Raw genomic sequence first — 57671 nt, forward strand, 5'->3', positions numbered from 1 at the left:
CGGGCCGGTTTCACGCGTAAAATGTCACGACCCCAACGATTGGCATGCTGGGTGACAGACGCTGCCTGTTCCGGAGGTATGTCCCGAATCGGGAACGTCTTGCGGAACGGCTCGAGTGCACCTTATCAAGTCGGTCGCTTCTCGTGATGCTTGATCCTGGCAGCACGCCGCAGATCAGCCCAACACACGGCAACGGCTATGACAGCGATCACGCAGAATACGACCTTCGACATTGGATCTGCGACGAATATGAGGCTGTACATGAAGTACAGGACGCCGAGAATGAGCAAGGACCACAGCACCCATTCCGGATATGGAGTTATTCGTTTCATTGCGAGACATGCCCTTCTGAACAGCGGAGGCGCAACAGGTCAACGACTCCTTCTCGGCCTTAGAACGCCGATTCCGAGCAGCGCAAGTAGGCGGCCTACAATCTTCGCTCTTATGCGTCGCAACGTACCCCAGTTGCAGCGGCTCCGCACGTGTGCTGAGTCAGATCGAGTGGCCCGTTAGCCGGACCTCCTGCGGGAACGGGCCCGCGGAAACTTGGTTCGCCACCCGTCTGAGCAAACTTGTCGCGTGTACTTCGCCCGCAGGAACATCCGGCCTGCGTCTCACGGGACAAGAATTCGCGGCTCTGGCCGTCATCCACCCCAAAGGTTTTGAGATATGTGGGTTTCGACACAAAGCTGGAGCTACGAGGGTGTGGCTTCCCTCGTCCCCAACGAGGGCGTGGGGATGAAATCTGTGATGTCAACCGAGTGCGTTGGGGGTAGCGAGATGGCTGCTGGGTCGATCTGTGTAACGGTTGAGTTGATCATCGTTGCTCCGATTGTGCCGCCGCAACGATTGCGCGCGGATTATCGCGAGCATATATTTGCGCGTCACCGTGGAGCGAGAGCGCGGCTTTGAGGTCTGCTCGCGCGCGTTGATATCGCGTTCGAGCTGTGGAGGCGCTGATGCCCAAGATCTTGCCGGCTTCGGCGATGGAAAACCCCTCCCAGTGGATAAGCCGAACGAGCTCAGCCTGGTCGGGTGCGAGACGGGCTATGGCATCTCGGACCTCGGCGTCTTCATCGATAGACCGGACCTCTGCGGGCGTGGTTCGGAGAGTTTCGCGAAGTCGTTCGGCAAGATTCGACTGTCGCCGTTCTGTACGCGCGGCGTTAGCAACGACGTGGCGGGCGATCCCGAAGAGCCACATTCTCGCTTGTTCCGGACCTGTCGGCAACGCATTTGCTCGCCGCCACCCGATGGTCATCAGATCTGCAAGGGCATCGGCGGCATCGTCGCGGTTGAGCCGACGTTCTAGGTATCGCAGTAGATCGGGGGTGTTGAGAGACAGAACATCAGTGAGGCGGAGGGCCGAATCCGTTGGGTTCCGAATCACCAGTCTGCACCGGGGCAGTTGCCCTCCCCGTCGTAGCGGAGATTGGACTCGGATCCATCAATGCCTTGCCGGGCGAGCTCGCTGCTAAGTGTGTTGGTCAAGATGCGATTGACGGCGGAATCGTACTCGGAGTCGGCGCTGTAGTGGACGGTTCCGTACCCTGCGGCCTCCGTGGACCCATCGTCGTTCATCCAGGTGGATTCTTCAGTCCGGAGTTGAGCGATGGTTTCATCGATCGTTTCTTGGGTGAGAAGGGCATCAATGCTCGCGGCCCGGTAAAGGTCCCGGACTGCACGGACTGCTTCAGGATCGCTTCCGTTAACGTTGCCGAGCCGGAGTTCACACTCCGCTCCGCTCGGCAACGTGTAGGTGGCGATGGCGTCCGGGGATTCTGCCCAGGGCGACCACAGTTGAATTGTCGCGGCCGTTGCGGCAGCGGCGCCACCCACCAATGAGAACGTGATGAGCGCTGTTAGGGCTGCTCACGGCGTCCCGCCGGTTGGCGATCCCGCCGCCAGGTGCAGCCCTGCGCCGGGTACCGGGCCGACACCGTCGCTACATTGTGCCGGGCGGTCTGCCGAAGCAGGCTCGGCGGCAGCTTGCCGATCGCCAGGCGGGTCGCCCACACAACGGATCCATTCCCATACGTTGGTACGAGTTAAAGCCCAGATCAGCGGAGAAGTATTCGTGGTGCCCCCACTGGGACTTGAACCCAGACTGTGACGATTTTAAGTCGTCTGCCTCTGCCAATTGGGCTATGGGGGCGTGCCCGAAGACGGGCAGTTACAGCGTAAGTGCTGCCGGGCAATGAAATCGCCCGGCAGCACTTTGCAGTGAACCTACTTCGAAGCGGATGCCTCGGCGGACGCCTTCTCTGCAACCGGTGCGTTGGCTGTGGTGGGAGCCTTGGTGGTGCCAGCAGCGGCATCCGCTGCGGCGGCCTTGACCGTGGGCTTGCGCGGCGCACGGGGCGCGCGCGGGGCGGTCGGCGCCTTGGCTGCGGGTGCTACGGGCGCGGCGGCTGGTGCCGGCGGTTTCGGACGCGACGCGAACTCTTCGAACACGGCGCGCGGGTTCTCGGTGGCGCTCAGCGAGACCACATCGCGGCCGAGGAACACGTTGTTGACCCAGCCCCAGACCACGCGCAGCTTGCGCTCCCAGCTCGGCATGGCGAGACCGTGGTATCCGCGGTGGGCGAACCAGGCCGGCATGCCCTTGATAGCCAGGTTGCCGCTCTGGAACACGCCGACTCCAATGCCAAGGCCGGCGACAGCGCCCAAGTTCTTGTGCAGGTACTGCACGGGCTCTTCGCCGCGCAGCACGGCGACGAGGTTCTTGGCGAGCAGTTTGCCCTGACGCACGGCGTGCTGGGCGTTGGGTACGCAGTTGCCGCCGACGCCGCCGCCGCTCAGGTCGGGGACGCAGCTGACGTCACCGGCGCCCCAGGCATCGGTGATGATGTCATCTTCGGTTCCGACGCGCAGGTCTGCCCGAACCTGCAGGCGACCGCGCTCTTCAATGGGAAGGTCGGTGTGGCGCACGATCGTCGGGTTGGCCATGACGCCGGCGGTCCAGACGATGAGGTCGGTCTCGAAGGTCTCGCCGGTGGAGAGTTCGATCTTGCCGTCGACGGCGCTGGTCAGCTGGGTGTCGAGGTGAATCTGGGCACCGCGGCCGGCCAGATTGTCGATGACCCACAGGCTCGTCTTGAGGGAAACCTCGGGCATGATGCGACCCATGGCTTCGATGAGGTGAAAATTGGTCTCTTCGAAGCTGATCTCCGGGTAGAGGGTGAGCAGCGACGTCGCGAAGGAACGCAGCTCGGCGAAGACCTCGATACCGGCGAACCCGCCACCGACCACGACGAAGGTGAGCAGGCGCTCGCGCTCAGGTCCAGCCGGAAGCGCTGCGGCCTGGTCGAAGTTGGTGAGCACGCGATCGCGAATGGCGACGGCCTCTTCGATGGTCTTGAGGCCGATGGCCTGGTCGGCGACGCCCGGGATGGGGAAGGTGCGCGACACTGCGCCGGCAGTGACCACGACGATGTCGTACGTGAACTCGTACGGCTCACCGATCGGCGGTGTGATCGTCGCGGTCTTCTCAGCGTGGTTCACGTGCGTGACCTTGGCCGAGACGACATTGGTCTTCTTCAGGTGACGACGGTGCGACACGACCGCGTGACGCGGTTCGATGGACCCGGCCGCGACCTCCGGCAGGAAGGGCTGGTACGTCATGTACGGCAGTGGGTCAACAATGGTGACCTCGGCTTCGCCGGATCGCAGCCATTTCTCGAGCTTCCACGCCGTGTAAAAACCGGCGTAACCGCCACCGACAATGAGAATTTTGGGCACGATGAGAAGGCCTCCTACATGATTATGATTGTGCGAAATCTTTGGGGTTGCGCCGAATTCGCTTGATATGCCGAGTGGCCCCAATGCCGAACAGCGTTACTAGGATACCAAACCCCACGAGCACAGCGAGCGGAAGGCTGATATAGGTCAAAGTCAGTTGGTTGGGTAGCCATGCGGTGAGCGCGTTCTGGGCCGGCAGCGCCGGGTCTTCAGTGGCGACCACCGGCGCCTGCTCTGCGGGCACCTCGGTGGGCACGACCTCGATCTCGGCCCGGCGATGCAGCGTGATCCACTCCGTCAGCAGCTCGGTGGGGGTGGCGCCTGTGGCCGGAGCAACAGACCGGGTCACCGCAGCAGCAGCATCGATCAGGCCGTTGCCGTAGATGGGGCTGGGCACCGATTGCCCGTTTGCGTTCGCGGTGGCGATGACCCGGTTCATGACGCCCGCCGCATCCAGGTCGGGGTACGCGGCCCGCACCAGAGCCACCAGACCCGACACGATCGGCGCAGCCGCACTGGTGCCGTCCCACTGCACGTAGGTCGAATCGGGCATGACACCGACCAGTTTCTCGCTCGGCGCCGAAACGGCAATCGTGATGCCCTGCGATGAGGCATCAAAGCTCGCCGTCTTATTGCGATCCACCCCGCCGACCGCCAGTACCCCGGGGATCGTCGCGGGAGCGCCGACCTCGGTGGTGCCGCTCCCCCGGTTGCCGGCCGCAGCCACAACGACGACATCGTTTTCGAAGGCGTAGAGAAAGGCATCGTCCCAGCTCTCCGGCCAGTACAACGTGTTGCGGGTCAGCGACATGTTGATGACGTCAGCCCCGTTGTCCACCGCCCAGCGGATGCCCTGCGCGATCTGGTCATCGTTGCTCACGGTGGATCGGGTGCTGCCGAACCCGACCGAAACGGCGAGGATGGATGCCTCAGGGGCCACGCCGATGAGTCCGGTGCCGTCGCCCGTGCCACGACCCGCGAGCAGTGAGGCCACGAGGGTGCCGTGTTCGCCGTCATCGTCGTCACCGGCGACCGGAGTCTGGCCGTTTGCAGAGCCGAGCCCGGACACATCCGTTCCCCCGATCACCGCCCCTTTGAGCTCGGCGATGCTGCCGTCAACTCCCGAATCGATCACGGCGACGGTGACGCCGGCACCCCTGGTGGTATTCCAGGCTTCGGTGAACCCATAGTCGGTGAGCCAGTACTGCAGGTCGCGAATCTGGTCGGCGTGGGCAGCCGGTGCGTCAAGCACGACGGAACCGGCGACGGTGCCGCCGAGCAGGGCGGTGGCGAGCACCAGGCCGACACTCGCACCGAGCCGACGGGCGGTCACAGTCACGCCGGAGCCGACCCGGGTGTTGCGCCGGCGAAGGGCTCGGCAGAGTAGTCCAGGCAGACACAGACCGTGGGTGACCAGGTAGCGCGCTCGAGCGCGAGGTCGCCGATCGGGTTCACACCGGGTCCGGCAGCGAGCGAGTGGGCGGCGAGAGCGTGCAAACACTTGACCCGGGTGGGCATGCCTCCGGAGGAGATGCCGGCGATTTCGGGCACGCTGCCGAGCTGGTCACGATCGAACAGAAAACTCTCGTGCGCGCGTTCGTAGGCGGCGCGCACGTCGTCATCGACGGCGAGCAGGTCGTTGTACTCGTTCATCACCTGGGTGGCCTCGAGTGAGGAGATCGCTGCGGTCGCGGCCGGGTGGCAGAGGTAGTACAGGGTGGGAAACGGGGTGCCGTCGGCCAGCCGCGGCGCGGTCGCGACCACGGTCGGTGCACCGCAAACGCAGCGCGCGGCGATGCCGACGACGTTGCGAGCCGGGCGCCCGAGCTGAGACGAGACGAGGTCGATATCGGCCGGAGTGAACGGGTCGAACGGCGGACGGGTCACGGAGCCACGGTTTGCGGGGTGGCGGGCGCAGCGGCCTGCGGAGCCAGGCCGGCGGTCATGGTGGAGGCGAACAAGGAACCCAGCCAATCAATTGTCGTGCTTTGAATATTGGTGCTGACCGGGCTCGCGTCCGCTTCGAGCGGGGCGACGACCGGCAGGTCGTTGATGACCAAAAAGCTGATGTCGCCCGGCAGCACGTAGGAAAGTCGTTCGCGGGCCTGCGTCGTGACGTAGGTGCGGTCATTCCAGCGTTCGCGCTGGCTGGTGAGCTGATCGACCTCCGCCTTCTGGTCGGCGACGGTGGCGCTGAGCTGGCTGATCTGCTGCCGCTGCTCGGCGTAGGTGCGCAGGCTCGGCGCCAGCACCACGACCGCGAGTACCAGCACCACCATCATCACGAGTGAAAATCCCGAGAAGCGGATGCTGCGCAGCCAGCCCCCGGCGGGCGTCTCGGCGGGTGAGACGGCGGGTTGCCGCTGGGCCGACTGAGGTCGGTTGTGGTCCATGGCAACTCCTTTCACAGTTCGAAAAATGCTATCCGGTGTAGCGGGGGCCCCGACCAGCCGAAGAGTTCGGTGGTCGGGAGCCCTCGTTCTGGTGTTGCTCGGTTAGGCCGTGAAGCGGGGGAACGCGGCGCGGCCGGCGTAGACCGCGCCCTCACCGAGTTCTTCTTCGATGCGCAACAGCTGGTTGTACTTGGCGACGCGCTCGCTGCGGGCCGGGGCACCGGTTTTGATCTGGCCGGCATCGGTCGCGACGGCTAGGTCGGCGATGAAGGTGTCTTCGGTTTCGCCGGAGCGGTGCGAGATGATGGCCGTGTAGCCAGCGCGCTGGGCGAGGGCAACGGCATCCATTGTCTCGGTCAGGGTGCCGATCTGATTGACCTTGACCAGAATCGAGTTCGCCGCCTTGAGCGCAAGGCCCTTGGCCAGGCGCACCGGGTTGGTCACGAACAGGTCGTCTCCGACAATCTGCACCTTGTCGCCGAGCTCGGCGGTGAGGTGCACATAGCCGTCCCAGTCGTCTTCTTCGAGCGGGTCTTCGAGAGAGACGAGCGGGTAGTCGGTGACGAGTTCGGCGTAATAGGCGCTCATCTCTGCGGCCGAGAGCTTCTTGCCCTCGAAGTTGTAGCTGCCATCCTTGAAAAATTCGCTCGCGGCGACGTCGAGGGCGAGGGCGATGTCCTTGCCGGGAACGTAGCCAGCGTTTTCGATAGCTTCGACGATGAGGTCGAGCGCGGCGCGATTGCTCGGCAGGTTGGGGGCGAAGCCGCCTTCATCACCGAGGCCGGTAGACAGACCCTTGGACTGCAGCAGCGCCTTGAGCGAGTGGTAGGTTTCGACGCCCCAACGCAGGGCCTCGCTGAACGACTCGGCACCGAGCGGAACAATCATGAATTCCTGAATGTCGACATCGTTGTCGGCGTGCGAACCACCGTTGATGATGTTCATCAGCGGCACCGGCAGGGTGTGCGCGTTCGGGCCGCCGAGGTAGCGGAACAGCGGCAGACCGGCCGAGCTTGCTGCGGCCTTCGCCACGGCCAGGCTCACGCCGAGGATGGCGTTGGCGCCCAGGCGCTCTTTGTTATCGGTGCCGTCGGATTCGATGAGGACAAGGTCGACGATGCGCTGGTCGGTCGCGTCGATGTCTTCGACCGCTGGGCCGAGATCGTCGATGACCGCTTCGACGGCTTTGAGCACACCCTTGCCCTGGTAGCGGGCCTTGTCACCGTCGCGCAGCTCGTAGGCTTCAAACACACCGGTGGACGCGCCGGACGGCACTGCGGCACGGCTGACGGTTCCGTCGCCGAGCAATACCTCGACCTCGATGGTGGGGTTGCCGCGGGAGTCGAGAATTTCGCGTGCGTCTACTGCCTCAATTAGGGCCACAACTGTCTCCTGATTTTGTCGGGGTGAACGTCTCTGCGGACGCCGGGGTTTGGGTCGGGATAAAAGTGGGTGTGCCCGGTGGTCCGCACGGATTCAGTCTAACTAAACCCGTCGGCGGGGCTGCATTAGACGCCGAGCGGTTTGAAGTCGAGATCGGCGGCCGCGTTCGTGTCGGGCGTCACGAACGCGAAACGGCCGTAGCCGGCCTCGCCGGCCCGGTCGAGCAGCGCCTTAAGGTTCTTGGTGCGGCGTTCCAGGCGCACGCGCAGGCCTCCCGCCACGAGGTCGCGCTTGAGGGCCACCAGGCGAGCCGGATCGGCATCCTTCTCGTGCACCAGCACGACCGCGTTCAGAGCGGATGCGGCATCCGCTTCGAGCAGGTCGACGATGCGTTCAAAACCGATCGAGAATCCGCAGGCGGGTACGTCGGTGCCGAGGAACCGGCCGATCATGCCGTCGTACCGGCCGCCGCCGCCGAGGGAATAGGACAGATCGGGGTGGGCGATCTCGAAGATGGTGCCGGTGTAGTAGCCCATGCCGCGCACCAGAGTGGGGTCGAACCTGAGGTCGACGCCGGGCAGGGCGGCGCGCAGGGCTTCGAGGTCAGCGAACGCCGCCGGGTCGAGCCAGCTGGGTGCGCTGCCGTCGGGAGCGTCGCTTCCGAGGCTCCAGCCTCCGGAACCGAGCTCGGTCAGCAGCGTGGCCAGGTCGGGGGCGTCGATGCCGAGGGTGCCGAGTTCAGTCGCGACGCCGTTGACCCCGATCTTGTCGAGCTTGTCGATCACGATGAGCGCCCGCTCGGTCAGCGCGGCGGCGACCCCCCAGTGGGCGAGCAGGGTGGTCAGAATGCGGCGGTCGTTGATGCGAATGGAGCAGCCCGTGAGGCCGAGCTGGTCGAGCGTCGCGGCCGTGGCGGTGATCAGTTCGATCTCGGCGAGCGAGCCGGCTTCGCCGATGATGTCGATGTCGCACTGCATGAACTGGCGGTAGCGCCCCTTCTGGGGACGTTCGGCTCGCCAGACCGGTGCGATCTGAATCGACCGGAACACGGTCGGCAGCGCGGCGCGGTGGGTGGCGTAGAACCGGGCCAGCGGAACCGTCAGGTCGAAGCGCAGGCCGAGGTCGGCCAGGGACAGCAGGTCATCCTGCGCGGCCGCCGCCGCGACATCCGCTGCGCTGAGGCCGCGTTTGAGCACCGCGAAAGCGAGCTTCTCGTTGTCGCCGCCGAGGCCGGAGTGCAGGCGAATGGAATCTTCCATGACCGGCGTTTCGATCTCGTCAAAGCCGTGCGCCCGAAAACTCTCGCGGATGATGCCGAGGGAACGTTCGCGCACGGCCTTGTCGGCGGGGAGAAAATCGCGCATGCCGCGCGGCGGGGTCACTGCAATAGCCATGGGGCCAGTCTCGCAGGTGCGGTGGGCTCTCCGTTGCGGGAGTGGGAGCGCACCCTAGACTCGGGGGAAACAAGTGGGGGTGTTTCTATGTCGGTGACGACAGTTTTCGGCGCAGCGGCCGCGGGGCAGGGGATCGGGCCGAGCGGCGTCGCGGTGAGCGGGGTCAGCCGGTCATTCGGCGCTGTCTCGGTGCTGCGCGATGCCACGTTGACCGTTCCGGCCGGATCGGTCACGGCCCTGATCGGACCCAACGGCTCCGGCAAGACCACCCTGCTGCTCATGCTTGCCACGCTGCTCACCCCCGACACGGGCACCATCCGCATCAACGGTCACGACCCGGTCACCGAACCGGAACGGGTTCGCGCCCTGATGGGTTGGATGCCCGACACCCTCGGCTCCTGGCCGAGCCTGAGTGCCCGCGCTGCCCTGCAGACCACCGGGCGCCTGTACCGCATGACCCGCGAGCAGGCCGCTCTGCGCGCCGACGAGCTGATCGCGCTGACCGACCTCGGCGACTTCGCCGACCGGCCCGCACGAGTGCTGTCGCGCGGCCAGAAACAACGACTGAGTCTGGCGCGTGCCCTCGTGCACTCCCCCGGCGTGCTGCTCCTTGATGAACCGGCCTCCGGCCTCGATCCCGCTTCCCGCGCCTCGCTGCGCCAGCTGCTGCGTCGCCTGGCCGGCGACGGAACTTCCATCCTGGTGTCCAGCCACGTGCTCGCCGAGCTCGACGAGATGGCGGATGCCGCTGTGTACCTAGCCGACGGCCGCACAGCAAGCCCGGAGCAGGTGGCCGCGGCGGGCGCGAGCGCCCGAGCGTGGCGCATCCGCTCTCTGGACGAGGCTGCGCTCGAACGTGCGCTGGCAGCACCCGGCGTGGTCGGCCCCCTCGTGCAGGTTCTCGGTGTGGACCAGCTCGGCACCCTCGTGCAGGTCGAGAACGAGGCCTCCGCCGCCGCTCTGCTGCACAATCTCGTGCTGAGCGGGGTGCCGGTCTGCGACTTCGGCCCGGCCGTCGGCAACCTCGAACACACTTTTCTCGATCTCACCCGGTCGACCGAACCCAATCGGGAGGCCACGAAGTGACCGATTCACGCGTGTTCCTCACCGGACTCTGGCTCATCGTCACCCTCGAACTGCGCCAGCGAGTGCGCGGCGTCTCCTGGTATGTGCTGCTCGGCGTCTTCATGCTGCTCGTGGGTATCGTCACGTTTCTGCTTTGGCTGGCCACCTCGGCCTGGCTGTCGGGCGGCGGCGGCGTGTTCTCGACGATCATCTTCTTCGTGCTGCTGCTCGGCACCCTGGTTTCGCCGGCTCTGTCGGGCAATGCCGTCAACGGTGACCGGGAGGCCGGCACCCTCGCCACCACGCAAGTGACGCTGATCAGCACCGGCCAGCTCGTACTCGGCAAATTCCTGGCCGCGTGGATCACCGCGCTGGCCTTCCTCGCGGCGGCCCTGCCGTTCCTGATTTTCGCCGTGGTGCTCGGCGAGGTCTCACTCGCCACGATCGCGGTCTCGGTGCTCGTGCTCGCCGCGGAGCTCGGCGTCATCGCGGCGGTCGGAGTGGGCCTGTCGGGCATCCTGACCCGGCCGCTGTTCTCGATCGTACTGACCTATCTCGTAGTCGCGGCACTCAGCCTCGGCACGCTCATCGCATTCGCCCTGCTCGGCACGGCAACCCAGCAGCAGGCGACGAGCGTGAACTACTACGTGGTGTCATCGACCTTCGACGAGGCGACCGGTCGGCAGTCGGACATCGTGTGTTCGACGGCGGAAACCACCACCTTCGACGTGGCGCGGTTCGACTACTACTGGTGGATCCTCGCCGCGAACCCGTACGTGGTGGTCGCGGACGCCGCCCCGGGCACCTTCAATGACGACGGATACCCGACCGACCTCTTCGGACAGATCGCCGTCGGTGTGCGCAGCGCGCAGGCACCGCCGGAGCTGTTCACCGAATCCAACGGCTGCGAGGAGGCCGCTCAGAGCAGCTTCAACGACGGCCGATACACCGACGGCAGCTTCAGCGACGGCGGTATGTACTCCGGTCAGACTTACGGCACAGGGCCAACCTCACAGGAGATCTACGACGGCGCGGTGCCGAGCTGGTTCATCGGCCTCACCATGCACTTGCTGCTCGGTGCCGGCGCCCTGACCTGGGCCTGGCGTCGCACCCGAACCCCCGCGCTGCACCTCTCCGCCGGAAGCCGCATAGCTTAGCCCGCCATCCCGCCCCGGCCGGTGGGGTTAGGAGGGAAGCGCGATGATTCCGGCGTCGAAGACGTCGTCATCGGGGGCGGCGGGAGCTTCGGCTGCGCGAATCTCAGCCTGCAGGTCACGCACGGCCGCGCGCAGCGCCCGCTCCGCGTCGAGGCCCTGCGCCCGGGCCGACGCCACGATGGCCAGTAAAAGCGGCCCGAGGTCGGCCTCGGACTCGATCGGCAGCGGGAAACCGGCATCCGCTTCGATCAGGCCGAGCTTCTCGGCTCGGCCGAGCACCTTGTCGGCGAGGGCGAGCGCCGGCATGCCCGCCGGAATGCCGTCGAGCACACTCGTGCGGCCCGGCTTCTCTTGGGCTTTGAACCCGTCCCAGGCGGCCGAGACCTCGTCCGCGGTGTCGAGGGTGACATCGCCGAACACGTGCGGGTGCCGGCCGACCATCTTCTCGGTGAGGCGAGCGGCGACATCCTGAATGTCGAAGTCCTCCCCGGGCGTGTGCGCGGCCAGATCCGCATGGAACAACACCTGGTAGAGCACATCGCCGAGTTCTTCGAGCAGGTCGTCGCGGCTGCCCTCTTCGATCGCCTCGATCAGTTCGTGCGTCTCCTCAACCAGGTGCCGCACCAGCGAGGCGTGGGTCTGGTCGGCGTCCCACGGGCAACCGCCGGGCGCGCGCAGCCGTGCCACCGTACTGATGAGGGTCTCGAGCGAGCTTTGCGGTGCTGCTGTCGGGCCCAGGTCGGCCTCCGGCGCGGGGACGGAGGCGGAGGAAAACAGCGGATTGGTCATGGTCGGCACTCCTCGATCGGTGGCATCACGTACCAATCGTAGGCTGGCCGATCGTTCGAGGGTCGCTCAGGTAGGTCGTGTAATCTGATCAACGGTGAGCCGGGAAGTCTGGTCGGCACATGGATGTGCGCGCCCGAAAGACCAGAGGATACTGATGACCGAACCATCCAACCCACCCACCATTCGTGCTGTTTCCCCCGCACCCTCGACCGCGACCATCCTGCGCCGCGGGAGCCACAACGAGTTTGTGCGCATCTCCGGCATTCTGCGCAAGGAAACTGTCGGCGGTGCCATTCTGCTCGCCGCGACCGTGGCCGCGCTCATCATGGCAAACTCCGGATTCTCCGACGCCTACTACGCCTTTCGCGACTACAAGATCGGTTACGCACCCTGGCACCTCGAGCTGAGCCTCGGCGCCTGGGCGGCCGACGGTTTTCTTGCGATCTTCTTCTTCCTCGCCGGACTCGAACTCAAACGCGAATTCGTCGCCGGCGACCTGCGCAGCGTCAGCCGGGCCATCGTTCCGGTGGCCGCCGCCGTCGGTGGCGTGATCATTCCTGCGGTCATCTACACGCTGATCAACACTGTATTCACCAACACCGAAACCGGGGCTGAAACGCTGCGCGGCTGGGCGATCCCGACCGCGACCGACATCGCCTTCGCCCTCGCCGTGCTCGCCGTGATCGGCTCGAAGCTGCCGCCAGCGCTGCGCATCTTTCTGCTGACCCTCGCCGTGGTCGACGACCTGCTCGCCATCGCGATCATCGCCTTCTTCTACACCACCGACATGAACGTGCCGCTGCTGCTGCTCGCGATCGTGCCGCTGGCGTTGTTCTGGATGGTCACCCACCGGTTCTCGCACATCTTCAAGAGCCAGGCCTGGACGGCCTGGGTGCTGCTGCTTCCGCTTGGTTTCATTGTCTGGGCACTCGTGCACGGCTCCGGCGTGCATGCCACCGTCGCTGGGGTGCTGCTCGGCTTCGCGGTGCCGGTGCTGCGCAGCAAGCGCAGCGGCGGCCCCGACGCCGGTCCGGGCTTGGCCGAGGTGCTGGAGCACCGCATTCGCCCCCTATCGAGCGGGTTCGCCATTCCGGTGTTCGCGTTCTTCTCCGCCGGCGTCACCCTTGGCGGGGTTGACGGCCTGTACCAGGCGCTCACCGACCCGGTCGCCATCGGCATCGTCGTCGCCCTCGTCGTGGGCAAGCCGATCGGCGTGCTGCTGGCGACCTTCATCGTGACGAAGACCACCAAAGCCACCCTCGACCCCGACCTCGCGTGGATCGACGTGATCGGCGTCTCCCTGCTGGCCGGCGTCGGTTTCACCGTGTCGCTGCTGATCAGCGAACTCGCCTTCGGCCAGGGCAGCCCGCACGACGACCATGCCAAGGTCGCCATCCTGGTCGGCTCGCTCCTGGCCGCCCTTCTGGCCACGGCAGTCCTGCGCTCGCGCAACCGGCACTACGGCCGCATCGCCGAGAAGGAAGCGATCGACAGCGACAAGGACGGCATCCCGGATGTCTACCAGCCGGATCAGGCCTCGAAAAGCTAGCTGCCGGCCGGGAGCGCGCTCGGCACGGGCGGCGGAAAGATCGCGGCGAGCAACGTTTTGGTCCACTCGATCAGGGCGTCGTCACCCAGCGGTTCACCGTTCGGCCGCGGCATTGGCACGCTGAGCGCACCGGTCGCCGACACATACCGCGAGCCGGGATACATCCGCTGCAGGCGCACCTGAATCGAGTCCGCCAGATCGGCCGGCGCGACCCTCAGGTTCGACCCCATGGCGACGACTTCGCTGAGGTTCGCCTGCTGGGCCTGCCAGCGCAGTCGCGACACGGCCACCAGGTTCTGCACCGGCACGGGCGGTTCGCCGTACCGGTCGGTGAGTTCGTCGAGTACCAGGTCGATCTGATCGTCGGTGGCCGTGGGCGAGCTGGCGCTGGAGAGCTTCTGGTACGCCTCGAGCCGCAACCGTTCACTGTCGACGAAGTCGTGCGGAATGTGCGCGTCGACCGGCAGCTCCAGCCGCAGCTCGGTCTGCCCCTCGGCCACATCGCCGCGGAACGTCGACACGGCCTCCCCGATCATGCGCAGGTAGAGGTCGAACCCGACGCCGGCGATGTGGCCGGCCTGCTCCCCGCCGAGCAGGTTACCGGCCCCGCGAATCTCGAGGTCTTTGAGAGCGACCTGCATGCCGGCGCCGAGCTCGTTGTTCGCGGCGATGGTGGCGAGGCGGTCGTGTGCGGTTTCCGACAGCGGCTTATTCTCATCGTAGAGAAAGTAGGCGTAGGCGCGTTCGCGCCCGCGCCCGACCCGGCCGCGCAGCTGGTGCAGCTGGCTCAGGCCGAATTTGTCGGCGCGGTCGATGATGATGGTGTTGGCGTTGTTGATGTCGAGGCCGGTCTCGATGATCGTGGTGCAGACCAGAATGTCGAACTTGCGCTCCCAGAAATCACCGACCACCTGTTCCAGCTGGGCCTCCGGCAGCTGCCCGTGTGCGATGGCGATGCGCGCTTCCGGTACGAGTTCGGCGAGCTGAGTGGCGATGCGGTTGATGCTCGTGACCCGGTTGTGTACAAAGAAGATCTGGCCCTCACGCAGCAGCTCGCGACGGATGGCCGCGGCCACCTGCCGCTGCGAATACGGCCCGACGAAGGTCAGGATGGGGTGTCGGTCCTCCGGCGGGGTGGCCAGGGTCGACATCTCACGGATACCGGTGACCGCCATCTCGAGCGACCGCGGGATGGGCGTCGCGCTCATCGCGAGAATGTCGACGTTGGTTTTGAGCTTCTTCAGAGCGTCTTTGTGTTCGACGCCGAACCGCTGCTCCTCGTCGATGATGACCAGACCCAGATCTTTGAAGATAATCGACGGTGACAGCAGGCGGTGCGTGCCGATGACGACGTCGACGGTTCCGTCGAGCATGCCGGCGATGGTCTCCCGCGACTCCTTGTCGGTCTGAAACCGGGACAGGGCGCGCAGGTGGATCGGGAAACCGGCGAAGCGTTCCTTGAACGTTTCCATATGCTGGCTGACCAGCAGGGTGGTCGGTACGAGCATGGCCACCTGTTTGCCGTCCTGCACCGCCTTGAACGCGGCACGAATGGCAACCTCGGTCTTGCCGAACCCGACGTCGCCGCTGAGCAGCCGGTCCATCGGAATGGGCCGTTCCATATCGGCCTTGACCTCGTCGATGGTGGTGAGCTGGTCGGGCGTCTCCACGAACGGAAAGGCCTCTTCGAGCTCGCGCTGCCAGGGCGTGTCCGGCCCGAACGCGTGCCCCTTGCTGGCCATGCGTGCCGAATACAATTTGACCAGTTCCACGGCGATGTCCCGCACCGCCTTGCGTGCCTTGGTCTTGGCACTCGACCAGTCGCTGCCGCCCATCTTGCTCAGGGTCGGGGCCTCACCGCCGACATAGCGGGTGACCAGGTCGAGCTGGTCGGTCGGCACATAAAGCCGGTCGCCGGCGTGCCCGCGCTTCGACGGCGCGTACTCCAGCACAAGGTATTCGCGGGTGGTCTTCACCGGGTTGCGGCCACCGCTCGACACCTCCCGCTGGGTGAGTTCGAGAAAACGACCGATGCCGTGCGTCTGATGCACGACGTGGTCGCCGGCCACGAGCTGCAAGGGATCGACGACGTTCTTGCGACGGCTGGCGAGCTTCTTGATCTGTCGCGCGTCATAACCGACCGTGCGGCCGTAGAACTCGCTTTCGCTGATGAGGGTCAGCTTGCTCTGCGGCAGTTCGAAACCATGATCGACGGATGCCTTCAGCAGGTACGCGATGCCCGGTTCCGGCTCCAGCGGCCACACGTCGACCACCCGCGCCGGCAGTTCACGCTCGGCGAGCACCTGGGCGGCCCGTTCCACCAGCCCGGTGCCCTGGGCGACGATGCCGACGACCCAGCCGTCGTGCAGCCGGGAGGCGACGTGACCCACGGCGCCGTCGACGCTGCCAGCGAAGGTGGGGACGGCATCCGCTTCGATGCGCATGGTGAGCAGTTCGTCCAGCTCGAGGTGCTCTGGCAGCACCGGCGCGTCGGTCGGTGCGGCCTGGAAGGTACTCAGGGTCCACCAGCTGTGTCCGGAGGCCGGCGCGCCCGGCGCCGAGTACTTGACGCTGTCGCGCAGGCGGCCGAGGGTGAGAAAATCACCGGATTCGAGGTCGATGGGCGCGTCGGCCCCGGCCGTGGCGGCGCTCCAGGCGGCACCGAGAAACTCGCGGTTGGTCTCGGCGAGGCTGATCGCCCGGCTGGCGACCCGCTCCGGCGAGATCACGGCGATGGCGGCGGTGACGGGCAGGTAGTGGGTGACCGGTACGAGCCGGTCGACCAGGGCCGGCGCGAGGCTCTCCATTCCCTCCACCGGGATACCCTCGGCGATCTTGGCAAGCAGGCCGGACAGACTCGGAAATTCGTGCTGCATCTCGCGGGCGCGCTGCCGAACGGCAGGGCTCAGCAGCAGTTCCCTGCTCGGTGGCAGGCTGACGGAGGCGACCGGTTCGGGCAGAGACCGCTGGTCGGCGACGCTGAACAGGCGAATCTGCTCAACTTCGTCGCCGAAGAACTCCACCCGGTACGGGTGAGAAGCCACCGGCGGAAACACGTCAAGGATACCGCCGCGCACGGCGAACTCGCCGCGCCGGGTGACCATGTCGACGCGGGCATAGGCCAGGTTCACCAGTTGCAGCACGATCGCGGCGAGGTCGTGGCCGCGCGCGCCGACGGTGAGGTCGATCGGTTCGTAGTCGGTGAGGTTGTCGGCGACCGGCTGCAGGGCCGCCCGCACCGAGGCGACGACGATGAGCGGATGCCGGGTGGCCGGGTCGGCCTCCTGCCACTCGCGCATGCGGCGCAGAGCGTGCAGGCGTTTGCCGACGATCTCGGCGCTCGGGCTGAGACGTTCGTGCGGCAGGGTCTCCCAGGCCGGAAAGTCGATGATTTCAGCACTCGTCGCAAAGCAGCCGAGGTTGTCGCGCAGCGCCTCGGACTCCCGACCGGTCGCGGTGATGACGAACAACGCCTGGGCGTCGTCCGGTCGCAGGTTGAGCAGCGCGGCAAGCAGCGGCGCACGCAGGCCCTCGGTCAGACTGAAATCAGCATCCCGGCTGGCATAGGCGAGGGCATTGTCGAACGTGGAGGCGCGCGCGAGCGCTGCGATTAAGCCCTGAAGGATCACTGAACGAGTCTACCTACGAGGGCGAGTGGAACTTCTGCTGCGCGGCCACGACGCCGTCCGCGGCGATCAGTTCGATTGCGTCGGCAGCATCCGCTATGAGATTGGGCAGAATGCTACGCTCGGCCGATGCGAAGTCGTGCAGCACGAAATCGGCCGGATTCTGGCGACCGGGCGGGCGTCCGATGCCCATGCGAATGCGGATGAACTCGTTGGTTCCGGTGGCGGCGATGATGTCGCGCAGGCCGTTGTGGCCGCCGTGCCCGCCGCCGACCTTGATCTTGAGCGTGTCGAAGGGCAGGTCGAGGTCATCGTGCACCACGATGAGCCGGGAGACGGGCAGCGAGTAGAAGCGCAGCAGCGCGGCGACCGGACTGCCGGAGACGTTCATGAACGTGGTGGGCTTGGCCACCACCAGTTTGGGCCCAGTGGGTGCGATGCGTCCCTCGGCAACGAGGGCGGCCGTTTTATGACGTTTGAAGTTGGAGGTGAGACGGTCGGCAAGCTGCGCCGCCACCATCTGTCCCACGTTGTGCCGATTGCCGGCGTAGTCGGGCCCGGGGTTGCCGAGCCCGACTACGAGCCACAGGTTCGTATCCAGGGGATTCCTCCGTGTACGCGGGCGAAAGCCCAGACGGAACCAGTTGATGATGGGTACGCCGTTGAAAAGTACTACGCGGCGGGAGGCGTGGCGGCCGGGGTGCCGGCCGTGATGACCTCGGTCTCGGCCTCTTCTTCATCTTCGCCACGAGGGGTGTGGATGTAGACGACGAGGGCGTCCTCGTCGGACATGAGCACGGCGCCGTCGGGCAGAGGAACGTCCTTGGCGTGAATCTGGGCACCGTCTTCGAGACCCTCGATCGACACGGTGACGTTCTCGGGAATGTCGGTTGCTTCAACCTCGAGCAGCAGGGTCTTGGTGTCGAAGTCGGCGATCGTGCCGGCGAAGGACTCGCCCGACATGTGCACCTGAACTTCGACCTGCACCTTTTCACCCTTGCGCACGACGACCAGGTCGATGTGCTCGATGATGGCCTTTACCGGGTCCTTCTGCACGTCCTTGACCAGCACGAGCTGCTTGGCGCCAGCGATGTCGAGCTCGAGCAGCATGTTGGCGCGACGCAGCAGCAGGGCGATGCGGTGGGCGGGCAGCGACACGTGCACCGGCTCGGTGCCGTGGCCGTAGATGACGGCCGGGATCTTGCCGAGCACGCGCAGCTTGCGGGCCGCGCCCTTGCCGAAGCTTTCGCGCAGTTCAGCGACGACAGCGGTAACTTCTTTAGCCATGATATTTCTCCTTGCGGGGCCTGAGCCCAGGTCGTGGGATAGTGATTCAACTCGAACGCATGTCAGCGTGAGGAAAAGCCCAGGGCCTCGTCCGCCGCGTCGATAACGGATGCCGCCGGCCTACGAGTCTGGCCCGGCATCATCCCTCGCCGAAGTTCGTTGTCCAGCTTACACAGTTCGCGCCGGGCCTGCAGCCCGGGCGTGTCGCGCACGGCGCGGGTGCCGACGCAGGCGTTAGGGTCGGAGCATGCCATCCAGCCTGCACAACCGCGTGGTCGAGGCGGTCGGCATCCCCATCGTCGACGGGCGCACGCCGGCCGGAACCGTGATGCTCTCGGAAGAGCTCGAGCGCACCCAGGGCGTGAGTCGGTCAGTCGTGCGCGAGGCGGTGCGGGTGCTCGGCGCCATGGGCCTGGTCGAATCGGTCAAGCGGGTCGGAATTCGCGTTCGGCCGCAATCGGTGTGGAACGCCTTCGATCCCCTGCTCATCCGCTGGCGCCTGGCCGGGGCTGGACGTGGCGCCCAGCTGCGTTCGCTCACCGAGCTGCGAGCATCCGTCGAGCCGATGGCCGCCGAACTGGCCGCACGACACTGCCCACAGGCTATGTCGGGCGAACTCATGACCGTGGCCGCGCAGATGCGCACCGTCGGGCGAGCCGGCGACCTCGAGCGATTTCTCGCGCTGGACATCCACTTTCACCGGCTGGTGTTGCACGGGTCGGGCAATGAGATGTTCGCCAAACTCGACGAAGTGATCGCTGCCGTGCTGTCGGGGCGCACCGGCCTCGGCCTGATGCCCGCCCACCCGCATGAAACCGCCCTGCAGTGGCACGTTGACGTCGCCGACGCCATCCAGGGCGGCCATCCGGGGCGGGCCCGGGAGTCTATGGAACTGATCATGCGACGCACCATTGCCGAGGTGGAGGAGTCCTGGGCCCACACTCCCCGCCTGTTCTTCTAGTCGGGGTCAGAGCAGGCTCGCCACGAGGTAGATGGCCAGCGCCAGCGTAAAGCCCACGATTCCGACCAGGGCCTGACCGACGGTCCAGGTCTTGAGCGTGGTCTTGGTGTCCATCCCGAAGAACCGGCTGACCAGCCAGAATCCGGAGTCGTTGACGTGCCCGGCGAAGACCGACCCGGCCGCGAGTGCCAGCACGATGGCGGCGAGCTCAACCGGGTTGAAAGTGTTGTTGCCCATCACGACCGGCTGCAGCAGCGCCGCCGTGGTGGTGAGCGCCACTGTTGCGGAGCCCTGCGCGATCCGCACGAGGGCGGCGATCACGAACCCGGCCACGATCACCGGCAGGCCGATGGCGTCGAGTGACTCGGCCAGGGCGTTGCCGATTCCGCTGGCACGCAGCACGCCTCCGAACATTCCACCGGCGCCGGTGATGAGGATGACGGCAGAGACCGGGCCGAGCGCGCTGTCGACGACCGATTCCACGAGGCTGGCCGACTTACGCTTCTTCCAGCCGAGCAGGGCCATGGCGAGCACCACCGTGATGAGCAGGGCCACCGGTGTCTCGCCGATGGCGCGCAGAATCTGCACCCAGGCATCGTCGAGCGAGACCAGCCCGGCGGTGGCGGCCATGTTGAGGCCGGTGTTGAGAAAGATCAGTCCGATCGGCAGCAGGAGCAGGGTCATGATGATGCCGACCCGGGGAGCGGACGCGAACTCGGTGAAGTCGCCCGTGCTGCCCCGCAGAATAGACGGCACGGGAATGTCGTACTTGCGACCGACGTAGCGGCCGAACAGGTGACCGACGACGTACCAGGTGGGCAGTGCTACCAGAAGGCCGAAGATCAGCACGAGTCCCACGTCGGCGCCGAGCAGGCCCGTCGCCGCAACGGGGCCGGGGTGCGGCGGCACGAAGATATGCATGACCGAGAAGGCCACCGCCGATGGGAACGCATAGCCGAGGAAAGACCCGCCGAGGCGTCGGGCGACGGCGAAGATGATCGGCAGCATGACCACGAGGCCGGCGTCGAAGAAGATCGGGAAACCGAGCATGAGCGATGCGACGGCGAGCGCGATCGGCGCGCGCTTCTCTCCGAAACGGGCGATCAGGGCATCCGTCAGCACCTGCGCGCCGCCGCTGGTCTCGAGCATGCGACCGAGCATGGCGCCGAGGCCGACGAGCAGGGCCACACCGGCCAGCGTGCCGCCGAAGCCGTCGAGCAGGGTGGGCATGAGGCGTGCCGTCGGAATGCCGGTGGCGACCGCGGTGAGCAGGCTCACGATGATCAGCGACAGAAAGGCGTGCACCTTGAACTTCATGATGAGCACGAGGAGCACCGCGATCGCACCGGCGGCAACGCCGAGCAATCCGGGGGTGCCGAGCACCCAGTTCATTTCAAGATCGGTCATCAGTGAGCGTTCCTTTGTGGATCAGGCCGACGATTTCGTCGGGAGTGTGGATGAGGTCGACGCGCAGCCCGGCTTCGTCAGCGGCGAGCGGTTCGAGCGTCGCGAATTGCGAGTCGAGCAGGGTGGGCGGCATGTATTCGTGGTTGCGGTGGGTGAGTCGCTCGGCGATCAGTTCCTGGCTGCCATAGAGCTCGGCGAAGACCAGCGTCGGTACGAAGGAGCGCAGCAGGTCGCGGTAGTTGCGTTTGAGGGCCGAGCAGGCGACCACGAGCGGTTTGCCCTGGTCGACGGCCTCCGCCATGGTCTCGCCGATGCGGGTCAGCCAGGGCAGGCGGTCGTCGTCGGTGAGCGGATGCCCGGACGCCATCTTGGCGCGTGCCGCCGCGCTGTGCAGGTCGTCACCGTCAAGAAATCGGAAGCCCCGTGCCGCGGCGAGTGCGCGGCCGACGGTGGATTTGCCGCAACCCTGAACGCCCATCACGACGATGGCCAATGCGGGGGTGACTCGTTGGATGTGATCAGGCATGGTGCTCCTTTGCGGCCGCTGCTTCACTGCAATAAATCTGATTACAACGAGCAAACTAACACTTATATCTGCTTCAATGAAATCGTGCGCGCCCCCGTTTGTGGGACCGATCAGGCCGGTGGGCTAAACTCGTAGGTGGTCTGCTCAACACAGCCCCGAAGGAGAAAACGTGTCAGAGTCCGGTTCAGCACAGGCAAATATTGGTGTCGTCGGTCTGGCGGTGATGGGCTCGAACCTCGCCCGCAACTTGGCCGGCCGCGAGGGGAACACCGTCGCGGTCTACAACCGCTCCCCCGAACGAACCCGCCTGCTCACGACCGAGCACCCCGAGGCCAACTTTGTCGCCTCCGAGAACATCGCCGACTTTGTCGCGTCGCTGACCAAGCCGCGCACGGCGATCATCATGGTGCAGGCCGGCCGCGGAACCGACGCCGTCATCTCCCAACTCTCGGAGCTGTTCGAGCCCGGTGACATCATCGTCGACGGCGGTAACGCCGAATTCACCGACACCATCCGCCGAGAGAAGGAGCAGAGCGCCAAGGGCCTCAACTTTGTCGGTGCCGGCATCTCCGGTGGCGAAGAGGGCGCCCTCAACGGCCCGAGCATCATGCCCGGCGGCTCGGTGGAGGCGTACAAAACCCTTGGCCCCATTCTCGAGTCCATCGCCGCCGTCGTCGACGGTGTGCCCTGCGTCACCCACATCGGCACCGACGGTGCCGGCCACTTCGTCAAGATGATCCACAACGGCATCGAATACGCCGACATGCAGCTCATCGCCGAGGCCTACGACCTGCTCCGCAAGGTTGGCGGGCACTCCCCCGAGGTCATCGCCGACGTCTTCACCGACTGGAACAGCGGAGAACTCAACAGCTACCTGATCGAGATCACCGCAGAGATTCTGCGTCAGGTCGACGCGAAGACCGGGGAGCCGTTCATCGACGTCGTGCTCGACGAGGCCGGCTCTAAGGGAACCGGCGTCTGGACCGTGCAGAACGCGCTCGACCTCGGCGTTCCGGTCGGCGGCATCGCCGAGGCCGTCTTCGCCCGCGCCGTCTCCAGCCACCCGGAGCAGCGCGGACCGGTGCGCGCCACCCTCACCGCTCGCCCCGAGATCGCCATCGTCGGCCATACCTTTCAGGAAGACGTGCGCCAGGCGCTCTATGCCTCGAAAATCGTCGCCTACGCGCAGGGATTCGACGCGATCATCGCCGGTGCGAAGAAGTACAACTGGAACATCGACAAGGGTGCCATCGCCACTATCTGGCGCGGCGGCTGCATCATTCGCGCCCAGTTCCTCAACCGCATCGTCGACGCCTACGACAACGACGCGTCCATTCCGAGCCTGCTCGCCGACCCGTACTTCGCCGAGGCCGTCGCCTCCGGCGAGGCAGCCTGGCGCCGCGTGGTCTCGACCGCCGCACTGTCGGGCATCCCGGTTCCCGGCTTCGGTTCGAGCCTGAGCTACTTCGACTCGCTCGCGAGCGTTCGCCTGCCGGCCGCCCTGGTGCAGGGTCAGCGCGACTTCTTCGGAGCGCACACCTACCACCGGGTCGACCTGCCCGGCACCTTCCACACCCTGTGGTCCGGCGACCGCAGTGAGATCGCCACCGAGGCGTCCACGCACTAGCCACACGCAGCACGCGTTGCCGGCCGGCAGCATCCGCTTCTCACGCGCTGAGAACGGATGCCGCCGGCCCGCTCTGTTTCACCGGGCGTTTCCCGCGCTGCCCTGCAAGAATGTGAGTACTCATGAGTGACAATCATCCCGAACTCTCCGGCTATGAGCCGAATGACGACTACCGTCCGCTGCGCGGCAAACACTTCACGTCAATCCTGCGGATCGTCGTGGTGCTCGGCATCGTTGCCCTCGTCGTGCCGGGGGTCTTCACCACCATGCGGGTCGCCGCGGATACGGCCGCGAACGCGTGCGTGACCGCGGTCGCCCAGTACTACCCTTCGGCGGTCGACTTCGACGCGCGATTCGAGTTCGCCGGGCCCGGCGGGTTCGGCTGGCAGTGCTTCGCGGTCGATGTGAACGAGCGCGAGACCTTCGTCACCCCGCTCGGCATCATTCCCTCGGCGCCGCGCCAGCTGGCCCCCGCCACGCGCACCTAGATTTCGGGCCCCGTGGCCTCAACCCGGCGCTGGGGTGTGACTTTCGACCCAAAAATCACGAAGAATGGGCTCAAACTCACACGTCGGTGAGCCGCGGTGAACGCAAGGATGTCTGCGAAACGCGAGCGGGCAGCATCCGTTAATGGCGCAGTGAATGCAAGTAACTGACTGGAGGCGATGGCCGCAGTCACCGCCTCCAGAGATCAGCCATATACGAGACTGAGCGTTCTACCTACTATGCGGCACCATCGAACATCGAAGTGACCGAACCCTCGTCGAAGACCTCATGGATGGCGCGGGCCAGCAGCGGGGCAATCGGAAGCACGGTGAGGGTCGGAAAGCGCTTCTCCGGCGGGATCGGCAGCGTGTCGGTGACGACAACGGCGCTGATCGCGGGGTTCTGCAGCATGTCGACCGCAGGGTCGCTGAACACGGCGTGAGTAGCGGCGACGACGACACCGATGGCGCCGGCCTCACGCAGGGCCTCTGCGGCCAGGGCGATGGTACGACCGGTGTCGATCATGTCGTCGACAAGCAGGCAGACGCGACCCTTGACCTGACCGACGATCTCGTGCACGGAGACCCGGTTGGGCACCAGCGGGTCGCGACGCTTGTGAATGATGGCCAGCGGAACACCGAGGCGGTCACTCCAGATGTCGGCGACGCGCACCCGGCCCATGTCGGGCGAGACTACGGTGAGGGTGGACGGGTCGAGCCGCGCCCGGAAGTGCTCGAGCAGCACCGGCATCGCGAACAGGTGGTCGACCGGACCGTCGAAAAAGCCCTGAATCTGGGCGGCGTGCAGGTCGATCGACATGATTCGATCGGCACCGGCAACTTTGAACAGGTCAGCGACGAGGCGCGCCGAGATCGGCTCGCGGCCGCGACCCTTTTTGTCCTGCCGGGCGTAGGGGTAGAACGGCGCGACCACGGTAATGCGCTTGGCGGATGCCCGCTTGAGTGCGTCCACCATGATGAGCTGTTCCATCAGCCATTCATTGATCGGCGCGGTGTGGGATTGGATGACGAAGGCATCCGAGCCGCGCACACTCTCGTCGAACCTGGCGTACAGTTCGCCGTTGGCGAAGGTGCGTGCGTCGGTGTGGAGCAGCTCTGAACCAAGCTCCGTGGCGATGTCGAGAGCGAGCTGCGGGTGTGCTCGCCCCGAAACCAGTACTAATCGTTTGTCGCCGCTGGTCTTGATTTCCGACACCTATTCTCCAGTCTTCGTGCTGTCCACGCGTTCTGTGCTGCTCAGGCTGGCGTCCGCGGCGAGAGCCGCGGCCGTGCCCGGACGGTTGGCGTGAACCCAGCCGTCCATGTTGCGCTGCGGGGCCACATTGATGGCCAGTGCGCCGGCCGGAACGCTCTTTCGAACGACCGTGCCTGCCCCCGTGTACGCGCCCGAACCAATTGTAATCGGCGCGACAAACACGTTGTGTGAGCCGGTGCGCACGTGCGACCCGATCTCAGAGTGGTGTTTGGCCACGCCGTCATAATTGGCGAAGATTGTTCCGGCCCCGATGTTCGACCCCACACCGATCGTGGCATCGCCCACATAGCTCAGGTGCGGCACCTTGCTGCCGGCGCCGATCTGGGCGTTCTTGGTCTCGACGAAGGCGCCGATCTTGCCGTCGGCGCCGAGCACGGTGTTCGGCCGCAGGTAGGAGAACGGACCAACGGATGCGCCGGCCTCGATCACCGCGAGGGTCGCGTCGGTGCGATTCACTCGGGCGTTCTCGCCGATCTCGCAGTCACGCAGGGTGGTATCCGGGCCGATGATGGCGCCGGTCGCCACGACGGTGGCCCCGACGATCTGGGTGCCGGGCAGCAGGGTGACGTCGGGCGCGAGCACGGCTTTCAGGTCGATCCAGGTGGTGGCCGGGTCCTGCACTGTCACTCCGGCCAGCTGCCAGCCACGCACGATCAGGGCGTTGAGCTTCTGCGCGGTGTCGCCGAGCTGGGCACGGTCGTTGATGCCCGCCACGATCCAGGCGTCGGCGACGGGAACGGCGCTCACCTCGGAGCCGGCCCGGCGCAGCAGTTCGATCACATCGGTGAGGTACTTCTCGCCCTGCGCGTTGGCGGTGGTCAGCTCGGCGAGCTGCTCACGCAGCGCGGCCAGGCCGAACAGGTAGACGCCGGCGTTGATCTCGGTAACGGCCAATTCGGCATCCGTTGCATCTTTCTGCTCGACGATGCGGTCGAACGCACCCTCCACAGACCGGATGATGCGGCCATAGCCGGTCGCGTCGTCGGGGTAGGCGGAGAGCACGGTACCCGCAGCGGCGCCCTGGCGGTGCGAGGCAATGAAGGAGGCGAGCGTGGCGGCGTTCAGCAGCGGCACGTCACCGTTGATGACCAGCACGTCTCCGTCGAAATCGGCGGGCAGCGCGGCGACGGCCTGTTCAACGGCGCGGCCGGTTCCGGGGATCTCGTCTTGATCGACGATGGTGCTCTCCGGCAGGTTCTCGGCCACGACCGCAGCGAGCAGGTCGCGTTCGTGCCGCACGACGGTCACGACGTGGGCGGCATCGAGGGCGCGCGCGGTCGCCAGCACGTGACTGACGATCGGCACTCCGGCCAGCGGATGCAGCAGCTTGGGCAGGCTGGACTTCATGCGGGTGCCCTGGCCGGCGGCCAGCACAATGATGGCGAGGCGGGCGTCTGTCACAGGATTCCTAACGCAGTTGGGAGAGAAAATGAGGGCTCCGCCACCAGGATTCGAACCTGGACCGAACAACTCCAAAGGTTGCCGTGCTGCCGTTACACTATGGCGGACCATGCTGACCGGAGCCAGCAACCTGTCAAGTCTGCCAGATTCTTGGCGGCGGCATGCACCGACCGGCCCTCTCCCGGGGTCCTCGGCGAAGAAACTCCCCGGTAGACGGGATAATGGAGCAATGCCTGGCCATGATGAAGTCGACCGAATCGTCGATTCATGGCTGCGCGAACGCCCTGATCTTGATTTTGCACCGTTGCAGGTGCTCAGCAGGGTCGCCCGGTTGTCGAAACACCTCGACCGGGCCCGCCGCACCGCCTTCTCCCGCTCCGAACTCGCATCGTGGGAGTTCGACGTGCTCTCGGCACTGCGCCGGGCCGGCACCCCGTACGAGCTGAGCCCGAAGGCCCTATTGCAGCAAACCCTCGTCTCGAGCGGCACCATGACGAACCGCATCGACCGGCTCGTCGACCGGGGTCTGGTGAAGCGTCGCTCTGCACCCAATGACGGCCGCGGCATCCTGGTGGGCATGACCCCCGCCGGCCTCACCCGAGTGGATGCCGCCATCACCAGGCTGGTCGACGCCGAAGCCGACCTGCTCGACACCCTCTCCGCCACCGATCAGGAACGGCTGGCCGGCCTGCTGCGAAAGCTCAGCCTCGACTTCGACTGAGACCCGACACAAGCTAGCGGCGCAGGGCCTTGCGGGCGAGATAGTTGCCGAAGAACTGCACGACCTGCACAAGCACGATAATGATCAGCACGGCGGCCCAGGTGACGACCGGTTCGTACTGCCGGTAGCCGTACAACAGGGCGAAGTTACCGAGCCCGCCGCCGCCGACGTAGCCGGCGACTGCCGACATGTCCACGAGCGCCACGAAGATGAACGTGTAGCCGAGAATGAGCGGTCCGAGCGCTTCGGGCAGCAGCACCGTGAAGATGATCCGAATCGGTCCGGCGCCGACGCTGCGGGCCGCGTCGATCACACCAGGGGTCACGGTGAGCAGATTCTGCTCCACGATGCGGGCCATCGCGAAGGAGGCGGCGAGGGCGATCGTGAAGATGATCGCGTTATTGCCGATACCGCTGCCGGTGACCACTCGAGCCAGCGGCTGCGCCGCCGCGAGAAAGATGATGAACGGAATCGGGCGAATGAAGTTCACCAGCAGGTTGAGCACGACGAACAGGGGCTTGTTCTCGAGGACGCTGCCGGCGCGGGTGACGTACAGTCCCAGGCCCACCAGCAGGCCGCCGAGGCCGCCGAAGAACAGGGTGAGCGCGACGATGTAGAGGGTCTCGTAGGTGGCCGTCCACAGTTCGGGCAGCAGATCGATCAGGGCATCCATCAGCGCACCTCCGTGACGGTCGTGAGCATTCGAATGTGATCGAGCACGCGGTCGATGACCGGGTCATCGCCGGTAAGGGCGAGGGTGAGATGACCGAACGGGCGACCCTGAATCTCGTTGATGCCGCCGTAGACCACCTCGAACGCCACGTTTGCGGCCGACAGTTCGCCGAAGACGGCCTTCTGGTCGACCGCGCTGTCGCGAAACGTCAGCGTCACGATGCGTCCGGCGTGCCGCTCGCGCAGCACGGCAAGTTCGGCCGCAGACGGCACCCCCTTGACCACGGTCGAGACGAATCGAGCGGATGCCGCTGCCTGCGGGTTCGAGAACACCTCGAAGACCGGTCCGCGCTCGATCACCCGGCCCTGGTCCATCACGGCGACCTTGGTGGCGATGGTCTGGATCACGTCCATCTCGTGGGTGATCACGATGATGGTCACCCCGAATTCCGCGTTCACCCTTTTCAGCAGGGCGAGGACCTCGTGCGTGGTTTCCGGGTCGAGCGCGCTCGTGGCCTCGTCGGCGAGCAGGATGCTCGGCTGGGTCGCGAGCGCGCGGGCGATGCCCACGCGCTGCTTCTGGCCGCCGGAGAGCTGGTCGGGATACGACCCGGCCTTGTCGCTGAGACCGACGAAGTCGAGCAGTTCGGCCACTCGGGCGGCGCGCTGCTCCTTGGGATACCCGGCCACTTCGAGCGGGTAGGCCACGTTCCGGGCCACCGTGCGCGAGCCGAGCAGGTTGAACTGTTGAAAGATCATGCCGATGCCGAGGCGCACCCGGCGCAGCTCTCGCTCGCGCAACGCGGCGATGTTCTGCCCGTTCACCCAGATCTCGCCGGAGGTAGACCGCTCCAAAGCGTTGACGAGTCGCACCAGGGTGCTCTTTCCCGCGCCGGAATAGCCGATGATGCCATAAATATCGCCAGCCTCAACGTCAAGACTCACGTCATCGATCGCCGTGACGCTCGCGCCGTCCCTGGCCGTGGGCGGGTACACCTTACCCACATTGCGCAGACTGACTACAGCCATCCGTTTACCTCGCTCAATAACCGGATGACTACTCGGCGGCCTGGATCTCGGCCTGAATGTCGGCGAGGGACTTCTTGAGGTCGGTGACCGGGGTGGTCAGCATCACCGCGGTGTCGCCGCTCACGGCGAAGACGCCGTCCTGCACGTCCTTGGTGGTCTGGAAGATCTCGACGAGCTTCTGGAACGTCTCGTTGTTCTTGTCTTCGTCGCGGGCGGCGAAGATGTTCGCGTAGGGCAGGGCCTTGGGGTCGGCAGCATCATCGGTAGCGATGGCGTCGTCGAACTTGAGTCCGGCTTTCTCGGCGAAGTCGTTGTTGATGATCGCGGCGGCGACGTCGGGCAACGAACTCGCGGTGAGTGAGGCTTCGAGGGCCGTGACCTTCACCTTGGAGGCCTCTTCATCGATGTCGTCGATGCTGGAGTAGATGGTACCGCCGTCGGTCAGCTCGATGAGCCCCTCGGACTGCAGCAGCACGAGTGCGCGGGCCTGGTTGCTGTCGTCGTCGGGCACGGCGACGGTGTCGCCCGCCACGATATCGTCGACATCGCTGTACTCGGAGGAGTACAGGGCGATCGGATAAATGGCCGTAGCACCGATCGGGGCCAGGTTTTCGTTGCTCGCCTCGTTGTACTCGGCCAGGTAGACGATGTGCTGGAACTGGTTGAGGTCGACCTCGCCGGCGGCGAGGGCCGGGTTCACCTGCGGGTACTGCGCGAAGTCGACGATCTCGATCTCGATGCCCTCGGCCGCGGCGGCTTCGGTGTACACCGCCCAGTAGGGGTCGCTGGCGCCGACGACGCCAATCTTGATGGCGTCACCGTCGGTGCCGGTGGCGGGGCCGTCAGCGGATCCTGAGGCTCCGGCGCAGCCGGCCAGCAGGGCGACGAGCGGGAGCACGGCGAGTGCGGCGAGGACGTTCTTCTTTTTCACGATAATTCCTTCGGGCGATCTGGGTTCCGGTTGCTCCGGGGCACACTGCCATGACCGGTCAAACCAGAAGGCTGCGCCCACGAGGAGCTTTGTACCGCGGCTGCGCAGGTACCCCTTAACGATACGTGCCGAAGCTGCGACGCGTGGCCTGCCCCGACACACTACGTCACAGCTTCTTTCAAATCAGCCCTCGATCAGCTCGGTAAGTTCGACCCAGCGGGTTTCCAGCGTGGCGATGGTCTCTTCGAGTTCGGTCAGTTTCACTCCCAGCTCGCCCAGCCCGGTAAAGTCGGACTGATCGTGCGCGGCGAGCTTCTCGTGCTTCTGCGCGATGCGTTCCTGCAGTTTGACCACCTTGCGGTCGATCGAGCCGAGCTCCTTCTGGGCATTGCGCAGTTCGGCCCCGCCGAGGCTGGGGATCTTCTTGGGCTTGCCGGCGGCATCCGTTGGCGTTGCGGCGGCCGGGCCGGCGACGGCCTTGCGACGCACTTCGAGGTACTGGTCGACGCCGCCGGGCAGGTGGCGAAAGCCGCCGTCCATGACCGCGTACTGGTTGTCGGTGACGCGCTCGATCAGGTACCGGTCGTGCGAGACGACGAGCAGGGTGCCCGGGAAGGAGTCGAGCAGGTCTTCCATGGCGGCGAGCATGTCGGTGTCGAGGTCGTTGGTGGGCTCGTCGAGGATGAGCACATTGGGCTCGCTGAGCACGATCAACAGCAGCTGCAGGCGGCGCTTCTGGCCACCGGAAAGGTCTTTCACCTGGGTGGTGAGCTGGGCGCTCAAGAAGCCCATGCGTTCGAGCATCTGGCCGGGCGTGATCTCCTTACCGCCGGCCATGTAGCTGGTCTTCTGGCGGCCGATGACGTCGCTCACGCGGTCGTTGCGGATCTCGTCGAGTTCGAACAGCTGCTGGGTGAGCACGGCGACCTTGATGGTCTTGCCACGTTTGACGTGACCGGTCGTCGGCTGGAGGGTGCCGGCGACGAGGTTCAGCAGGGTGGACTTGCCGGCACCGTTGACGCCCATGATGCCGGTGCGCTCCCCCGGCGCGATGCGCCAGGTGATGTCGTTCAGCACGGTCTTGTCGCCGAACTTCACGCCGATATCGATGAGGTCGACGACGTCCTTGCCGAGGCGCTGCATCGCCATCGACTGCATCGTGACGGTGTCGCGGGGCGGCGGCTCGTTCTCGATCAGCACGTTCGCGGCGTCGATGCGGAACTTGGGCTTGGCGGTGCGGGCCGGGGCGCCGCGGCGCAGCCAGGCCAGTTCCTTCTTCATCAGGTTCTGACGCTTGGACTCGACCACGGAACTCATGCGGTCGCGTTCGACGCGCTGCAGGATGTAGGCGGCGTAGCCTCCCTCGAACGGTTCGATCAGGCGGTCGTGCACCTCCCAGGTGATGTTGCAGACCTCGTCGAGGAACCACCGGTCGTGGGTGACGACCACGAGTCCGCCCGACTGCGCGGCCCAGCGGGTCTTGAGGTGGCCGGCGAGCCAGGAGATGCCCTCCACGTCAAGGTGGTTGGTGGGCTCGTCGAGGAAAATGCAGTCGTAATCGCCGATGAGCACGGCGGCGAGGGCCACCCGGCGGCGCTGTCCACCGGAGAGGTCGTCGACGAGGGCGTCCCAGGGGATGTCGCGCACGAGGCCGCCGATGACATCGCGCACCTTGGCGTCGCCCGCCCAGACGTGTTCTTCGATGCCGCCGACGATGGTGTGGCCGACGGTCTGGCCGGAGGCGAGGTCGTCGGACTGATCGAGCATGCCGATGGTGACGCCGCGACGACGGGTGACGCGGCCCTCGTCGGGTTCCATCCGGCCGGCCAGCAGACGCATGAGGGTGGACTTGCCGTCGCCGTTCTTGCCGACGACACCGATGCGGTCGCCTTCGTTGAGGCCGGCGGTGACGCTGTCGAAGATGACGCGGGTGGGAAATTCGAGGTGCAGGGACTCAGCCCCGAGAAGATGTGCCATAGCCTCCGAGTTTACGGCACGCTTCTAGATCAGGCGGGCGCCGTGCACGGGGCCGGTGGCGCGCACGACCGTGAGGCGACTGGCGGAGAGCGCGACCTGCAGTTCGAGCGCGCTGTCGGCATCCGCAACCAGGAAAGCGACGGTCGGGCCGGAGCCGGAGAGGATGCCGGCGAGGGCGCCGTTCTGTTCGCCGAGCTGCAGCACCTTACCGAGGCCCGGCGCGAGGTGGAGTGCGGGGGCCTGCAGGTCGTTGTGCAGAACGTCGGCGAGCATGTGCGGGTCGCCGGCGCGCAACGCCTGCAGCACGTTGGCGTCGACGCTGGGCTGATGCTCGGCCGGGAAGATGTCCTGCGCGTGACGATCGCGGTGCCGGTCGAGTTCCTGGTACACACCGGGCGTCGACATGCCGAAGTCGGCGAGGGCGAGCACCCATTGAAACTTGCCCTTGGCCAGGGCCGGGCTGAGTTGGTCGCCGCGTCCGGTACCGATGGCGGTGCCGCCGGTGAAGGAGAACGGAACGTCGGCGCCGAGAGTCGCAGCGAGGGCGAGGAGTTCGTCTTTGGTGGCACTCGTGCCCCAGAGCGCGTCGCAGGCGAGCAGGGTGGCTGCCGCGTCGGCGGAGCCGCCGCCCATTCCGCCGGCGATCGGCACGTTCTTCTCGATCTCGAGGTGCACGCCGCCACGGTAGCCGGCCTTCCGCGCGAGGGCACGGGCCGCCTTGATCGCAAGGTTGCTGCCGCCGGTCGCAAGCGCCGAGGTGTCGATGCTGCCGCTGAACTCGACCGAAAAGTCGTTGGCCGCAGTCGCCCGCACCTCTTCGAACAGGGACACAGCCTGGTAGGCGGTCGCGAGGTCGTGATAGCCGTCTTCCATGACGGCACCGACCTTGAGGAAGACGTTGATTTTGCCGGGCGCCCGCGCGTGCACAACGGTGGTGGCGGCGGTCGTCCTCATGCTGTTAACTTAGCCCAGCCCGTCGGACCCAACGGACAGCGCGGGTCAGGCCGGCGCCCAGACGCGGGCGATGGCGAGAAAATCGTGCACGGTCAGCTGCTCGCCTCGCGTCGTCGGGTCGATGCCCGCCGCCGTCATGACAGCGGATGCCGCCGTCGAGTCCCCGAGAACGACCGACAGCGACTGGCGCAGCATCTTGCGCCGCTGTTGAAACGCGGCGTCGACGAGCGCGAAGGTCTTCAGCCGCAGCTCTTCGGATTCCAGCGGCTGGGGCCGCCGGTCGAAGGCGATGAGGATGGAGTCGACGTTCGGAACCGGCCAGAACACCTGGCGGCTGACCTTGCCGGCGGTGCGAAATTCGCCGTACCAGGCCGCTTTCACGCTCGGGCTGCCGTAGATCTTGTTTCCGGGCGGGGCGGCGAGGCGTTCGCCGACCTCGGCCTGCACCATGACGACACCGGCGCGAATCGACGCGAAGTGTTCAAGCAGGTAGAGCAGCACCGGCACCGAGACGTTGTAGGGCAGGTTGGCCACGAGACGGGTGGGGTCCCCGGGCAGCTCGGTGATTTTCAGGGCGTCGGCGCGGATGACCGTGAGCCGGGCGCCGGGCTGCATCAGTTCGACGGTGAGCGGCAGCTGCTCGGCGAGGCGGTCGTCGATTTCGACGGCGACGACGCTCGCACCGACCTCGAGCATGCCGAGGGTGAGCGAGCCGAGGCCAGGACCAACCTCGACGACGGTGTCACCGGGCGCTACTCGGGCGACCTTGACGATGCGCCGTACGGTATTGCCGTCGATGACGAAGTTCTGACCGAGCTTCTTGGTGGGGTTGACGCCGAGCATCTCGGCGAGGTCGCGAATTTCGGCCGGACCGAGCAGCGTTTTAACGGGTTTGACCGCGTCCGCCGCCTCGTCGGTCATGCGAGCCCGCCGCGGGGGGCCTGCTCGGGACGGGCATCGTCATCCGAGCCGGCGAAGGCGGCGGTGACCGGTTCGGCGTCCCAGCGGCCGTAGACCAGCTCGGTGTTGGCGGTGATTTGGGCGGAGAGCAGGGAGACATCCGTTTCGAGGTGGGCGGCCATGCCGCGCAGCGTGTTGGGCAGCAGGTACGGTGCGTTGGGGCGGCCGCGGTAGGGCAGCGGAGTGAGGAACGGGGCATCCGTTTCAACCAGCAGCAGGTTGCGCGGGGCGGCCGACAGGGCGTCGCGCAGCCTGGCGGCGTTGTTGAAGGTGACGTTGCCGGCGAAGGACATATACCAGCCATGATCGGCGCACAGCCTGGCCATGTCGGCGTCGCCGGAGAAGCAGTGGAAGACAGTGCGTTCGGGGGCACCGACCCGAAGCAGGGTGTCGATCACGGCTTCATGGGCGTCGCGGTCGTGGATCTGCAGGGCGAGGCCCCGCTCCTTGGCGATGCGGATGTGCGCTTCGAACGAACGAAACTGGGCGGCGCGGCCGTTCTCGGGGGTGCGAAAGAAATCGAGTCCGGTCTCGCCGACCGCAACGACGCGCGGCTGCCCGGCGAGTTCGTGGATGGCGGCGAGGGCGTCGTCGAGGGTTCCGGCTTCTTCGAGCGCTGGCGCCTCGTTGGGGTGGATCGCGACGGCGGCGAGCATGCGCGGCTCGATCAGGGCTGCGGCGGCCGACCAGCGTGAGGTTTCAACGTCGCCGCCGACCTGGATCACACCGCGCACACCGACGCTCGAGGCGCGGTCGAGCTGTTCCCGATAGCTGAGCGGATGCTCACCGTCGCTGATCTCAAGATGGGTGTGGTTGTCGTAGACGGGAACCGTGAGCGGCTCCGGCAGCGGCGGATAGCTCAGGTCGCGGCCCCGGGTGTTCTCCCGTTTGCGAATGGCGCTGCCGTAGCCATCGACACCGCCGCCAAGAACGGACAGGTCGTTAGGCATCGGCCGGCTCCACGATCGATTCGATGCGCGGGAACAACGGTTCGAGCGCGTTCACCTGGACGCCGCCGGTCCATTCCCAGGCCCGGTCGACACGCTGGTCGGCGAGGGCGCCGTCGCCGCCGAGGGCGGTCCAGAGCTTGCCGGTGGCAACCGGAATGACCGGGGACAGCAGCACCGCCAGGGTGCCCAGGCCGCGCACCGCGGTATAGAGCACGGTGCCGAGACGGTCACGGCTTTCGGGGTTTTTGGCGAGCGCCCACGGCTCCTGCAGGGTGATGTAGCCGTTGAGCTCGTCGACGAGCTGCCACACCTCGCTGAGAGCGTCGTGGATGGCGAGTTTGTCGATGGCCGCGGCCGCGGCATCCGTCACGCGCTGTTCGGTGGCCTGGATGGCCAGGTCGTCGGCCGTGAACTCAGCCGCAGCGGGCACGACGCCGTCGCAGTACCGCAGGACCATGGCGATCACGCGGGACGCAAGGTTACCGAAGCCGTTAGCGAGCTCGGACTGGTAGCGGGCCGAGAGGTCTTCCCAGCTGAAGGAGCCGTCCTGGCCGAAGCTGATGGCCCGCATGAAGTAGTAGCGAAAAGCGTCGGAGCCGAAGGTGTCGGTGATCTGGCTCGGGGCGATTCCGGTGAGCTTGGACTTGCTCATCTTCTCGCCGCCGACGAGCAGCCAGCCGTGGCCGAAGACCTGCTTGGGCACCGCGATGCCGGCGGCCATGAGCATGGCCGGCCAGATGACCGCGTGAAAGCGCAGAATATCCTTGCCGACGATGTGCGTGGCGGGCCAGCGGCTGGCGAACTCCTCATCGTTCTGGCCGTAGCCGGCCGCAGTGATGTAGTTGAGCAGCGCGTCGAACCAGACGTAGACGACGTGCGATTCGTCCCACGGCACCTTGATGCCCCAGTCGAAGCTCGACCGGGAGATTGACAGGTCGGAGAGGCCGCGCTTGACGAAGGACATGACCTCGTTGCGAGCTGTTTCCGGCTGCACGAAGTTGGGGTTCTCCTCATAGAGGGCAAGCAATCGGTCGGCGAAGGCGCTCATCTTGAAGAAATAGTTCTTCTCGTGCAGCAGCTCGACCGGCTTGGAGTGGATAGCGCAGACGAGCTGGCCGGTGTATTCGCCGGCGCCGTCGACGAGGTCGCTGGTCTGCTTGTATTCCTCACAGCCGACGCAGTAGTAGCCCTCGTACTCGCCGGTGTAGATGTGGCCCTCATCGTGCAGGTGCTGCAGAAACTTCTGCGCATTCACCTCGTGGCGTTCATCGGTGGTGCGAATGAAGTCGTCGTTGGCGATGTTGACGGTTTCCAGCAGCGGCTTCCACGCGGTCTCGACCAGACGGTCGGCCCATTCCTTGGGCGTGACGCCGTTGGCGATCGCGGTACGCAGAATCTTCTGGCCGTGTTCGTCGGTGCCGGTAAGCAGCCAGGCGTCATCGCCGGACTGCCGGTGCCAGCGCGCGAGCACGTCGGCCGCCACCTCGGTGTAGGCGTGCCCGATGTGCGGCACATCATTCACGTAGAAAATGGGCGTGGTGATGTAGAAAGAGCCTGCGGACATGCGTTCATCTTATGCGGCGAGCGGCGAGCGTCTCGCCCGGCTACGCGCTGATCAGCCGAAGTCTCAACCGAGGGGAAAGGCCGAACGGTCGGGTTTCGGCGTCGGAGCACCGGTCTTGGCCTGCAGCGCGTGCTCGTACAGTTCGCGCTTGCCGAGGCCGCTGGCTGCCGACACGTCGGCAGCAGCCTCCTTCAAACGGATGCCGCCGGCGACCAGATCGAGTACCTCAGCCACGCCCATGGCCAGGTCCAGAACCCGCACCTGGGCGCCCGCGACGACGATGCAGATCTCGCCGCGCACCCCGGCCGCCGCCCACTCGGCCAGCTCTGCTGCGGTACCGCGTTTGACCTCTTCGAAGAACTTGGTCAGTTCCCGGCAGACCACGACTCGGCGGTCGGCGCCGAGCGTGGCGGCGAGGTCGAGAAGCGAATCGGCCAGTCGGTTGGGCGATTCGAAGAACACCATGGTGCGGCGTTCGGCGGCGAGGTCGCGCAGCAGCTTGACCCGTTCGCCGTGCTTACGCGGCAGGAACCCTTCGAAGGTGAACCGGTCGGTCGGCAGCCCGGAGACAGCGAGGGCGGTTAGCACGGCGGACGGGCCGGGCAGGGCGGTGACCTGCACGCCGGCCGCCACCGCGGCATCCACCAGGTGAAAGCCGGGGTCGGAGACGGTCGGCATTCCGGCGTCGCTCAGCACGAGAATGTCCACGTCACGGGCCAGTTCAACCAGTTCGGTCGCTTTGCCACGTTCGTTGTGGTCGTGCAGGGCGATGAGTTTGGGCCGGTTCTCAATGCCGAGGGCCTTGAGCAGGTGCACGGTGACGCGGGTGTCCTCGGCGGCCACGATGGTGATGGTCGTGAGGGTCTCGATCAGGCGCCGGGAGGCGTCGCCGAGGTTTCCGATCGGGGTGGCAGCAAGGATGATCATGGGTCCAGTCTCGCAGTCGCCGCTCAGTACGATGGTCAGGTGCTGGCAACGAGTCGATGGGTTCACGGGAATCGCCGGATGCACTGGATTCGCCGGATGCGCTGGATTCGCCGGATGAACTGGGGCGCGCCCCTCGCCGTGGTTCTGCTGGCCGCCGGATTACGGTTGTGGAACCTCGGTGTGCCGCACGCGCTCGTGTTCGACGAGACCTTCTATGTGAAAGACGCCTGGTCACTCTTCAATAACGGCTACGAATCGACCTGGCCCGCCGATGCCAATGTGCTGTTCGAAGCGGGGCAGACCGACATCTTCACGACGGATCCGTCCTTTGTCGTGCATCCGCCGCTCGGTAAATGGCTCATCGCCCTCGGTATGAATCTGCTCGGCCCCGGCAACCCGTGGGGCTGGCGCCTGGCCACCGTCGTGGTCGGGGTGCTCGCGGTCATCCTCATCATGCTCGTGGCCCGCAAACTGTTCCAGTCGCGTCTGCTCGGGCTGATCGCCGGTTTTCTGCTCGCTATCGACGGCCACGCCATCGTCATGAGCCGCGTGGCCCTGCTGGACAACTTCGTGATGTTCTTCGCGCTGCTCGGTGTCGGCGCTGTGCTGATGGATCGGCAGTGGCACTCGACCCGACTCGCCGGCCGACTGGCCGGTCTGGTCGATCCCGGCTGGGGCCCCACGCTGTGGTGGCGCCCGTGGCTGCTCGCCGCCGGCCTCGCGTTCGGGCTGACCAGCTCGGTGAAATGGTCAGGGATCTACTTTCTGGCTGCGTTCGGCGTCTACCTCGTCGTCGTCGACGCTCTCGCCCGGCGGCGAAACGGTGTCACGTTCTGGGCCAGCGCCGCCATCCTCAAGCAGGCGCCGGCCACGTTCCTCCTTCTCGTGCCCGTCGCCGCCTCGACCTTCCTGGTGTCATGGACGGGGTGGTTCGTCACCCGCGGCGGGTACTACCGGGAGTGGGCCGATTCAACGGGAGCAGCCTGGACCGGGCCGCTCGCCTGGGTCCCCCATACCCTGCAGAGTTTCTGGCATTACCAGGCAGCCGCCTACACCTATCACGTGGGACTGGCCACACCGCATCCGTATCAGGCCAACCCGCTGACCTGGCTGTTCATGATTCGCCCGACCAGCATGTATTACCGCGGTTCCAGTCAGGGCGAATTCGGCTGCCAGTTTCAGAGCTGCTCGGAGGCCATCACCTCCGTGGGCAACCCGCTGATCTGGTGGGCGGCGACGGCCGCACTGTTCTACCTCGTCTACCGGCTCGCCCGCTACCGGGAATGGCGGGTGGGTTTCATTCTGATGGGCATGGTCGCCGGCTATCTGCCGTGGCTGATGTACCTGAACCGCACGGTTTTCCAGTTCTACACCATCGCCTTTGAGCCCTACCTGCTGCTCGGCCTCACCTTCGTTCTGGGTCTGCTGCTGGGGCGAATTCCCGATCAGGCACGACCGCGACGACGGCACTCAGCACATTCGCAGGTGCACCATTCTGGCACCAAGCCACGTGTCGGGACCCTGGCCGCCGTGACCGTCGGCCTGGGAATCGCGCTGGTACTCACGGCATTCTTCTTCCCGGTATGGACCGGAATGCAGACTCCGTTCGTGTTCTGGCAGCTGCACATATGGATGCCAAGTTGGCGATAGATCGGTCAAATACATTCCATTTTTGGCATATAATGACTGGGAAACGCGTGTGAATTGGACACGCTCACGGCGTTCGCGAACGTAGACTGACGCATATCTGCTCCACGAGTAATCGCTCACGTCCCGGCTGAGAAGTCCCGATCCACTAAGGCCTCATGTCGGAAGCATTAGCCGCACCCTCGGTCCGCATCATCAGGACCCGGCCGGGTGGAGATACCAAGAACCCCACAACAGAATATTCCGCACTCCTGCACACCGTGCGTAATCTCGGCCTTCTCGGCCGTCGCACCGGCTTCTACTGGATGGTCTTTTCCATTCTGGTGGTCGCCACCCTCGGCGCTGCGGCCGGTTTCGTTCTGCTCGGTGACACCTGGTACCAGCTGATCATCGCCGCAGCGCTCGGCCTCATCTTCACCCAGTTCGCCTTTTTGGCCCATGAAGCGTCCCACCGTGCCGTGTTCACCTCCGGCAAGGCCAACGACCGTGCCGGCCGTATCCTCGCCAATTTGTTCGTCGGCATCAGCTACGCCTGGTGGATGACCAAGCACAGCCGGCACCACGCCCAGCCGAACGTCATCGGCAAAGACCCCGACATCGAACCCGACTTCATCGTGTTCACCGAGAACGACGCCAAGCAGGTCAGCTGGCTGGGTTCCTTTGTCACGCGCAAACAGGGCTATCTGTTCTTCCCCCTGCTCATGTTCGAAGGCATCAACCTGCACATCCAGGGTTTCAAGACCGTATTCGGCAAGAACAAGGTCAGCGAACGCTGGGTCGAGATCACGATGCTCGTCACCCGCATCACCGCATACTTCGCCGTCATCTTCTACTTTCTGCCGCTCGGCATGGCGTTCGCCTTCATCGGCGTGCAGATGGCCGTGTTCGGTGTCTACATGGGCGCATCCTTCGCCCCCAACCACAAGGGGATGCCGCAGCTTCCGGCCGAAAGCCGCGTCGACTTTCTGCGCCGCCAGGTTCTCACCAGCCGCAACATTCGCGGTGGCAGCTTCATCGACACCTACATGGGCGGCCTCAACTACCAGATCGAGCACCACCTGTTTCCGAACATGGCCCGCCCGCACCTGCGCAAGGCGCAGGAGATCGCCAAGGAATATTGCCTCTCGCACGACGTGAAGTACACCGAGACCGGTGTCTTCGAGAGCTACGGCATCGTCATCGCCTACCTCAACAAGGTCGGCCTGGCGGCACGTGACCCGTTCGACTGCCCTATGGTGCAGCGCTTCCGCACGCACTAGCACCACGCACGTAGGTACAGAAGGCCGTTTCCCCCCGGGGAGGCGGCCTTCCTCGCGTCCCGGGTGCCGTACCATGAGGACCGTGACAGCGTACGTCTCAGCCCTGGACCTGTTCTCCATTGGAATCGGTCCGTCCAGTTCCCACACGGTGGGTCCGATGCGTGCTGCCCGGGTGTTCGCTGAAGATCTCAGGGCAACCGGCCGCCTGGGTGAGGTGCAGCGCATCCGCTGTTCACTGTTTGGATCGCTGGGTTCCACCGGGCTCGGCCACGGTACCCCGGATGCCGTGCTCGCCGGCCTGACCGGCCTCTGCCCGGAAACCTGCGACCCCAACGAGGTGCGCGGTGCCTGGTCGGGCCTCACTGCTGGTGCCACCCTCACCCTGCTCGGCGGCCACAGCATCGCCATCAGCGCGCAGGACGTTCGATTCGAGCCACGCACCCGGCTGCCAGGCCACCCCAACGCGCTCACGCTCACCGCCTGGGCCGGCGACAGTGCGGCGCCTGGTGCCGTCCCCGTGCTCGAGGAGACGTTCTTCTCGATCGGAGGCGGGTTCATCCGCCGGGGCGCCGAACGCTCGAGCGTGCAAACGAGCGTCGTCCAGCCGCTCCCCTACGATTCCAGCGCCGAACTGCTCGCGCTGTGCGACGCCCACAACCTCGCGATCTGCGAGGTCGCCCGTCGCAACGAAGAGGCCATCCACGGCGCCCTGGCGCTCAATGCGGGGCTCGATGCCATCTGGGAGGCCATGCACACCTGTGTGGAGGCGGGACTCACCGGCACGGGAGTACTGCCGGGCGGCCTCAAGGTGAAGCGCCGAGCCGCGGCGGTGCGTATGCGACTGGAAGAATATGACGGCCAGCCGCTGCGCGACCGCGATACCTCCACCGAATGGCTGCACGCCTTCGCGCTCGCGGTGAACGAGGAGAACGCGGCCGGCGGCCGGGTCGTGACCGCGCCGACCAACGGAGCTGCCGGCATCATCCCGGCCGTCGGCCACTATTACCTGCGTTTCGTCCCTGGAGCGGATGCCGCCGGCATCCGTCGATACCTGCTCACGGCCGTCGCGATCGGCTCCCTGGTCAAGGCCAATGCGTCGATCTCCGGGGCCGAGGGTGGCTGCCAGGCCGAGGTGGGCGCCGCCTGCGCGATGGCCTCCGGTGCCCTCTGTGCGGTGCTCGGCGGCACCCCGCGACAGGTCGAGAATGCGGCCGAGATCGCCATGGAACATCATCTCGGGCTCACCTGCGACCCGGTCGGCGGCCTCGTGCAGGTGCCCTGCATCGAGCGCAACGCGATCGCTTCATCGACCGCGGTGTCGGCCGCCCGCCTGGCGCTGCACGGTGATGGAACGCACCTGGTCTCGCTCGACACCGTCATCGAAACGATGCGGCAGACCGGGCTCGACATGATGACGAAGTACAAGGAAACGAGCGAGGGCGGTCTCGCCGTGAACGTCATCGAGTGCTGACCGGCACCCCCGAACAGGGGTAGTCCACATGGTTGGTGCGCCACCGTAGCGGCCTAAGCTGGCTGAACGTGCGCATCGATGCGCGCCTCACTGGAAGGGTCGAACCATTCGCAGCTCACTCGCACGCCGCCCGACAGGCATCATCGTGGCCGCTCTTCTGCTCGTGACCGTGGCTGGCTGCGCCGGCGAACCCGCACCGGCGGTCACGGTGACCGTCACGCCGACCGTCACCCCCACGCCGACACCGAGCCCGACTCCCACTCCGGCACCCGCGCCGGCACCCACCGAGGAAGCGGCGCTCATTCCGAACCCGGCCGTACCCGACCTCGTTCCCAACGCGGAACCGGTGCCGCTGCCGCAGGGACCGGCCGTGGACCTCGGCAGCACCCCCGGGGCTCGCGGCACCACGACCGCTGACGGTGCAGGAGCCCTGCTCACCTACACGGTCGTCGAGGGCGATGCGTTCTTCGACATCGCGCAACGATTCAATGTTCCGGTGCAGCTTATGCTGACCATGAACCCCTCGGTGCCCGGGCTCGGAGAGAACATCTACATCAAACAGATCATCAACCTGGACTGGACCACGACCCGGTAGCCGGCCGTGGGGTTCAGCGGTGCCGTGTGTCGCCGAATGACTCGCACCGGTTCCGATTCCGCCCTGTGTCGGTGGCCCCCGTTAGCCTTGAATCATGAGTTCACCCGTTTTCTCTTCACCCGTCGTGTCCACCCCCGTCGTGTCCACCCAATGGCTGGCCGATCACCTCGGTTCCGACCACCTGGTCATTCTCGACGCCACCGTCTTCGCCCTGGCCCCGTCCACGACCGAGACCGGCGCAGCGGGGCCACGCTACCTCAGCGGGCGTGACGACTACCTCAGCAAGGGCCACATTCCCGGAGCCGTGTTCGCCGACCTCATCGACGTCTTCTCCGACCCCGCCGGTGACTACGATTTCTCCCGGCCGAGCGCTAAGCTGTTCGAGGCGGCCGCGGCATCCGTCGGTATCGACAACAGCACAACCGTTGTCGTCTACGACGCCGTGGTCGGCCAGTGGGCGGCGCGCATCTGGTGGCTGTTCCGTTCGTTCGGCTACGACGATGTCGCCGTGCTCGACGGCGGACTCGCCAAGTGGCACGCCGAGACACGTCCGTTCGCCACCGGCGGCACGCGCCCGCGCGCTGCCGACGGTTTCACCACAACGCCGCGCCCCGAGCTGTGGGTCGACAAGAGTTTCATCGAGTCGATCGTTGCCGGTGAAACGGATGCCGCCCTCGTCTGCTCGGTGCCGCCGGCCGAATTCGCCGGAACAGCCGGCGCACGCCCCCGTGCCGGGCACATTCCCGGCAGCATCAGCCTGCCAGCCGCGGGGCTCGTCGACCCCACCACCAACGCGTTCCTGCGCGGGGACGAGCTCAACCGGGCGATCGCCCCGGCTGTCGCAGCGGTCGGGGCATCCGGTCACCTCGTGACGTACTGCGGCGGCGGTATCGCCGCCGCCGCGAGCGCCCTCGCACTCATCCGCGCCGGCAACGAGCACGTATCGATCTACGACGGCTCGCTCAACGAGTGGGCCGCCGACGCCTCGGCGCCGCTGAGCACGCCCGGCCGGTAGTGCACAGCAGCCGCAAACCCACCGCCCGCTGACACACCGACAGCGGATGACCGCGCCAGATCTGGGCGGCCGCTACGCCGATTACCGTAGCGGCTGCCAAACCAGGCGGGACCACGGGCACGCGGCCGCCTCAGAGCCGGTTCACCCCGGTCACCCGCACGACCGCAGCGCCGAGCTCGTCGGACGCGCCGAGGTTCACGCTCGCGCTGATGCCCCAGTCGTGGTCGCCGGCCGGGTCGTCGAGAATCTGGCGCACCGTCCACTCCTCGGCACCCTCCTCAATCATCAGCAGCTCGGAGCTGCGCGCGTCGCCACCCGTGAGCACCTGATCGTGCTCGGCGAAGTAGCCGTCCATGGCGTCAGCCCAGACATCCGCCGAGTAACCGTGCTCCCGGTCGAGCTCACCGAGCTCGTCGTAATGCTCGAGCGCGGCCAGCTGCACCCGACGGAACAGTTCGTTGCGCACCAAAATGCGAAAGGCCCGCACATTGGTGGTCAGCCGGCGCGGGGGTGGCGGCAGAATGGCGTGGGCTTCGGCCTCGTGCGCGGCGAGGTCGGGATGCAGCAGTTCCTCCCACTCGTCGAGCAGGCTCGAGTCCACCTGGCGCACCAGTTCGCCGAGCCACTCGATGAGGTCAAGCAGGTCTTCGTTCTTGGCTTCGTCGGGGATGGTCTGCCGCGCGGCCCGATAGGCGTCGGACAGGTAGCGCAGCACGACGCCCTCGCTGCGGGCGAGTTTGTAGAACGCGATGAACTCACCGAACGACATGGCCCGCTCGTACATGTCCCGCACGACGGCTTTCGGCCGCAGCTCGAAGTCGGCGATCCACGGCTGGGAGGCCTTATAGGTCTCGAACGTGTAGTTCAGCAGCTCTTCGAGCGGCTTGGGGTGCGTGATCTCCTCGAGCAGCGCCATCCGCTCGTCATATTCGATGCCGTCACGCTTCATCGCGTTCACGGCCTCACCCCTGGCGGCGAATTGCTGCCCCATGAGTACCGGCCGGGGGTCGTCGAGGGTCGACTCCAGAATCGAGATCATGTCGAGCGAGTAGGTGGGCGATTCCGGGTCGAGCAGCTCGAAGGCGGCCAGAGCAAAGGGTGACAGCGGCTGATTCAGCGCAAAGTTCGCCTGCAGGTCAACGGTCAAGCGGATGCTGCCGCTCGCACTCTGCTCCACAATGCCGGCCTCGCGCAGGGTCTTGTAAATGCCCAGCGCACGCCGGGCCAACACCAGCTGGCGGCGCCACGGTTCATGGTTGTCGAACACGAGCGCGTGCACATGAGCGAAGGCGTCGCCGCCGCGTCCGATCACGTTGATCAGCATCGCTGCGGTCATCTGCATGCTCGAAGACAGGGTCTCGGGCTCGGCATCGACCAGCCGACGAAAGCTCGGTTCGCCCCAGGAGACGAAGCCGTCCGGTGCCTTCTTGCGCACGATCTTGCGCTTCTTCTTCGGGTCGTCGCCGGCCTTCTCTATAGCCTTGAGATTGTCGCTTTCATGCTCGGGCGCCTGAATGACCACGGTCCCCGCCGTGTCGTAACCGGCTCGTCCGGCCCGTCCGGCAATCTGGTGGAACTCGCGCACGTTCACCTGACGCATCTTCACGCCGTCATACTTGGTGAGGGCCGTGAACAGCACGGTGCGGATGGGCACGTTGATGCCGACGCCGAGGGTGTCGGTGCCGCAGATCACGCGCAGGTAGCCGCGCTGGGCGAGCTGCTCCACCAGCCGGCGGTATTTCGGCAGCATGCCGGCGTGGTGCACCCCGATACCCATGCGGATGAGCCGCGACAGGGTCTTGCCAAAACTCGTCGTGAACCGAAACTCGCCGATCAGCTCCGCGATGATGTCGCGCTGTTCGCGGGTGGCCACCTTGGCGCTCGCGAGCGCCTGCGCGCGTTCGAGGGCGGCGGCCTGGGAGAAGTGCACGATATACACCGGCGCCTTGTCGGTGTGCAGCAGCTCTTCGACGGTTTCGTGCACCGGCGTCTGCTCGTAGTAGTAGCTCAGCGGAACCGGACGCTCCACCCCGGTGACCACGGCCGTTGGCCGGCCGGTGCGCCGGGTGAGGTCGTCGCTAATGAACGTCACATCGCCGAGGGTGGCTGACATGAGAATGAACTGCACCCGCGGCAACAGCAGCAGCGGCACCTGCCACGCCCAACCGCGGTCGGGGTCGCCGTAGAAGTGAAACTCGTCCATTACGACGAGGTCGACCTCGGTGTCTTCGCCGTTTCGCAGGGCGAGGTTGGCCAGAATTTCGGCGGTGCAGCAGATGATCGGAGCGTCGGCGTTGACGCTCGAGTCGCCGGTCATCATGCCGACGTTCGCGGCACCGAAGGTTTCGACCAGAGCGAAGAACTTCTCGCTCACGAGGGCCTTGATCGGTGCGGTGTAGAAGCTGCGCTTGCCGGCCGAGAGCGCCGCGAAATGCGCGCCGACGGCCACGAGCGACTTGCCGGTTCCGGTGGGGGTGCTCAGAATGAGGTTGGCCCCCGAGACGATCTCGATGACCGCTTCCTCCTGGGCTGGGTAGAGCGTCAGACCCTGCTCGGTGGCCCAGTTTTCGAACGCCTCGAAGAGAACGTCGGGGTCGGTTTCGTTTTCGAGGCGTTCAAGCACAGACATAGTCCCTCAAGACTGCACTACTTCTATAGCTCCCGCCCGCAGAATGGTCCCCCGCGCCTCCCTCCTCCGTGGCCAATTCAGGAAATCCCCTCGGAAAGGTGCTCGAAGGCGGAGTAATCGGTCATTTCAGCGCGGATCTCCTGATTTAGCCACCAAACCCGCGGCCAGAATATGACGGATGTCTGACGAAACCGACCGGGCGCCCTGGCCCGGTGGTAATCCCAGCCGCCGGTTCTAGGCTGGCGAAATGGTCTATGTCACTCCCGACACCGCTGCGAGCGCTTCGCCACGCCGCCCTCGGGCACTCTGGCGGCCGGCAGCCGCCGGTCTCGCCGCCGCGCTGGCCGGTCTCGGCCTGGCCGAATTGGCCGCCGCGTGGCTCGCTCCCGGCGCCAGCCCGGTACTCACCGTCGGCGCCCTCGTCATCGACATTGTTCCGCCCGTCGTCAAGGACTTCGTGATCGGCCTGTTCGGCACGGCCGACAAGATCGTGCTGATCGCGACCATCGTGCTCGTGCTGCTTCTGGTCGCCGCTCTCGCCGGCATCCTCGAGAGCCGACGCCCGCCATTCGGCCGCCTGCTCGTGGTACTCATCGGCGCGATCGCCCTGTTCGCGGCGCTGTCCCGTTCCAGCGCTTCCACCCTCGACGCGGTCCCCGCCGTCGTGGCCATGGGCGTCGCTGCGATTGCGCTGACCTTTCTCACCACCCGGCTGCCCACGAATGCCCCGGCACCGGCTGCGCAAGGCCGCCGTCGTTTTCTGGTCTACACCGGCATCACCGCGGGCGTCGGGCTGCTCGCCCTGGCCGGCGGCCAGCTCAGCGCCGCCGCCACCCGGGCAGCGGATGCCGCACGCGCGCGCTTCACCCTGCCCGCGGCATCCGTTCGGCAGGCCGCGATACCGGCCGGGGCGAGCCTGGACGTGGCGGGCATCACCCCGCTGATCACCCCCAACGCCGACTTCTACCGCATCGACACCGCCCTGAGCGTGCCGCGCATCGACCCGAGCACCTGGCGGCTGCGCATCACCGGGCTGGTCGAGAACGAGGTCGAGATCGACTTCGCCGAATTGCTCGCGCTGCCGCTGGAGGAGAGCACCACCACCCTGGCCTGCGTGTCGAACTATGTCGGCGGCGACCTGATCGGCAACGCCACCTGGCTCGGCTACCCGATTCGCGAGCTGCTGGCCCGCGCCAGGCCCACGAGCGGTGCCGACATGGTGCTCTCCACCAGCCAGGACGGCTTCACGGCCGGCACCCCGATCGAGGCGCTCACCGACGGCCGCAACGCCATCCTCGCCGTCGGCATGAACGGTGAACCGCTCCCCCTCGAGCACGGCTACCCGGTGCGCATGGTCGTGCCCGGCCTGTACGGCTATGTCTCGGCCACGAAATGGGTGGTCGAGCTCAAGCTCACCCGATTCGACCGAGAGCAGGGCTACTGGACTCCGCGCGGCTGGTCCGAACTCGGACCGGTCAAGTTATCTTCGCGCATCGATGTGCCCCGCGAGGGCATCGCCGTTCCTGCAGGCTCGGTCGTCATCGCCGGCGTCGCCTGGTCCCAGCACGTCGGCATCAGCGCCGTCGCCGTGCAGATCGACGACGGTCCCTGGCGAGACGCCACCCTCGCCGACGCCATCTCGGTCGACACCTGGCGTCAGTGGGCGTACACCTGGACCGACGCAAGCGCCGGCGATCACACGGTCAAGGTGCGGGCAACGGATGCCGCCGGCCTCGTTCAGACGTCAGCCACCGCCGACGTCGCCCCCAACGGTGCCACCGGACTGCATGAAATCTCGATGTCTGTCTCGGGCTGACCTGCGTCAGTTGCCCTCGTAGGCGGCGCGCAGCCAGCCGAGCAGCTCAGCGTCGACCTCGGCGAGGCCGGTCACCGACACCTTGTGGGTGCACATTCCGCCGGCCAGGAGCAGGCGGTCGGTGGGGGCGGCATCCGCCAGATTGATGCCCAGCTGCAGGCGTTTGGCGCTGGCCGGTTCGATCAGCGCGAACTGCTTATGGCGTCGAAGCGACACGCTCGCTTTCTTCGGGGCGACCTCGACGTCGGAGCCGAAACGACTCACGGCATCGATCAGCGCATCGTAGAGCGGTCGCAGGCTGGCTTTCGGGCCGGAATACTGCGCGTCCACGAGCGCCGTGTCGGTCTGCGAGACGTCGCGTGCCCGGAACTGCAGCACGATGCCGTTGGCGAAACCGTGGCTGAGCCCATGCTCGGTCTTGAGGTGGTTCATGAGCTCGGTGTGTTTCGCCAGCCCGCTGGCCCCCAGCACGGTGTACCAGTCCGCGAGGCTTCGGCCGGTGTTCTGGGGCAGGTTGTCGATCATCGACTGAGTGGCAGCATCCATGGCACCAGTAAAACACCGTTGAGCGGATGCGGGACACTCACGTCGTCCACCGCTCGGGTGGCGCGCCGGAACGCGGGAGTTCGGCGTGGCTGGAACCCCCGCGTACCGCGCTACGCCGAATTTAGCCGTTGGCGCCGCTCATGTTGATGACACCGTTCACTCCGGCCGGGAAGAACCCACCGGAGCGCACCGGCGCCGCATTGAGGTAGGTGATGTTGAGCACCTGGGCGGCACTGCGGCTGTAGGCCAGGCCGTTGGCGTCGGTCGGCACGAGGTTGGCCCTCGACGCATTGCCGATGCCCTGGTCGAGATCGGCCCTGCCGTCGACGGCGTCGCGCACATCGGAGATGGCTTGTGCGGTCGTGTACACCGAGGGCAGTGCAATTCCGAGCGCGTAGAGCGTGCTGCGGATGACTCCGGCGTGGTAGGCCTCGACCGCGAGCAGGCCGGCGGCCGCCTCCAAAAACGTCTTGTTAGAGATGAGCGGTGCCGCGCCCTTGTAGGCGGTGACTCCGACGTCCTCGAAGATGAACGCACCGAACAGAAAATTCGCCTCGTTCGCGTAGACGTCGAATTTCTGACCCGGCTTGACCAACCCGGCCGCCAGCGCGGCGGCGGTGAAACTCGCGTCGAGGTTGATCTTCGGGCGGGACACGGCGACGCTTCCGAGCGCGGACCGAAGGAAGGCCACGTGGGCCTTTTCATCGGCGGCGATCTCATCGGCGTACTTTTTGATGATTCCGGTCTTGAAGTTCACCATGCGACCACCGGTCACGCCGCCTCGGGTTCCGGTTCCCGTGGTCAGATTGTCGGGCAGCCCACTGCCGGTGGTCGCCCGCAGGTAGAACTCGGCCTCAAGGTATTCGAGGTTGAGGGCGAAGTTCAGAATGGATGCGTCACTCGGCGCGGCGGCCGGGACAGCGGCCGCTTCGGCAGCCAGGGCAGGTCCGCCCGAAGCGAGCACTGCCGCCCCTACTCCGAAACCGGCAACACCGGCGGCCCGCAGAAAGTTTCTCCGGTCCGAGGAATTCTCGGCGCTGCGGTTGATGGCGTTGGTAATGAAACTCTGATCGAACATCCTTGTTCTCCTGTCGTTGGGCGAATATGCCGGGTATGTCGGACGTAACACCGGCAACCTACCCGCGCAAAGCAATCTCCTGAATGACTGGACAAAGTACGTAAGCAAACGATAAGGACCGTGGGAGTCAGAGCAACAGACCGTCGACACCGACCGGGGGCATCCGCCGTGCGGCCCGACGATCGTGCAGCACGGCGATGCCGTAGGCGGCAAAGTAGAGAACCACCATGGGAACGGCGAGCAGGAACATCGACACGACGTCGGCCGCCGGCGTCGCGATCGCGGTGAACAAAATGATGACCAGTATGGCCACCCGCCAGGATTTGATGATGGAGCGGGCGCTGATCACACCGGCAAAGTTCAGCAGCACGATGAACACCGGCAGCACGAACGCTATCCCGATGGCGATCATGAGTTTGAGCACGAAGTCGAAATAGTTCTGCGCATTGATGAGCGCGGCATCTTGTTGCGGCGCAAAACTCGTCATCAGCTCCACCACGTGCGGCAGCACGTACCAGCCGGCCGCGCACCCCGCCAAAAACAGCGGTACGGCCGTGAAGAAGAAACCGAAGGTGTACTGCTTTTCCCGGCGGGTGAGCCCCGGGGTGAGAAAAGCGAAGATCTGGTACAACCACACCGGGCTCGATACGATCAAACCCACGTAGAACGAGATGCGCAGTTTGAGGTCGAAAGCACTCGTGATGTCGGGATAGTTGATTTGCGCGTTGCGGTTCTGGGCGCGCACGATGGCGTAGATGGGTTCACGCAGACCATCCCAGACCAGACTCGAGAGCAGCCAGCCGGCGACCGCGCCGACCAGAATACCGATCGCCGCCAGGAACAGTCGCTTGCGCAGTTCCAGCAGGTGCTGCCCAAGCGACATCGTGCTCTTCTCGCTGCGCACCCCCTGCGCGACCATCTGGGCCTAGGCCTTCGGGTTCGGGGCGCCGCTCGAGTCGGTGCCGGCCTCGGATGGGTGATCCTCGGTGCGGTCCGGCGTGATCTCGCTCTTGAAGATCTTCATGGATTGGCCGAGGCTGCGGGCCAGCCCTGGCAGCTTCGGAGCGCCGAACAACAGCAGGATCACGACGAGAATGACCAGAAAGTGCCAGCCGGTCAGGTTTTGAAGCATGCGAATTCTCCCTCGAATCAAGTCGGTCGTGCAGCAGTGTAACCGCCGCACCGCCGACACAACCGGGCAAAGCTCAGCATGTGCTCCGGCTGTAACCTTTTCCCGAGAAAAGCCTGAGACGGATGCCTATCCCGGGGTGGATTCCGCTGCCCGGAAATGCTCGAGAACGTCGCCGATGCGCGTTGTGCAGCCGCCACAGCCGGTGCCGGCTCGGGTGGCCGCGCCGATGCAGGCGACGGTGGCGTTGCCGGCCTCAGCCGCCTCGGTGATGGCGCCGACGGTGACGCCGTTGCACCAGCAGATGGTTGCATCGAGCGCGAACGCGCTGCCGGCGGATGGCTCATAGTCCGGTCCGTCGTAGCGCAGCAACACAGAGCGATCGGCCGGCAGTTCGCTGCCGCGCTCGAACAGCAGGGTCAGCTCGGCGGCCGTGCGCGGCATACCGACGCAGACGAAGCCCTCGAGAATGCCGTGGCGGGTGACCATCTTCACGTAACGACCGGCTTCGGGGTCGGCCCACTGTGCGACGCGCACCGGGGCGCCGGAGCACCCGGCGGCATGTTCGTCAAGACCGGCATCCCACGGGTCAGCGGCCGTGTTGCCGACCGACACGACATCGACGCCCTCGGCCTTGAGCATGACCACGGCAGGCGTCGCCGCCGCCAGCGACAGCGCCGCCTCCCGGTTCAACAGCTCGGCCGTGAACCGCGCGGCCAGCCAGTCGGCCTGGCGCCAGCCCGGACCGATCAGGCCGCTCGGCCCGCCGGTCGGACGCGCCGTGGAATCGCCGGCGCGAGGCGCAGGAGCCACGTGCGCGCAGTCGCCGATCGCGTAGATCTGCGGGTCGCCCCAACTCTGCAGGTTTTCGTCGACCAGGATTCCGGTCGACACCGGCAGGGCCGCCAACTGGGCCAGCTCGGTACGGGCGCCGACACCGCAGGAGAGCAGCAGCAGGTCGCCGTGGATCTGCTTGCCGTCAGCACAGATCAGGGCGTCGAACCGGTCCACTCCGTCGTCGTCCTGGTGAAAGAGCAGGCTCTCGGCGCGAGAGTGGTTGACCATGGTCACGCCGGCCCGGCGGGCGCTCTGCGCGAGCACGCTGCCGCCGCCGCGGTCGAGGTTGCGTGCCATGGGAATCTCGCCGTGATAAACCACGCAGGCCTGGGCACCGGCGGTCGCCGCAGCGAGGGCAATCTCCATACCGAGCACGCCCGCGCCGAGCACGACGATGCGGGCTCCGGCAGTCACGGCCGCGAGCACCCGCCTCGCATCGTCGAGGTCACGCAGCACGGTGACCCCGCGCGGGAGTGGGGCGCCGCTGGTGTCGAGGGTGGCGGCATCCGCTGGCGGCGCCTGGCGATCGCGGCGCACGCGGGTGACGCCGTCGAGGGTGGGCACGTTGGCACGGGCGCCGGTGGCGAGCACGAGCCGGTCGTAGCGCAACAGCGTGCCATCGCTGAGCGACACCGCACGGCGACTGCGGAGGATGGCCGTGACGCTCAGGCCCAGGCGCAGGTGCACGCCGGCCTCCCGGGCGGCGAGCGGGTCGGTGATATCCAGGCTCTCCCGGTCGGCGTTGCCGACGGCATATTCGGCGATGAGCACCCGGTTGTAGGCGTCCGCGCTCTCGGCCCCGACTACGGTCAGCGTCGCCGCGCCCTGCCGCACAAGCTGCAGCAGCTCGTCGACGAAACGGGCACCGACCGGGCCGTAGCCGACCAGCACGATGTGCTCAGGGTTCCGGTGTTCAGACATGGGCGCCTGCTTCCACGAGCGCACGCACTCGAACGGTCGTCTTCTTGAATTCGGGCATACCGCTCACGGGATCGGTCTCGTCGTCCGTCAGCAGGTTGGCACGCTGATCGCCGGCAAAGTGAAACGGCAGAAAGACCGTGTCAAAGCGGATGTCGGTGCTCACCTGGGCCCGGCAGCGCACCGTTCCCCGGTCGTTGCTGACCTCGACCCAGGCCTCGTCGATGATGCCGAGCTGCTCAGCGGTAGCCGGGTGCAGCTGCAGTCGGGCCTCCGGCTGGGCGTCGGCGAGCTCGCGCACCCGCCGGGTCTGGGTGCCGCTTTGGTAGTGCTCGAGCAGGCGGCCGGTGATCAGCGTGAGGGTGCCGTCGACCTGCGCCGGTGCACCGAGGCGACGGGCCTGGACGGCGACGAGGTGGGCGCGGCCGTCGGGGTGGGCAAAGCGGTCAAGAAATAGGCGGGGCGTTCCGGTGGACCCTGCGGGATACGGCCAGAAGGCCGGCTCTTCGGAGTCGAGCAGCTCATAGCTGAGCCCGGAATAGTCGGCCAGGCCACCCGCCGACGCTCGACAGAGTTCATCGAACACCTCACCGGCTTCGGCGCTGAAGGTCGACGCCGAGTCGAGGCGGCGGGCGAGTTCCTGCCAGATCCACAGTTCGCTGCGCACACCCTCGGGTGCAGCGACCGCCAGCCGGCGCCGGATGACGCGACCCTCGAGCGACGTCATCGTGCCTTCCTCCTCGGCCCACTGCGTCACCGGCAGCACCACGTCGGCGAGCACCGCGGTTTCGGAGAAGAAAAAGTCGGCCACGACCAGAAAATCCAGGGTTTTCAGGGCGGCTCGCACCCGGTTCGCGTTCGGCGCGGAGACGACGACATTGGAACCGTGCACGAGCAGGCAGCGGATGCCGCCCGGCTCGCCGAGCGCGCCGAGCAGCTCGACCGCGGGCAGGCCGACGCCGGGCAGGCTGTCCGGGTCGACGCTCCAGACCCCGGCGACGTGCGCGCGGGCAGCGGGATCGCTGATCTTGCGGTAGCCGGGCAGCTGGTCGCACTTCTGCCCGTGTTCGCGGCCGCCCTGCCCGTTGCCCTGGCCGGTGAGGGTGCCATAGCCGGAGTGCGTCGTGCCGACGAGGCCGAGCACGAGGCTGAGGTTGATCGCCGCGGTGGCCGTGTCGGTGCCGTCGACGTGCTGCTCGACGCCGCGCCCGGTGAGAATGTAGGTACCGTTGCCGGTCGCTTGTCCGCGGGCAGCCCCTGCCGCCAGGCGGCGGGCGAGTTCGCGCAGCTGCCAGACCGGAACGCCGGTGTGTTCCTGCACGCGGGTTGGCCACCACTGGTTCACGCTGCGGCGTACCGCGTCGAACCCGGTGGTGCGGGCGTGGAGGTAGTGCTGGTCGGTGAGTTTCTTGGCGATGACGAGGTGGGTCAGGCCGAGCAGCAGCACGAGGTCGCTGCCGGGAGTCGGCTGCACGTGCATGCCGGCGCCGTTATCGGTGAGCCGGGCGGTCGCGGTGCGGCGCGGGTCGACGACGACGAGGCCGCCGGCAGCGCGGGCCCCCTCGAGGTGGCCGATGAACGGCGGCATGGTCTGCGCCACGTTGGAGCCGAGAATGAGGATGGTGTCGGCCGTATTGAGATCGTGGACGCGAAACGGGAGCCCGCGATCGAGGCCGAACGCCCGGTTGCCGGCGGCCGCGGCGCTCGACATGCAGAACCGGCCGTTGTAGTCGATGCGGCTCGAACCGAGCGCCACCCTGGTGAACTTGCCGAGCTGGTAGGCCTTCTCGTTGGTCAGTCCCCCACCGCCGAACACGCCGACCGCGTCGGCCCCGTGCTCGGCCCGGATGTCGCGCAGTTTCGCGGCGACGAGGTCGAGTGCATCGCTCCAGGACGCCGGTTCGAAAGAACCGTCGGGCTGCCGCAACAGCGGTTCCAGGATGCGGTCCGGGGAGACGAGCAATTCGGCGGCGGTCCAGCCTTTCTTGCACAGGCCGCCCCGGTTGGTCGGAAAGTCCCGGCCGGCCACCGTCACCGCGTCGGCATCCGTTGGAGAGGGGTTCAGCATCATCGCGCACTGCAGGGCGCAGTACGGGCAGTGGGTTCGGGTGCCGGGCAAGGGATGCCTAGATCTTCTGGCCGGCGACGGAGGAACCGCGGCGCAGGTAGACGAAGGCGGTGACGCACATCATGACCACGTAGGCGAGCGCGAAGGCGTAGATGGCGCTGGAATAGTCGCCGGTGCTGGTTTTGGAGAAGCCGAGTACCTGCGGGATGATGAACCCGCCGTAGGCGCCGACGGCGGAGATGAGGCCGAGGGCTGCGGCTGTTTTGCGCTGCGTGTTGACGTCGCCCGAGTTCTGGTGGGCGTCTTTCACGCCGCTGCGGGCCGAGAACACGCTCGGGATCATGCGGTAGGTCGAGCCATTGCCGATGCCGGTCGCCACGAAGATGAGCAGAAAGCTGCCGAGGAACGCCCAGAAGTTACCGAGCGGTAGCACCGCGACGACCACGAGGGCGCCGACGGCCATCACGCCGAAAGCAGCGACCGTGACGGATGCCCCGCCGAAGCGGTCGGCCAGGCGACCGCCGGCCGGGCGGGCCAGCGAACCGACGAGGGCACCGATGAACGCGAGCGACAGGGAGGCCGACGCGACCTGGAAGGTGGAATAGGTCGGGAACTGGTCGGCGATGAGCTTGGGGAACACGCTCGCGAAGCCGATGAAGGAGCCGAAGGTGCCGATGTACAGCACGGCAAGAATCCAGAAGTGCGGTTCCTTGATCGCCGCGATCGACCCGGCGAAGTCGGCCTTGGCGTTGGTGAGGTTGTCCATATACTTCCAGGCACCCCACATGGCGACGAGGATGAACGGGATCCAGAACCAGCCGGCGAAAGATATGTTCAGTGTTCCGACGGCGCCGAGGGTGATCACGATCGGCACGATGAGCTGGGCCATCGAGGCGCCGAGGTTGCCGCCGGCGGCGTTCAGGCCGAGCGCGTAACCCTTTTGGCTCTGCGGGTAGAAATAGGTGATGTTCGACATCGAGCTGGCGAAGTTGCCGCCGCCGAAACCGGCCAGGGCGGCGACGAACAGCATCACACCGAACGGGGTGTCGGGGTTGCCAACGCAGAAGCCGAGGGCGATCGACGGGATCAGCAGCAGCCCGGCCGAGATGATGGTCCAGTTGCGGCCACCGAATTTGGGCACCATGAAGGTGTACGGAAAACGCAGGGTCGCGCCGACGAGGCTCGGCATCGAGATGAGCCAGAACACCTCGGTGATGGAAAAGGTGAAGCCGGCGGCCGGCAGCGACACCACGACGATGCTCCACAGCTGCCAGACCACAAAACCGAGGAACTCAGCGAAGATCGACCATTTGAGGTTGCGGGCGGCGATGAGCTTACCGCCCCGGTCCCACTGTTTCTTGTTCTCGGGATTCCAATTGTCGATCCAGCGACCCGCACGGTGTACGAGCACCGCCCTATCGGTGTCGATCAGGTTCGGTGCTGATTCAACGGTGCTGGATGTCATCGAAGTCCCCTTGAAATGAAACGGCAGGCAGCCCGAGCGGCTGACCATGACTTCGACGTTAGCCAGCGTGTGTTTCCGGCAACCGTGACACCCGTTACCTTTCGATCACCAGATGATCACAGGCCGTTCGGGGGGTTGTTGGGGCGCTGTTACATGACGGACACAATCCGATTGCGCCCGATGATGCCGGCAGCGGATACCCGAAGTGGCAGACTGGAACACCTTGCGCCCGAACGGGACGCTGTTTGAAAGGCCCGCACATGACGATCACCGCCGCCGCCGACGGTTCTGCCCTCGGAAACCCCGGACCGGCCGGCTGGGCCTGGTACGTCGACGATTCCTGTTGGGCGGCCGGCGGCTGGAAGCACGCCACCAACAACCAGGGCGAGCTGAAGGCCGTACTCGAGCTGTTCCGGGCCACCGCGCACCTCGACGACGACCTGCTCATCCTGTGCGACAGCCAGTACGTGATCAATTCGGTGACCAAGTGGATGAAGGGCTGGAAGGCCAAGGGCTGGCGCAAGGGTGACGGCAAGCCCGTGATGAACCTGGACCTGCTCAAGGAGATCGACGAGGCCATCGCGGGGCGTCGGTACCGGTTCGAATGGGTGAAGGGTCACGTCGGGCATCCGCTCAACGAGGCCGCCGATGTGCGCGCGCGCGGTGCGGCCGAGGCGTTCCAGCGCGGGCGGTCCGCGCCGGCCGGACCGGGGTTTCGCGGGGGTTCGCCCGAACCGGTGGCGTCGAGCAGGGCGGCAGCATCCGGTGGGCAGAGCGCACCGACCCTCACGACAGAGCGGGTCACCGAACGGGCCGGTGCCTACGCGCACGACGAGTTGTTCTCCTTCGACGACCTCGGCGATGACATCGGCGAGGACCATCGTGACCTGACCGACCCGCACGGCCCCGACGTGATTCGCAGCAACGGTGAGCTGCACCGGGTGACGCTGTCATTGAGCGCTGACGAGCACCGGCTGTTGGTTCAGCGGGCTGCAGCCCGCGGTGTGACCGTCGAAGAGTATGTCCGCGGCCTGATTTGAGCCGTGGGACCATGGAATATGTCCGCTTCTCCCTTTGACGCCGCCCAATTGCACGTGTTCGAGACCGCACTCGGGGAACGTCGGCTCGAGCTGACCGTCGAGTTCCAGCGCCTCGCCGACACCTTCGATGGGGTGCAGAGCTCCCGCAGTGACGGTTCCGCGGACGGCGCCCACGACGCGGAAGCCTCCTCGCTGCGCACCGAATGGTCACGCATGTCGGGATTCCAGGGCGAAGCCGTCGAAGAGCTCGCGTCGATCGATCGGGCCCTGCAACGCATTGTCGATGGAAAGTACGGTCTGTGCGTGCGCGGCGGCGAGCGCATCCCGGACGGGCGACTGGAGATCAAACCGGCCGCTGATCTGTGCATCGCCTGCGCCGAGAAGGCGGCAGCGCGCCGCCGTTAGCCGTCCGTTCAGCGCACCCCGATGAGAGACCGCAGGCCGAATTCGGAGACAATGGGGATGCCGTAGTCGCGGGCCTTACCGGTCTTACCGGTCACCGACTCCGGATCGGCGGCCACGAGCAGGCGGGTGCGCAGGGTGACCGCGGTGCCGAGCGAGAGGCCACGCGCGACCAGCTCCCGGCCCCAGTCGGAGCGGGCGCGGGCCATCTCACCGGTCAACACCACGATGTCACCGTGTTCCAGGAGCACCGTATCGATCGAGGAGATCGGTGGGCGAGCCGGCGTGGTGGGTGCGGCCAGCACTGCGGCGGTGGCCTCGGGAGTGACATCGAGCATGCGGGCGACCGCGATCAGGTCCGCAGAATCTTCGACGCGGAGGGTGCCTTCGCTCCAGGCCACGCGCACGAGGTCGTCAAAGTACCGATGATGCAGGGCACCACGATCTGCCGCTGTGATACCGCTCAATTCGGCGAGAACGTGAAGTTCTCGCGTCTGGCTCGGCGAAAGGACGCGATCAAGAAGGCACAGGTCGAGCAGGGCGAGATAGTCGAGGTGTTCCTCCGGGCCGGTGTAGTCGGGGAGCTTCACGGCCGCCCTGGCCAAGAAACTCGGCGTCGGCACGACGTCGATCGTCATCGAGGGGTCGCGCTGCACCCACGGGGCCGCGCTCGAACCCACGATTGTCGGCCAGTCGCACTGTTCGGCTCGGTCGAGGGCGTTGATCCACGGTGCCGCGCTGGGTGAGCCGTGCACGTAGGCCGCCAACAGGCTCGCACACGCCTCGGCCTGCACCAGCGCGCCGGGACCGGGCTCGATCTCGATGTCGTAGGCCGCGCAGCAGTCTATGAGCAGTCGGCCTGCTCCCGGCAGGTAGTTGCGGGCCAGGTGCATGGTGCAGACCGCCTCCAGCCCTCGCCCGGGGGCATAGCCGATCAGTTCGAATTCACGCATCAGAAATCCGGTGACGAACTGAGCGTTGTGGGTCACCAACACCCGGCCGCG

The 57671-nt window shown here is 66.2% G+C and carries 49 protein-coding genes and 2 tRNA genes (1 of these 51 running past the window's edge); 15 read left to right on the forward strand and 36 right to left on the reverse strand.

What is annotated here, in order from left to right; genetic code table 11:
• Positions 1–817: 817 nt before the first annotated feature.
• The 9 genes from E3O25_RS08150 to hisS all read right to left on the reverse strand — a co-directional run bounded on the left by E3O25_RS08150 (position 818) and on the right by hisS (position 8911).
• Positions 818–1390, reverse strand: a complete 573-nt coding sequence (locus E3O25_RS08150) for an RNA polymerase sigma factor (protein WP_241988544.1) — start codon at positions 1388–1390, stop codon at positions 818–820.
• A complete protein-coding gene (locus E3O25_RS08155) occupies positions 1387–1839 on the reverse strand; it encodes a hypothetical protein (protein ID WP_134360906.1) in 453 nt (150 codons plus the stop codon). Before E3O25_RS08155 ends, E3O25_RS08150 begins: the two co-directional genes overlap by 4 nt.
• A gap of 239 nt (positions 1840–2078) precedes the next feature.
• Positions 2079–2155 (reverse strand) — tRNA-Leu (locus E3O25_RS08160).
• 74 nt (positions 2156–2229) lie between these two features.
• Positions 2230–3741, reverse strand: a complete 1512-nt coding sequence (locus E3O25_RS08165) for an NAD(P)/FAD-dependent oxidoreductase (RefSeq protein WP_092111090.1) — start codon at positions 3739–3741, stop codon at positions 2230–2232.
• A 22-nt stretch (positions 3742–3763) separates the two neighbouring features.
• Positions 3764–5080, reverse strand: a complete 1317-nt coding sequence (locus tag E3O25_RS08170) for a S8 family serine peptidase (RefSeq protein WP_241983869.1) — start codon at positions 5078–5080, stop codon at positions 3764–3766.
• The gene (locus E3O25_RS08175) at positions 5077–5628 is read right to left on the reverse strand and encodes a DUF501 domain-containing protein (RefSeq protein ID WP_092111086.1); all 552 of its coding nucleotides are present in this window, start codon (positions 5626–5628) and stop codon (positions 5077–5079) included. Before E3O25_RS08175 ends, E3O25_RS08170 begins: the two co-directional genes overlap by 4 nt.
• Entirely contained in the window at positions 5625–6134 is a 510-nt protein-coding gene (locus E3O25_RS08180) for a septum formation initiator family protein (RefSeq protein ID WP_092111084.1), read from the reverse strand. Before E3O25_RS08180 ends, E3O25_RS08175 begins: the two co-directional genes overlap by 4 nt.
• 102 nt (positions 6135–6236) lie before the next feature.
• Positions 6237–7517 carry a phosphopyruvate hydratase gene (gene eno, locus E3O25_RS08185; RefSeq protein WP_092111082.1) on the reverse strand — a complete coding sequence of 427 codons (1281 nt, stop codon included), beginning with the start codon at positions 7515–7517 and terminating at the stop codon, positions 6237–6239.
• Positions 7518–7642: 125 nt separating this feature from the next.
• Entirely contained in the window at positions 7643–8911 is a 1269-nt protein-coding gene (gene hisS / locus E3O25_RS08190; protein ID WP_092111080.1) for a histidine--tRNA ligase, read from the reverse strand.
• An 87-nt stretch (positions 8912–8998) separates the two neighbouring features.
• Here hisS and E3O25_RS08195 point away from each other — a divergent pair, with 87 nt between their 5' ends.
• A complete protein-coding gene (locus E3O25_RS08195) occupies positions 8999–9997 on the forward strand; it encodes an ABC transporter ATP-binding protein (protein WP_174721724.1) in 999 nt (332 codons plus the stop codon).
• Positions 9994–11133 carry an ABC transporter permease gene (locus tag E3O25_RS08200; RefSeq protein WP_241983868.1) on the forward strand — a complete coding sequence of 380 codons (1140 nt, stop codon included), beginning with the start codon at positions 9994–9996 and terminating at the stop codon, positions 11131–11133. Before E3O25_RS08195 ends, E3O25_RS08200 begins: the two co-directional genes overlap by 4 nt.
• 27 nt (positions 11134–11160) lie before the next feature.
• Here the strand turns inward: E3O25_RS08200 and E3O25_RS08205 are convergent, their stop codons facing one another.
• Entirely contained in the window at positions 11161–11922 is a 762-nt protein-coding gene (locus tag E3O25_RS08205; RefSeq protein ID WP_092111078.1) for a MazG family protein, read from the reverse strand.
• A gap of 154 nt (positions 11923–12076) precedes the next feature.
• On the opposite strand from E3O25_RS08205, the gene nhaA reads away from it, so the two are divergent.
• Positions 12077–13471: a Na+/H+ antiporter NhaA gene (nhaA, locus tag E3O25_RS08210; RefSeq protein ID WP_092111076.1), complete on the forward strand. Its 1395-nt coding sequence runs from the start codon at positions 12077–12079 to the stop codon at positions 13469–13471.
• On the opposite strand, the gene mfd is transcribed toward nhaA, so the two are convergent.
• From mfd to E3O25_RS08225, 3 genes are all read right to left on the reverse strand, one after another.
• Positions 13468–17100, reverse strand: coding sequence for a transcription-repair coupling factor (gene mfd / locus E3O25_RS08215; protein WP_092111074.1), 3633 nt, complete (start codon positions 17098–17100; stop codon positions 13468–13470). The genes nhaA and mfd overlap by 4 nt on opposite strands.
• Before the next feature lie 13 nt (positions 17101–17113).
• A complete protein-coding gene (pth, locus tag E3O25_RS08220; RefSeq protein ID WP_092111073.1) occupies positions 17114–17698 on the reverse strand; it encodes an aminoacyl-tRNA hydrolase in 585 nt (194 codons plus the stop codon).
• A 71-nt stretch (positions 17699–17769) separates the two neighbouring features.
• Positions 17770–18384 (reverse strand): 50S ribosomal protein L25/general stress protein Ctc, encoded by a 615-nt coding sequence (locus E3O25_RS08225; RefSeq protein ID WP_092111071.1) that lies wholly within the window; start codon positions 18382–18384, stop codon positions 17770–17772.
• 247 nt (positions 18385–18631) lie between these two features.
• Here E3O25_RS08225 and E3O25_RS08230 point away from each other — a divergent pair, with 247 nt between their 5' ends.
• Positions 18632–19345: a FadR/GntR family transcriptional regulator gene (locus tag E3O25_RS08230; protein ID WP_092111069.1), complete on the forward strand. Its 714-nt coding sequence runs from the start codon at positions 18632–18634 to the stop codon at positions 19343–19345.
• Between the two features lie 6 nt (positions 19346–19351).
• Here E3O25_RS08230 and E3O25_RS08235 read toward each other — a convergent pair whose 3' ends face one another.
• Entirely contained in the window at positions 19352–20752 is a 1401-nt protein-coding gene (locus E3O25_RS08235) for a GntP family permease (protein ID WP_174721725.1), read from the reverse strand.
• Positions 20739–21278 (reverse strand): gluconokinase, encoded by a 540-nt coding sequence (locus E3O25_RS08240; RefSeq protein ID WP_241983867.1) that lies wholly within the window; start codon positions 21276–21278, stop codon positions 20739–20741. Before E3O25_RS08240 ends, E3O25_RS08235 begins: the two co-directional genes overlap by 14 nt.
• Before the next feature lie 169 nt (positions 21279–21447).
• Between E3O25_RS08240 and gndA the strand changes: the two genes are divergently transcribed.
• The gene (gndA, locus tag E3O25_RS08245; protein WP_092111065.1) at positions 21448–22905 is read left to right on the forward strand and encodes an NADP-dependent phosphogluconate dehydrogenase; all 1458 of its coding nucleotides are present in this window, start codon (positions 21448–21450) and stop codon (positions 22903–22905) included.
• 122 nt (positions 22906–23027) lie between these two features.
• Complete coding sequence (locus E3O25_RS08250) at positions 23028–23393, forward strand: hypothetical protein (RefSeq protein ID WP_134360907.1); 366 nt, start codon at positions 23028–23030, stop codon at positions 23391–23393.
• 235 nt (positions 23394–23628) lie between these two features.
• Here the strand turns inward: E3O25_RS08250 and E3O25_RS08255 are convergent, their stop codons facing one another.
• The 3 genes from E3O25_RS08255 to E3O25_RS08265 form a co-directional block, all read right to left on the reverse strand.
• Entirely contained in the window at positions 23629–24606 is a 978-nt protein-coding gene (locus E3O25_RS08255) for a ribose-phosphate diphosphokinase (protein ID WP_092111061.1), read from the reverse strand.
• Positions 24607–26067 (reverse strand): bifunctional UDP-N-acetylglucosamine diphosphorylase/glucosamine-1-phosphate N-acetyltransferase GlmU, encoded by a 1461-nt coding sequence (gene glmU, locus E3O25_RS08260; protein WP_134360908.1) that lies wholly within the window; start codon positions 26065–26067, stop codon positions 24607–24609. It lies immediately after the preceding gene.
• Positions 26068–26102: 35 nt separating this feature from the next.
• Positions 26103–26174: transfer RNA gene (locus tag E3O25_RS08265), tRNA-Gln, on the reverse strand.
• Between the two features lie 122 nt (positions 26175–26296).
• Between E3O25_RS08265 and E3O25_RS08270 the strand changes: the two genes are divergently transcribed.
• Positions 26297–26788 (forward strand): MarR family winged helix-turn-helix transcriptional regulator, encoded by a 492-nt coding sequence (locus tag E3O25_RS08270; protein WP_092111058.1) that lies wholly within the window; start codon positions 26297–26299, stop codon positions 26786–26788.
• Positions 26789–26801: 13 nt separating this feature from the next.
• On the opposite strand, the gene E3O25_RS08275 is transcribed toward E3O25_RS08270, so the two are convergent.
• From E3O25_RS08275 to rsmI, 9 genes are all read right to left on the reverse strand, one after another.
• On the reverse strand, positions 26802–27461 hold the full coding sequence (locus E3O25_RS08275; protein WP_092111056.1) for a methionine ABC transporter permease: 660 nt from the start codon (positions 27459–27461) through the stop codon (positions 26802–26804).
• Positions 27461–28489, reverse strand: coding sequence for a methionine ABC transporter ATP-binding protein (locus E3O25_RS08280; protein ID WP_134360909.1), 1029 nt, complete (start codon positions 28487–28489; stop codon positions 27461–27463). The genes E3O25_RS08275 and E3O25_RS08280 overlap by 1 nt, the downstream gene beginning before the upstream one ends.
• 28 nt (positions 28490–28517) lie before the next feature.
• Positions 28518–29420, reverse strand: coding sequence for a MetQ/NlpA family ABC transporter substrate-binding protein (locus E3O25_RS08285; protein WP_370448745.1), 903 nt, complete (start codon positions 29418–29420; stop codon positions 28518–28520).
• Positions 29421–29603: 183 nt separating this feature from the next.
• Complete coding sequence (locus tag E3O25_RS08290; protein WP_092111052.1) at positions 29604–31397, reverse strand: ABC-F family ATP-binding cassette domain-containing protein; 1794 nt, start codon at positions 31395–31397, stop codon at positions 29604–29606.
• 24 nt (positions 31398–31421) lie between these two features.
• Positions 31422–32351, reverse strand: a complete 930-nt coding sequence (locus tag E3O25_RS08295) for a 4-(cytidine 5'-diphospho)-2-C-methyl-D-erythritol kinase (RefSeq protein WP_092111050.1) — start codon at positions 32349–32351, stop codon at positions 31422–31424.
• A 45-nt stretch (positions 32352–32396) separates the two neighbouring features.
• On the reverse strand, positions 32397–33272 hold the full coding sequence (gene rsmA / locus E3O25_RS08300; protein WP_134360910.1) for a 16S rRNA (adenine(1518)-N(6)/adenine(1519)-N(6))-dimethyltransferase RsmA: 876 nt from the start codon (positions 33270–33272) through the stop codon (positions 32397–32399).
• Positions 33269–34261: a TatD family hydrolase gene (locus E3O25_RS08305; RefSeq protein ID WP_134360911.1), complete on the reverse strand. Its 993-nt coding sequence runs from the start codon at positions 34259–34261 to the stop codon at positions 33269–33271. Before E3O25_RS08305 ends, rsmA begins: the two co-directional genes overlap by 4 nt.
• Complete coding sequence (gene metG, locus E3O25_RS08310) at positions 34254–35825, reverse strand: methionine--tRNA ligase (RefSeq protein WP_092111045.1); 1572 nt, start codon at positions 35823–35825, stop codon at positions 34254–34256. Before metG ends, E3O25_RS08305 begins: the two co-directional genes overlap by 8 nt.
• Positions 35826–35888: 63 nt before the next feature.
• Positions 35889–36752, reverse strand: coding sequence for a 16S rRNA (cytidine(1402)-2'-O)-methyltransferase (gene rsmI, locus E3O25_RS08315; RefSeq protein ID WP_092111043.1), 864 nt, complete (start codon positions 36750–36752; stop codon positions 35889–35891).
• 78 nt (positions 36753–36830) lie between these two features.
• Here rsmI and E3O25_RS08320 point away from each other — a divergent pair, with 78 nt between their 5' ends.
• The 5 genes from E3O25_RS08320 (at position 36831) to E3O25_RS08340 (ending at position 42739) form a co-directional block, all read left to right on the forward strand.
• Positions 36831–38402, forward strand: a complete 1572-nt coding sequence (locus E3O25_RS08320) for a dolichyl-phosphate-mannose--protein mannosyltransferase (RefSeq protein WP_134360912.1) — start codon at positions 36831–36833, stop codon at positions 38400–38402.
• A gap of 155 nt (positions 38403–38557) precedes the next feature.
• On the forward strand, positions 38558–39658 hold the full coding sequence (locus tag E3O25_RS08325) for an acyl-CoA desaturase (RefSeq protein WP_092111039.1): 1101 nt from the start codon (positions 38558–38560) through the stop codon (positions 39656–39658).
• An 82-nt stretch (positions 39659–39740) separates the two neighbouring features.
• Positions 39741–41129 carry an L-serine ammonia-lyase gene (locus E3O25_RS08330; protein WP_092111104.1) on the forward strand — a complete coding sequence of 463 codons (1389 nt, stop codon included), beginning with the start codon at positions 39741–39743 and terminating at the stop codon, positions 41127–41129.
• 145 nt (positions 41130–41274) lie between these two features.
• The gene (locus E3O25_RS08335) at positions 41275–41724 is read left to right on the forward strand and encodes a LysM domain-containing protein (RefSeq protein ID WP_092111038.1); all 450 of its coding nucleotides are present in this window, start codon (positions 41275–41277) and stop codon (positions 41722–41724) included.
• A gap of 94 nt (positions 41725–41818) precedes the next feature.
• Positions 41819–42739 carry a sulfurtransferase gene (locus E3O25_RS08340; protein ID WP_134360913.1) on the forward strand — a complete coding sequence of 307 codons (921 nt, stop codon included), beginning with the start codon at positions 41819–41821 and terminating at the stop codon, positions 42737–42739.
• A gap of 130 nt (positions 42740–42869) precedes the next feature.
• On the opposite strand, the gene E3O25_RS08345 is transcribed toward E3O25_RS08340, so the two are convergent.
• A complete protein-coding gene (locus E3O25_RS08345) occupies positions 42870–45368 on the reverse strand; it encodes an RNA helicase (RefSeq protein WP_092111034.1) in 2499 nt (832 codons plus the stop codon).
• 247 nt (positions 45369–45615) lie between these two features.
• On the opposite strand from E3O25_RS08345, the gene E3O25_RS08350 reads away from it, so the two are divergent.
• Positions 45616–47184, forward strand: a complete 1569-nt coding sequence (locus E3O25_RS08350; RefSeq protein ID WP_134360914.1) for a molybdopterin-dependent oxidoreductase — start codon at positions 45616–45618, stop codon at positions 47182–47184.
• A gap of 6 nt (positions 47185–47190) precedes the next feature.
• Here the strand turns inward: E3O25_RS08350 and E3O25_RS08355 are convergent, their stop codons facing one another.
• The 7 genes from E3O25_RS08355 to E3O25_RS08385 form a co-directional block, all read right to left on the reverse strand.
• Positions 47191–47730, reverse strand: coding sequence for a DUF4287 domain-containing protein (locus tag E3O25_RS08355; RefSeq protein WP_134360915.1), 540 nt, complete (start codon positions 47728–47730; stop codon positions 47191–47193).
• 121 nt (positions 47731–47851) lie between these two features.
• On the reverse strand, positions 47852–48808 hold the full coding sequence (locus E3O25_RS08360; protein WP_134360916.1) for a ferritin-like domain-containing protein: 957 nt from the start codon (positions 48806–48808) through the stop codon (positions 47852–47854).
• A 127-nt stretch (positions 48809–48935) separates the two neighbouring features.
• On the reverse strand, positions 48936–49691 hold the full coding sequence (gene tatC / locus E3O25_RS08365; protein WP_134360917.1) for a twin-arginine translocase subunit TatC: 756 nt from the start codon (positions 49689–49691) through the stop codon (positions 48936–48938).
• Between the two features lie 42 nt (positions 49692–49733).
• Positions 49734–49940: a twin-arginine translocase TatA/TatE family subunit gene (gene tatA / locus E3O25_RS08370; RefSeq protein ID WP_092111026.1), complete on the reverse strand. Its 207-nt coding sequence runs from the start codon at positions 49938–49940 to the stop codon at positions 49734–49736.
• 126 nt (positions 49941–50066) lie between these two features.
• Complete coding sequence (locus E3O25_RS08375; RefSeq protein WP_134360918.1) at positions 50067–51695, reverse strand: FAD-dependent oxidoreductase; 1629 nt, start codon at positions 51693–51695, stop codon at positions 50067–50069.
• Positions 51688–53811 (reverse strand): molybdopterin oxidoreductase family protein, encoded by a 2124-nt coding sequence (locus tag E3O25_RS08380; protein ID WP_134360919.1) that lies wholly within the window; start codon positions 53809–53811, stop codon positions 51688–51690. The genes E3O25_RS08375 and E3O25_RS08380 overlap by 8 nt, the downstream gene beginning before the upstream one ends.
• A gap of 7 nt (positions 53812–53818) precedes the next feature.
• Entirely contained in the window at positions 53819–55225 is a 1407-nt protein-coding gene (locus E3O25_RS08385) for an MFS transporter (protein ID WP_092111101.1), read from the reverse strand.
• 260 nt (positions 55226–55485) lie between these two features.
• Between E3O25_RS08385 and E3O25_RS08390 the strand changes: the two genes are divergently transcribed.
• A complete protein-coding gene (locus tag E3O25_RS08390) occupies positions 55486–56265 on the forward strand; it encodes an RNase H family protein (protein ID WP_134360920.1) in 780 nt (259 codons plus the stop codon).
• A gap of 18 nt (positions 56266–56283) precedes the next feature.
• Positions 56284–56670 carry a TraR/DksA C4-type zinc finger protein gene (locus tag E3O25_RS08395; protein WP_092111019.1) on the forward strand — a complete coding sequence of 129 codons (387 nt, stop codon included), beginning with the start codon at positions 56284–56286 and terminating at the stop codon, positions 56668–56670.
• 8 nt (positions 56671–56678) lie between these two features.
• On the opposite strand, the gene E3O25_RS08400 is transcribed toward E3O25_RS08395, so the two are convergent.
• Positions 56679–57671 carry the 3' portion of an exonuclease domain-containing protein gene (locus tag E3O25_RS08400; RefSeq protein WP_092111018.1) on the reverse strand. The gene runs 246 nt beyond the window's last position, so only the last 993 of its 1239 coding nucleotides appear in the window; its start codon lies beyond the right edge, outside the window; the stop codon is at positions 56679–56681.

It is taken from the genome of Cryobacterium sp. TMT1-3 (genome assembly GCF_004402315.1).
GTDB lineage: Bacteria > Actinomycetota > Actinomycetes > Actinomycetales > Microbacteriaceae > Cryobacterium > Cryobacterium luteum.

What these genes read in the sequence shown, in the direction of transcription:
- E3O25_RS08235 (WP_174721725.1), bottom strand. Translation starts at nt 20,752, where the DNA reads ATGACCGATCTTGAAATGAACTGGGTGCTCGGCACCCCCGGATTGCTC.
- E3O25_RS08325 (WP_092111039.1), top strand. Translation starts at nt 38,558, where the DNA reads ATGTCGGAAGCATTAGCCGCACCCTCGGTCCGCATCATCAGGACCCGG.
- E3O25_RS08350 (WP_134360914.1), top strand. Translation starts at nt 45,616, where the DNA reads ATGGTCTATGTCACTCCCGACACCGCTGCGAGCGCTTCGCCACGCCGC.
- E3O25_RS08355 (WP_134360915.1), bottom strand. Translation starts at nt 47,730, where the DNA reads ATGGATGCTGCCACTCAGTCGATGATCGACAACCTGCCCCAGAACACC.
- metG (WP_092111045.1), bottom strand. Translation starts at nt 35,825, where the DNA reads ATGTCCGCAGGCTCTTTCTACATCACCACGCCCATTTTCTACGTGAAT.
- E3O25_RS08180 (WP_092111084.1), bottom strand. Translation starts at nt 6,134, where the DNA reads ATGGACCACAACCGACCTCAGTCGGCCCAGCGGCAACCCGCCGTCTCA.
- E3O25_RS08270 (WP_092111058.1), top strand. Translation starts at nt 26,297, where the DNA reads ATGCCTGGCCATGATGAAGTCGACCGAATCGTCGATTCATGGCTGCGC.
- E3O25_RS08280 (WP_134360909.1), bottom strand. Translation starts at nt 28,489, where the DNA reads ATGGCTGTAGTCAGTCTGCGCAATGTGGGTAAGGTGTACCCGCCCACG.
- E3O25_RS08345 (WP_092111034.1), bottom strand. Translation starts at nt 45,368, where the DNA reads ATGTCTGTGCTTGAACGCCTCGAAAACGAAACCGACCCCGACGTTCTC.
- E3O25_RS08340 (WP_134360913.1), top strand. Translation starts at nt 41,819, where the DNA reads ATGAGTTCACCCGTTTTCTCTTCACCCGTCGTGTCCACCCCCGTCGTG.
- E3O25_RS08385 (WP_092111101.1), bottom strand. Translation starts at nt 55,225, where the DNA reads ATGACATCCAGCACCGTTGAATCAGCACCGAACCTGATCGACACCGAT.
- E3O25_RS08195 (WP_174721724.1), top strand. Translation starts at nt 8,999, where the DNA reads ATGTCGGTGACGACAGTTTTCGGCGCAGCGGCCGCGGGGCAGGGGATC.
- E3O25_RS08320 (WP_134360912.1), top strand. Translation starts at nt 36,831, where the DNA reads ATGCACTGGATTCGCCGGATGCGCTGGATTCGCCGGATGAACTGGGGC.
- hisS (WP_092111080.1), bottom strand. Translation starts at nt 8,911, where the DNA reads ATGGCTATTGCAGTGACCCCGCCGCGCGGCATGCGCGATTTTCTCCCC.
- E3O25_RS08290 (WP_092111052.1), bottom strand. Translation starts at nt 31,397, where the DNA reads ATGGCACATCTTCTCGGGGCTGAGTCCCTGCACCTCGAATTTCCCACC.
- E3O25_RS08250 (WP_134360907.1), top strand. Translation starts at nt 23,028, where the DNA reads ATGAGTGACAATCATCCCGAACTCTCCGGCTATGAGCCGAATGACGAC.
- E3O25_RS08360 (WP_134360916.1), bottom strand. Translation starts at nt 48,808, where the DNA reads ATGTTCGATCAGAGTTTCATTACCAACGCCATCAACCGCAGCGCCGAG.
- rsmI (WP_092111043.1), bottom strand. Translation starts at nt 36,752, where the DNA reads ATGATCATCCTTGCTGCCACCCCGATCGGAAACCTCGGCGACGCCTCC.
- rsmA (WP_134360910.1), bottom strand. Translation starts at nt 33,272, where the DNA reads ATGACCGACGAGGCGGCGGACGCGGTCAAACCCGTTAAAACGCTGCTC.
- E3O25_RS08295 (WP_092111050.1), bottom strand. Translation starts at nt 32,351, where the DNA reads ATGAGGACGACCGCCGCCACCACCGTTGTGCACGCGCGGGCGCCCGGC.
- E3O25_RS08205 (WP_092111078.1), bottom strand. Translation starts at nt 11,922, where the DNA reads ATGACCAATCCGCTGTTTTCCTCCGCCTCCGTCCCCGCGCCGGAGGCC.
- E3O25_RS08390 (WP_134360920.1), top strand. Translation starts at nt 55,486, where the DNA reads ATGACGATCACCGCCGCCGCCGACGGTTCTGCCCTCGGAAACCCCGGA.
- E3O25_RS08395 (WP_092111019.1), top strand. Translation starts at nt 56,284, where the DNA reads ATGTCCGCTTCTCCCTTTGACGCCGCCCAATTGCACGTGTTCGAGACC.
- tatA (WP_092111026.1), bottom strand. Translation starts at nt 49,940, where the DNA reads ATGCTTCAAAACCTGACCGGCTGGCACTTTCTGGTCATTCTCGTCGTG.
- E3O25_RS08240 (WP_241983867.1), bottom strand. Translation starts at nt 21,278, where the DNA reads ATGCCTGATCACATCCAACGAGTCACCCCCGCATTGGCCATCGTCGTG.
- E3O25_RS08275 (WP_092111056.1), bottom strand. Translation starts at nt 27,461, where the DNA reads ATGGATGCCCTGATCGATCTGCTGCCCGAACTGTGGACGGCCACCTAC.
- E3O25_RS08225 (WP_092111071.1), bottom strand. Translation starts at nt 18,384, where the DNA reads ATGGCTAAAGAAGTTACCGCTGTCGTCGCTGAACTGCGCGAAAGCTTC.
- E3O25_RS08305 (WP_134360911.1), bottom strand. Translation starts at nt 34,261, where the DNA reads ATGCCTAACGACCTGTCCGTTCTTGGCGGCGGTGTCGATGGCTACGGC.
- tatC (WP_134360917.1), bottom strand. Translation starts at nt 49,691, where the DNA reads ATGTCGCTTGGGCAGCACCTGCTGGAACTGCGCAAGCGACTGTTCCTG.
- E3O25_RS08230 (WP_092111069.1), top strand. Translation starts at nt 18,632, where the DNA reads ATGCCATCCAGCCTGCACAACCGCGTGGTCGAGGCGGTCGGCATCCCC.
- nhaA (WP_092111076.1), top strand. Translation starts at nt 12,077, where the DNA reads ATGACCGAACCATCCAACCCACCCACCATTCGTGCTGTTTCCCCCGCA.
- E3O25_RS08375 (WP_134360918.1), bottom strand. Translation starts at nt 51,695, where the DNA reads ATGTCTGAACACCGGAACCCTGAGCACATCGTGCTGGTCGGCTACGGC.